Genomic DNA, 57,549 nt, shown 5'->3' with positions numbered 1-57,549 from the left:
CCAGCACCATGGCGCCGGCGATCAAATTCATCTGGCGCCGCCGTTGAAAGAAGCCAAAGAACATTGGACCAGGCAAGCAGCGCTAGCCGGCGTGACAGAAGCCCAATACTCGTTACTGGAGAAGTACTGGAAGGCAGGTGACTACGTCGGTTTTTCCGAGAACGCCGCGCCGATGATCAAGTGCCTACTTAAGGATCATGAGGCGCAGCTTCGCTATCTTCGCGATCCCTCTCCCCAGTGCGCATTACTTTCGCTATCCGAAAATGAGGTTACCTTACTCCTGAGGCAATCTCAGCTCTTGTTGGAGCGCAAAGTATCCGATCTCTCATATGCCAGAAGACTGTTGGAGCTTGCTGCTCTTTCAAATAATCATGAAGCGCAATACCGACTTGGGATGCTCCACGCGCGCCTCGACCACGGTTGTCAACGGATATTCCCTGCACACGGGCAGGCGAACTATTTAGCCGCGGTCCCTTGGCTCAATGCTGCCGGTAAGGGAGATGTTGCCGAAGCATGGCACGGGCTCTCAATGATTTACGCCAAGGCAGAGTACTTCCAACGCAATCTCTCTCTATCTCGCCAATATTTAAACCGCAGTGCCGAGATGGGATTTGCACAGGCTCAATTCGACTACGGTCAGTATCTCTGGCGTACTCGACGCGATGGTCCGATGCATGACATCCACGCACTCTCTTGGTGGAAAAAAGCGGCGGATCAAGGTCATCACGAAGCCTTGATAGCCGCCTCAAGATTTTCTGCAAAAAACAGTTCCGAAACATGGGCCGTTGAAATCGCTAAATCGCTGACGACTAAATTAAGGAAGTCTCATCCATTCCTCTCAGCCAGAATTGATCTGGCCGCTGCTTTTAAGCTTTCCAAATCCGAGGCCGTTCTCGTAGATGTGCGCCACGCAGACTGGGGCCATTGCATCGAAGTCGACATTAGCAAACTCCATGCTCGCAGCAAAAGGCGCCTGATCTTGATCGAAAATGCCGAACAACGCGTGACATTGGACTTAATTTCACGCCTGTTTGCCGACGTAAATTCAAGCTTCGATGGTCCAGAAGGTAATTATCGCCAGCGTCAATATCGATTGAGGAACATCATCGCGGACCTAGTGTAACTCTCCCTGATTCCGCTCGGTTTTGATTTGGGTGGTTTCTTTTTTGGCCGGCACCAACGCATGTTGTTGCCGGCTTTTTTTCGGATAGCGCTGCTGCCACATTCATATGGCGAGCCACCCTATGAAACTCCGAAGCAAATTCGACAGATGAAGAAATACAACAAATCCAGAATCAATCGCCCGACCAAAACCAGACTTTTTTTTATATTTACAAACGCGCTGTTGGTAGAAAAGAGGAACACGTAATGTTCAAACATCCGTCAAACGTGCGGATTCTCAAGACCATTTTAGAAGGAAGACACATGAAGAAATCGTTGCTCGCACTGGCTGTGCTCGGCGCGTTCGCCGGCGCTGCTCAGGCGCAAACCTCCTCCGTTACCATCTACGGCATTATCGATACTGGCGTCGTGTACACCAGCAAGGCTGTCAACGGCACTGCTAACGGCACCGGCAGCAAGTTCGGCGTGAACTCCGCGGTGATTCAAGGTTCGCGTATCGGCTTCAAGGGTGTTGAAGATCTGGGTGGCGGTCTGAGCGCCGTCTTCAATCTGGAAACCGGCTTCAAGAACGACACCGGCGCCCTGGATGACTCCAAGACTACCAACACTCTGTTCCGTCGTAAGTCCGTCGTCGGTCTGGCCGGCGGCTTCGGTACCGTCCTGCTGGGTCGTCAAACCGACTTCGCTGACTCCATCTCTTACCTGACCTCTGTTGCCGACTTCGGCTTCATGACCGGCTCCGTTGGCCATAACCTGGACCGCCTGGAAGGTACCCGTAGCAACAACTCCGTGAGCTACACCACCAACAACATGGGCGGCTTCACCGGCAACCTGTTCTACGGCTTCGGCGAACAGGCTGGCCGCACTTCGGCTGGCCAAGCATTCGGCATCGGCGGCAAGTACGACAATGGCCCGCTGGGTCTGGGTATCAACTACTTCCAATCGAAGCAAGGCGCAACCCCGGCCGACACTTCGCTGCTGATCGGCACAACCAACGCTGGCGACGTCAACAACTCCGGCAACAGCGCAGCTAAGGTGCTGAACGTTGCAGCCAGCTATCAATTCGGCCCGGCCCGCGTGTATGCAAACTACAACCGCGTGAAGCAAGATCTGAACACCGCCAGCCCGACCGCTCTGCCGTCCAAGACCCTGGGTTCCGCGAACAAGGCCGACATCTATGAAGTCGGTACCGCCTACTCCCTGACCCCGAATCTGAAGCTGCTGGGCGCCGTCACTCACACCCGTGCTGACTTCAACTCGTCCTCCAAGGGCAAGCTGACTCAAATCAGCCTGGGCACCGACTACTGGCTGTCCAAGCGCACCGACCTGTACGCGTTCCTGGCTAACATCCGTGCTTCGGACATGGCCAACAGCGGCGTGTATGGCGATGCGACCGGCAATGCTGCTACCGGCGGCGCTGATGCCAGCCAGACTCTGGTGGCTGTGGGCGTTCGTCACAAGTTCTAAGCAATACTCACCACCGACATCGCGGGTTGGTCGCGATGTTGGATCGGTAAAAGAAAGGCTTGCCCACGCAAGCCTTTTTTCTTTTCCATCAAATTATTTTCAAATATTTCCGCGGAGTCATCGGCTAATTTTTGATGGCGTGGTACAGTTTTCCAGCTACGCATTGGATAGAAAAGTAGAGATTCAATCTCCCTTTTTTCCATGCCCCCCTCAACAAATCTCACCAGTCTTGCAGCGTTTCTGGATTCGTCTGGTCTGCATAGAAATGCGTCCGCTGCGCTCTCAAAGACTGGGTTAATTTTCTGCGTTAGAAACATGACGGCGATAAAACTGCTGATCGTCGAAGACAACGAGCGCGTAGCGCTATTCCTAAAAAAAGGACTCTCTGAGTCAGGATACGAGGTCCATCACGCCGACAACGGTCGTGACGGGATGCTGCTTGCCGCAAGCACACCTTACGAAGCCATCATCATGGACCGCATGCTTCCGGGAGGCATCGACGGACTGAGTATCATTGAAGCTCTTCGAAAAACGGGCAATAACGTTCCGATCTTGATTCTCAGCGCCATGGCAGAGGTCGATGATCGGATTAAAGGACTGCAGAGTGGCGGAGACGATTACCTGATCAAGCCGTTCTCGTTTGGTGAACTATTGGCCCGTGTGGAAGCTATCATCCGGAGATCCAGGGAGCTGACCGAGAGAACGTATCTCGTGGTCGGTAACTTGCACATGGACATCATGAAGCACAAGGTCTACCGGGACGGAAAGGCAATATTGCTTCAACCGCGGGAATTTCACCTTCTCGAGTATCTGATGCGTCATGCGAACAAAGTGGTCACACGCACGATGCTCTTAGAGAATGTCTGGGATTACGATTTTGATCCGCAGACCAACGTGGTCGACGTGCACATCAGCAAGTTACGGCAGAAACTAGATATCGACTCACTGCCGCCCATGCTCAAGACTATTCGAAACGCCGGCTACATGCTTACCGATGAATAGGCTCTTTAAGTTCTCCGCTCGAACTGTCGCCAGCTGCTACGTCGTATTCAGCCTCTTGGCGCTTGCTGCCTTTGCCACACCACTTTGGTATGCATGGCAGGAATTTGTCGAGCAGGACTGGCGCCATATCCTGCACGCTGACAGCGAGAGATTGCAGCGCGTGTATGACGAAGAAGGAGTTGATGCGTTGAGCAAGCGGATCGATTCCCGGGTTGGGGCGATCCCCGGCGGCTCCGAAGACATTGTGCTGCTGACCGACCAGAACATGCAGCGCCTGGCGGGCAATCTTCCCTCCTGGCCAACTGAAATCAGTACGGTTGCCTCCAGCGGGAGGTTTGTCGTCGACATCAATGGCAGCAATACCCGGATCCTTGCCAGACATCTCATCCTGAATGGCCGATTTCATCTGCTGGTCGCTCACGACATTAACAGATACCGGTTACTCGAAAATATGTTCATCGGCGGCCTTGCGGCTTCCGGGACCATCATTATTCTTCTCGGAATAGTAGGCGGCGTTGCGATTCGACGTAGCCTTCTTGCCAAGGTCAAAGACATCGATCAGGCTGCTACGGCCATCGTGCAGGGAGATTTCACGCACCGCTTGCCACATCATGGCGGCGAAAGCGAATTGGCAAGCCTGGCTAAGACCGCGAATCTCATGTTGGATCAGATTGAGCAACTGATGAAGGGGGTCATCAACGCATCTAACTCGATTGCCCATGATCTACGAACACCATTGGCAGAACTACGTTCCCGCTTGGAAGATCTTGCTCGACAGGAAAAAAACTCCGAGGAAATTGAAGGGGCTATCGAAGACGTCGACCGCGTCATCTCAATTTTTAATGCCCTACTGCGGCTAGTCGAAATCGACACTGGTGCTAGAAGAGCGGGCTTCTCCACCATGAATGCAGCGGCGGTCGTTGCGGATGTCTGCGAATTTTACCGGCCACTGGCAGAGTCCACCGGAAAGATTATTGATCATCGCCCCTCTGGCCCACTGCACATAAAAGGCGATGCTTTGCTGTTGGCACAAGCCGTGGCCAATCTGATCGATAACGCTCTGAAATTTATCCCGATCGGCGGGAAGGTAACACTGAGCTGTGTACAGCTCGACAACGGCCGCCTATTGGTACGTGTGAGCGACAATGGTCCCGGCATTCCTGATACTGAATTGCCCAAAGTGCAGCAACGCTTCTATCGCGGCGATGCTAGCAGATCAACACCAGGCGTCGGCTTGGGCCTCAGCCTGGTGGCGTCTGTCGCTAGACTACATGGTGGTTCCTTGGAACTCTCGAACAACCATCCTGGACTACGGGCCGTCCTGATACTGCGCACTGCAGCGGTATCAGAATAGTCTTTGCCAATATCGGCAAGGCCCCCGATCAATGGCCGCGGTACAGCGGGTTGGTGCCCAGGTAGACGGTTGCGTTGGCTCCGTCAAAGCCTTGCGGGGCGATCTTCGAGAACGAGAACGGCTGCATGCCGAAGGTATCGAACTTCCAGGTGAAGCTCTTGCCGTGCGAGACGAACTTCACGACTTCGCCCTGAGCGACGTTGACGTACTTGGTCGAATTGCTCATGGCGATTTCGCGCTCCGGCATCGCGCTATTGGCGGGAGTGCCAAACGGGTCTGCGACTTGAGCGATGGCATTGGCGCCGGCGAAGGACATCAGCAGGGTTGCGGCAATTGCGGCCTTGGAAAAATTGAACTTCATGGTGAACCTCCTTTGGGGTGAAATATCGTTTTGACGATGAGTTCATTGTAGAGAGGCACCAATTACCAAAATCGAACTAAATTATTACGATTGCGTAATAATTTTGGATCCCAAAAAAAAGGACGCATTAATGCGTCCTCCCTCTTTAACTCCTCGCGATTTCAGTCGTTCCGTGAAACCACCATATCAAGTGGTTGCATGCTTTCTTTCGCTCGCTCCTTGCTAACCAGCTTGATACTGGGTTCCGTCGAAAAGAAGTGCTCTGCAATTTGATATTCCAAGAACGTCTCCTTCTTCATTCCTACCGAAATAAAGACGTCTTCGGTTTTTTCGGCGGTGATCTTGATCCGGTACACCCCTTGCCGAATCTTGATGCGAGCAAAGCTCTTCGGCCCAAGCTCCGCAAGAAATACATCATTCACAAACAACTTAGCCTTGACGCTACGCTGCTGCGCATATGGCCTCGTTATGTAGAGATAGCCGAATCCCTCCGGCGCCGGCGTCAGCGCCTTGGCCTCATCTTCATGCTCATCGTCATGCACCGGAACCGCGACACAACGCGCGTGCTGCTGCAGTATCGTACACGGCACGGTGTCACGTGCGGGGGTCGCACAAGCAGAAATCAAAGTTGCTAATGTGGCTATCAATGATAGTTTGAGCCAACGGCTAGTGTTGATGATCATTTTCGTCCTCCTTACCGATCGGAGAAAAGGTGTGCTGTTCAGCCGCCTGCTCGCATGGCAGGTCTTCCAATTGAATGGTGACGTGATGAATGTCGAATTTTTCAGCTAACAACTTACGGATCTTTCCGAGTACTTCGATGTTGTATGTGCGGGGGTCGTAGACAACGTGAGCAGTCAAACTCACCTTGTCGTTCGAGATGGACCAGATGTGAAGATCGTGAATTGATTGAGCTCCTTCAACTCCCAGGATTGCTTCCTGGATTTCGTCGGGATTCACGTGTGCAGGTGTTGCCTCCAGCAAAACGTTGATACTCTCTTTCAGCAACGTCCATGTACGCGGCAGCACCCACAGACCGATCGCTACGGCGATGACGGTATCTACCCAATCCCAACCGGTGAATCGGATGATCAGCGCACCTGCGATGACGCCCACCGATCCCAGCATGTCGCTCCATACTTCCAGATACGCCCCTTTAACGTTCAGGCTTTCATCTTTTCGCGACGTCAACATGCGCATGCTGATCAAATTAATAATCAGCCCCAGAACGGCCACTACAAGCATAGCCCCCGACTGAATCTCGGGAGGTGACGTAAATCTCTTGTATGCCTCGATCAGGATGTAGATTGCCACTGCGAAGAGCATAACCGCATTGAAAAGCGCGGCCAGGATCTCGTAACGTGCATAGCCAAAAGTGCGCTTCGCATCTGCCGGTCGCTTGCCGATCCGGATTGCGAATAGAGCGATCGCCAACGCTGCACTGTCTGTCAGCATGTGTGCAGCGTCGGAGATCAACGCAAGGCTTTGGGTAAGAACACCCGCAACGGCCTCTGCAATCAGAAACGTCGACGTCAGAGCCAGTGCGATCTTCAGCGCCCTTTCATTACCTCCTTGCGGAGGAACGTGCGAATGTCCTTGTCCCATTTTTTCCTCTTAGTTTGCGGTGGAAGAACGTTTTGCCCAGAACTTCCAGAACGGTCGACGTGTGCCGGTTTCTGCCGGTGTCTCATCTTCGTCCTTGTTATGTGCCAACTTATACAGCAGCGGCAACACCAGCAGCGTCAACGCGGTCGAAGACAGAATGCCGCCGATAACAACAGTCGCCAGCGGACGTTGCACTTCTGCGCCCGTTCCAGTAGCCAGTGCCATCGGAACAAAGCCCAGCGACGCAACCAGCGCGGTCATCAGCACTGGACGAAGACGCGTCATCGCCCCTTCATGAATCGCCTGATCCAGCGACCGACCTTCTTCACGCAAACTACGAATGAAGGAAATCATCACCAAACCGTTCAGCACCGCCACCCCTGACAACGCGATGAAACCAACTGCCGCCGAAATCGACATCGGAATATCGCGCAGCGCCAGAGCAAGAATGCCCCCGGTGAGCGCGAATGGGATACCGGTGAACACCAACATACCGTCCTTGGCGTTGTTAAACATGACAAACAACAGCACGAAGACCATCAACAAGGCCACCGGAATCACGATCTGAAGACGCTGCGTAGCAGACTGCAAGTTCTCAAACTGCCCGCCCCAGGTGGTCCAATAGCCAGTGGGGATCTTGACCTGGGCCTGCAGCTGGCGCTCTGCATCTGCCACGAAGCCACCCAGATCTCGGCCACGGACGTTGGCGCTAACCACAATACGGCGCTTACCATCCTCTCGGCTAATCTGGTTCGGTCCCGGGGCGATGTCCAGCGCAGCAACCTCACCCAATGGAACATAGCTGGTCCTGGTGTTTCCGTCCTGCAGCGGCAACGCTATTGGCAACCGGCGGATGGCTTCCAGGTCTGTCCGGGAGTTATCAGGCAGACGGACGACAATGCCGAATCGACGGTCGCCCTGGAACAGGGTTCCGGCTTCCTTACCGCCAATGGCCGTGGCAATCGTGTCCTGAATGTCGGAGACATTCAGGCCATAACGCGCGGTCTTCTGACGATCGATGTTGACAGTCAACATCGGCAGACCGGTCGTTTGCTCGATCTTCACCTCGGTAGCGCCAGGGATTTTCTCCAAGACAGCCGAAATCTTACCGGCGGTCTCGTTGAGCACGTTCATGTCGTCGCCGAAGATCTTTACTGCTACGTCGCTTCGCACGCCCGAGATCAGCTCATTGAAGCGCAGCTGAATTGGCTGCGAGAACTCGTAGTTGTTGCCCGGAATCTTCGCGACTTCTTCCTGGATAGCAGTCAACAGCTCCGCATGCGTCCGCTTCGGCTCAGGCCATTGAGCCTCAGGTTTCAGCATGATGTAGCCGTCAGAAATGTTAGGCGGCATCGGATCGGACGCAACTTCCGCAGTACCAGAACGAGCAAAGACTCGCTCCACCTCCGGGAATTTCTTCACCAGAGTCTTCTCGATCGATTTTTGCATTTCGATGGACTGCGTCAGACTGGTGCCAGGAATACGGAGTGCCTGAATGGCGATATCACCTTCATTCAGGCTGGGCACGAACTCCGACCCAAGACGGGTAGCCACCACGCCGCAAACGACGATCAGTGCAGCGGCAAAGGTCAGAACCACTGCCTTGTTCTCCATGATGACCTTCAACATCGGCTCATACAGCCGCTTCGCCCCCACCATGATGAAATTCTCTTTTTCAGCGACCTTTTCACCGATGAACAGAGCGATAGCTGCAGGAATGAAGGTCACCGACAGAATCATTGCGCCGATCAGGGCCGCAACGACCGTAAATGCCATCGGCGTAAACATCTTTCCTTCGACGCCGGTCAGAGCAAACATCGGCAGGTAGACGATCATGATAATGATCTGGCCGAACAGCAGCGGCCGGCGAGCTTCCTTGGCCGCAGCGAAAACTTCATGGAATCGTTCGCTGCGAGTCAATGTGCGACCGTGGTGTTCCTGTGCATGAGCCAGTCGCCGGACGCAGTTCTCCACGATCACGACGGCGCCGTCAATGATGATGCCGAAGTCGAGTGCGCCTAAGCTGAGCAAGTTTGCGCTCACCTTATTGGACACCATACCGGTGAAGGTAAAGAGCATGGCCAACGGAATCACGGTTGCCGTGATGATCGCCGCCCGGATGTTCCCCAGGAAGACAAACAGCACCGCCACCACCAGGAGTGCACCTTCGACCAGGTTCTTCTTCACCGTTGCAATCGCCTTGTCGACCAGAACGGTACGATCGTAGACTGTGACAGCTTCAACGCCTTGGGGCAGCGTACGGTTGATTTCCTGCATCTTCTTGTCGACCGCTTGCGAAACCTTACGGCTGTTCTCGCCGATCAGCATGAAGACCGTACCCAGCACTACCTCTCGACCGTTCTCGGTCGCAGCACCCGTACGCAACTCCTTACCAATGTCTACGTTGGCGACATCGCGCACACGGATGGGGATACCTTTCACGTTGGAAAGGATGATGTTGCTGATGTCCTCGATAGAGCCCACCTGCCCTGGCGCACGAATCAGATATTGTTCGCCGCGGCGCTCAATATAGCCGGCGCCGACGTTATTGTTGTTCTTCTCTACAGCCTTGACGATGCTATCCATTGTCAAGCCATAGGACGCCAGCTTCTCAGCCGAAGGAGCGATCAGGTATTCCTTGGCATAGCCACCGATGGTGTTGATTTCGGTGACGCCCGGAACCAAGCGCAATTGGGGCTTGATGACCCAATCTTGGATCTCTCGCAGGTCCGTGGGCGTATAGGGCGTTCCGTCCGCCTTTCGTGCGTCGTCCTTGGCCTCAACCGTCCACAGGTAGATTTCGCCAAGACCCGTCGATATAGGCCCCATTCCAGGGTCGATCCCAGCCGGAAGCTGGCTTCTTGCCTGCTGAATGCGTTCGTTAACGAGCTGACGGGCAAAGTAGATGTCGGTGCCGTCCTTGAACACCACGATAACCTGAGACAGGCCGTAGCGCGACATGGATCGGACCTGCTCCAGGTTGGGCAGGCCGGACATTACTGTCTCGATCGGATAGCTAATACGCTGCTCGGTCTCCAACGGAGAATAGCCTGGTGCGGCCGTGTTGATCTGCACCTGCACATTGGTGATATCCGGTACCGCATCAATGGGCAGCTTCTGATAGCTGTACACACCATATGCGCCCATCCCGAGCACCGCGAGCAGGACCAGCCATCGATGCTCGATGGCAAAGCGAATAATTCGTTCAAACATGATTGTCGTCTTTCTCGAAAACGCCAGATTTAATGGCCGTGTTCTGCGGTGCCCTTACCCAACTCAGCCTTAATAGCGAAGCTTCCGGTAGCGGCATATTCGACACCTGCGTCCAGACCGGACTTGATCTCCACGAACTTCCCATTGGAGCGGCCGAGCGTGACCTCCTGCGCTGCGAATCCACCTGGCATGCGCACGAACACGACGCTCTTTTCATCGACGGTCTGGATTGCATCAGCAACCACGGCCACCGGTACTTGGCCTTCGTCCGAAACGACTTCAACGTTCACGAACAGACCTGGACGCCAGCTGTCATCTTTGTTGGGCAGAACGACGTGAGCTTTCGCAGTTCGGCTTTGCTCACCGATCAGGGATCCAACGTAAGAGATCTTCCCGCTGGTGCTCGAGTCGAAGGCGGTGGCGCGTACAACGACCTTTTCGCCCACGCGCACGATCTGCATGTCCTTGGGCGTAACGATGATCTCTGCCCACACGCTGGAGAGGTCAGAAATCAAGAACGCATTTGCGTCTTCTCGTACCGCTTCACCAAGACCCAGGTGCTTTTCGACCACCGTGCCATCAAACGGCGCACGAATTTCGTAGCGGTTCAGGCCGCCGGAGGAAGGCGAGGCACCGATGGCTCGGAGTTTTTGCTGGGCATTGCGCACTGCAACTTCTGCTTCGTGCAGCGTTGTCTGTGCTTGCAGATAGTCTTGCTCAGCAGAGATCTTCTGCTCCCACAGGCCCTTTTCCCGCTGATAAGCGGTCTTTGCCAACGCAAGGCGTTGTTCTGCATTCAGCAGCTCCGACCGTTGCTCCGAGATGGCGCTGCTGATGACAACGGCCAGTACCTGCCCCTTTTTCACCTTCTGACCGAGGTTCGCAGAAACGGACTCCACGATACCGGCGACTTGGGGGACGACGTGGGCGGTGCGATCTTCGTTGAATCGGATTTCACCCGGCAGCTGCAAGCTGCTGTTCATCTTCATCGCGCCGGCCGTCTTTACCTGAATCCCAGCCGATGCCATCTGCTCCTTGTTCAACTCGATCTTTCCCTCCTCCTTGGAAAGGGTGAACTGGTGCGAGCCAGCGGGGGTCGATGCATCGAACTTGATGTCAAACAGATGCGGCTCTTCGACTGGCGTAGTCGCCTTCAGAGAGTCCTTCTCTACCTGGAATTCCAACTTCTCAGCCGCCTTTCCTGGTCGAGTCAGCGTTGCCGCCAACTTCACGACAGTAGGGGAAAGAGGTGTATCAGATTGATAGGGATAGACCACCAGGGCGCCATCGCTCTCAGACAGCAACACTTCGAAGGATGAAGCGCCTACCTTAAAGAGCGAGCCTCCATGCGGTCCTTTGCTGGGCGCGGCGCTGTGGTGCTCGCCATCGCCATGCTCAGCAGAATCCTTGTGCTCGCTACTTTTGTCTTCGCCATGGTGCTCATTGTCCTTATGGCCACTTTCTTCTTGATGCGCAGACGACTTTTCTCCGCCCCCGCCCGAGCTGCCACCCTTCATCAGGGTTACGCCGGACAACAGTGCGGCGATGGCGATGATCGCCGCAATGGCGAGCTTTTGCTTCTTGGTCATGTTTAATCTCACTCAGCTGAAGGTGTCTCAGTGCCTGCCAGACGATCCAGGTCGGCGGCGGCTTGGAATGCCGTGGAAAGCGCTTTCCAGTACTGCGCTTTGGCTTGGAAGAAGGTGCGTTGCGCGTCAAGCACGTCCAAGTAGCCGAACTTCCCCAGTTCGAAACCTGTTCGTGCTGCCTGATAGGCGCTTTGTGCTCCGGGAACAATTTCACCGCGCAGTGCGGCTGCCTCTTCCCTGGCATTGCGCAAGCGCTCGAAGCTCTGTGCGGCCTCGCTCTGCATCTGCACTTCAACAATGGACAGTTCGTCGCGTGCCTTATCAACACGCTTCAGAGCTTCGAGTTCATTACCCTTGTTGCTGTCGAAGACAGGAATGGGCATCGAAATGCCGACCACCCACATATTTCTGGCGGCCGACTCATCACGCTTGTTGCCGAAGGTGAGATTCACATCGGGGATACGCTTGCTGCTTTCGATCTTGGCAAGCGCACGGCGACGCTCGACTTCAAGCTGCGCAAGCTTGACTGCTGGACCGATGGCGACCTTTTCGGTCAGCTGGGCGATTGCCGGCAGCTCTGGCAGCGTCTCGACCCCACCGTCCGTGAGCTGGAATTCATTGCCCACAGATCCCCAGAACATCGCCAGTTTCTTCTGAGCCAGAATCAACTCGCTGTCAGCTTGGTTGAGCTCAAGTTGCGCGCTGGCTTCGGCGACTTTGGCCTTGGTTTGCTCGACTGGGGAGATCTTCCCGGCCGTCACGCGACGTCCTGCCATATCTGCGGCAGTCTTCGCCAGACCCAGCAGCTCCTTCGCCAGACGCTGGCGCTCTGTGGCCACCATCACGTCGTAGTAGGCCGCAACGACGCCCGCACGAATCTCGGTACGTTTGGCCGAGTATCCCAACAAGGCCATGTCGCGCGCACGTTGGGCCGCTTCGATGCGGGCACTACGCTTACCACCCAATTCGATTGGCTGGTTGATCAGATAGGTCGTAGTCCTGGTGGACTTACGTGTGTCCTCCATCAGAGCCGAGAACTCAGGGTTCGGCCGCGCGCCGGCCTGAATGATGGTCGCCTCGACGGCCTCGATTTCCTTACGCGCCGCAGCCAGACCCTTGTTCTGATCGAACGCCAAGTTAATAGCTGCTGGGAGCGACAACAACCGCGGCTCTTTCTCTAGGGATGAAGCCGTATAGGATTGAATTTGTTCTGTGTTTCCAGGCGCCGTTGATTGCGCGTGACTGGTGCTGACTGCAAGAAGCGCCAGCGCCAGCAAAAAGCTGTGCCGATACATCGAATTCTCCAGTGTTAAGAAGGGGAATTCGGCGAGTGCAGTTGTGTGTGGATTGTCCTCGCCGAGTTAAGCGGCGAGCTGCCAATTGGGCTTATCGGGCCCGTCGGCGATATGGGAGGTGGGATGCGGAGAGTAGCCTAAATGCGATTTTTGTTCGACAGCCGGCGGAACAATCACGCTCGAGCTGTAGATCTGCACCGATTTCATGCACGAAAAGTGGCACAGAGAGCAGCCGACGTCGTTGTCGCCCGCCTTAGTTTTTTCAGTACCAGCATGCTTATCGGCTTTCACCGAAGGATGCTCATGATGGCCAATATGGGTTGGCACACGATCATTTTCCCCTTGGCAATACGATGCCATTGCTGCCCAAGTGAGCTGCATCGGCAACAACAAAGCAAGCAAGATAATGAATGAGCGCATGGTCTGAAGGATTATAGCTACCGACCGTCCCGATCGGCAGCTATGAGGTTAATGTGCAACATGGCCATTAATCGGCGGCGATTATGCACCGTTGTACAGCGGCAAGTCAAAGGCCTTGCTTTGGGCCGGGCTGCCGGCGACGTTCGGCTTTTCAGCAGCGGCTTGAACCGGCTTGCCCAGGCGTGCAGCTTCCAGCTCGGCCACCACATCGGCGCGGGTCTTGGTGCTTTCGAACTTGATCACCGGGTAGTTGTTGCGGGCGCTCAGGTTCGCTTGATCGCGTTCGGCTTCGGTCTTAACGGTCGATTGTGCGAAGGCGGACACCGACAAAACGGTAACCATGGCGCCGAAGAGAATTTGGGTTGCTTTCATGTCATTGCTCCTAGAATGGTAGTTCAAAAGATCGCCTGGTCCAGGCGGTTTCGACCGCCAACTCCTTGTGTGGCGCATCGTTGGAATGAATTCTACGGAGGAGGTCCGAACAGAAAGATTGCTGAGTTATTACAGATTTGTAATGAATACAGCTGCAGGCTCGGTCAGAATATCTACGTATTCGAGGAACCAAATCATGCACATCTTGCTGGTAGAAGACGAACCAAAATCTGGGGATTACCTACGCCGAGGCCTTACCGAGTCGGGCTTTGTTGTCGACTGGGTGCAATCAGGAATAGACGGCCTGCATAACGCGCAGACACTGGAATACAAACTCATTATTCTGGATGTGATGTTGCCGGGCATGAACGGCTGGGACATTTTGCGAGAATTGCGCCGCACCCACGATACGCCGGTGCTCTTCCTCACTGCACGCGATGAAATCGAGGACCGCGTGAAGGGTTTAGAACTGGGTGCTGATGATTACCTGGTCAAGCCATTTGCGTTCACGGAGTTGCTGGCAAGGGTACGAACATTGCTACGTCGTGGCCCGAGCCGTGAATCCGACATCATCGAATATGCCGGTGTTCAATTGGATGTATTGCGTCGCAAGGTAACGCGGGATGGTCAGCGAATCGATTTGACCGCGAAAGAATTTGCATTGCTGCACATGCTGATTCGCCGCCCAGGAGAGGTCCTCTCCCGGCCTCAAATAGCCTCTCAAGTCTGGGACATGAACTTCGACAGCGATACCAACGTCGTTGACGTCGCCGTTCGGAGGCTACGCGTAAAGCTTGACGACGGCTTCGAGAGCAAACTGCTTCATACCGCCTGGGGCATGGGCTACGTTTTTGAGGCGAGAAATTGAACTCCAGGAATCCAGCTTCGATGACATCACGTCTAGTGGCTCTTTTTGCACTAGTAGCGATTATCACATTCGCAGCTGTTGGCACTTATCTTTATCACTCGTTGTACGTTCAGCTTGAGCGCCGAGACGATGAAGAGCTTATCGGAAAAAGCCGATCGATTGATCACCTCGTTCAAGAAGCTGGCTCAATCGAAAACATAAAAGCAAATAAGCATGCCATGCTGGATACCATTAGCGGCCATGATCAGCTTCTGGTACTCATCACAGATTCATCCGGTGCCACAATCTTAAAGAACTATGTTGGCCGATCTGGAGTGGGGACACCACTCTTCAACAGTCTCAAAACAACTCAAGTCAATGCCCTTCAAAGCATCGATATAGATGGAGCCAGTGGACGCCTCATAGCCAGCAAGCCAAAAACCAGCGCTGGCGAGGAGACCATAGTGGTGGTCGCGCGCACTGCTTCTGACCGCATGGAACTGCTTTCCGAATATCGTACGGAGGTATGGTACGCAGCGTCGATCGGTACGCTTCTCGCAACGCTCTTGAGCTTCTTCCTTGTTCGCGGAGGGCTTCGACCGCTGAGGTTAATGGCCGCACAGACGCATGCGATTTCCGCAAATCGGCTCGACACCAGGCTAGACATCCGCTCGGCCCCCAAGGAACTGCACGACATCGTTGAATCATTCAACGCGATGCTGGATCGCCTACATCGTAGCTTTGAACAGTTGACGCAGTTCTCGGCAGATCTGGCGCACGATTTACGCACCCCGCTCAACAACCTGATGGTGCAGACGCAAGTCGCTCTGGGTAAGCAACGATCTGTTGAAGAGTATCAGGGCCTACTCAGCTCCAACATTGAGGAATATGAGCGCTTGGCGCGGATGATGGAAAGCATGCTGTTCCTGGCGAGGGCAGAAAACGCTCATGTCGCTGTGAAGCCTCAGATGCTCAATGTCGAAGACGAATTGGCCAAGATTGCAGATTACTTCGAGGGCATTGCTGAAGAAGCGAAGGTCCGGATTGTCGTCGGCGGAACAGGAGAGATTTTCGCCGACCCGATGCTTTTGCGCAGAGCAGTTGGCAATCTAATTTCCAACGCAATCCGATACACGCCTGAGGAGCGCATTATCCGGGTTGAAGCGACGGACGTAGGTAATGCGACCATCCTGACTGTATCCAATCCTGGAGAGGGAATCCCTCCCGACGTCGTTGGACGAATCTTCGACCGCTTCTATCGAGCAGATCCGTCACGCAGCAGTGCGAGCGGATCCAGTGGACTCGGGCTGGCGATCGTACGCTCAATCATGACGTTGCACGGCGGCGAAGCAGCCGTCAAGAGCATCCAAGGTGAGCGGACAATCTTCAGCCTTACATTCTTCAAAGAAGCCAAGATCATGCGCCCAAAAGGCGTCTGACCACTACCATCGGCGAGGCAATGGACGCTCGCCGCCTCCCATCATTCTAGAGAGTAATTTAAGTTGAAACGACTTGGATATCGGCTGCTCCTGGGCATTAGCGGGCTTGCTGCCTTTTGGATGCTAGGCATGATCAGTGCCAACGAATTCGCCAAAAGCACTGTCTTGATGTCCACCAGCCTGCCCGGAATTGCCGGCATATTTATCGCAGTTCCCTATTTCCGTTTGCGCCCGCGGTGGCTGACTGTTGTTAGCCTAGGAATCATTTCTCTATTCTTCTTCGATGCCGCCTTGAAGGGATTCTTGCGCGACTACTTTGGCCTTCGCCCGAATCCGACTCTCGTTTTGCACGCAATTTTCAACACCAATCCTGACGAGACCAACGAGTTCTTCCTGCACAACTGGCGGAAACTGGCGGAGGCGGGAGGAATCCTTTTGTTCGTCGGCGCCTGGATTTTCTGGTTCGAGAAATGCATGTCCTTCAGGGAAGCGCGCTTGCCGTTGAACACGCTACGCAGATCCGGCTTTGCCAGCATAGGGGTTCTACTTACAGCGTTCCTGGCATTGCATTTCAATCCCACGATGGCGAAAGAAAACCCTGCTTTGTTTTGGCCAATTCGATACATGGACTATCGTAACCAGCTAAAGCAGGCACAAGAATTGCGGCAAACCGTTGCCCGCAATATGGCACAGCGATCCGAGTGGAAGGTGCAGTACACCGGACCTGCCAACAACACGGTTGTTTGGATAATCGGGGAAAGCACGAATCGCAGCAATATGTCGCTATATGGCTATGGCCGTAGAACTACCCCTATGCTGGACGCATTGCGAAACCAGCTGATTGTCTTTCAAGATGTGATCTCATCAGAGCCGGCCACCATGTCGTCGCTGATGAAGATGTTCACGCCTGCCGATCTTGTTTCCCCTGACGCGTGGAATAGCAAGCCTGATGTCTTGATGTTAGCCGAGGAGGCTGGTTACAAGACATTCTGGATTTCCAATCAGGTCCCGAATGACGGCTGGCTCGGTCTTGTCTCCGAGCGTGCAGATGAGAAGCTATTCATCAACAAGGGCGCCGGTCGCGGAGAGAACAATTTCGACGGAAACCTATTGCCTGGACTTGAAGCCGCATTAGCCAATCCGGCCTCCAAGAAGCTCATTGTCGTGCATCTGCTTGGCGCCCACCCCACCTACGACATGCGTTATCCATCGTCATACGCCAAGTTCAACGACGTCGATGATGCTATCGCAGAACAGCTTTCAGCTGCAGGACGCTCAATTTGGATCCGACAGTTGCGCAACGAATATGACAACGCGATTGCCTACAACGACTTCGTCGTGGCAAGCATGATCAAGAGCACCATGGCATCTGCCCCCGGGGCGGCAAGCCTGCTCTTTAGTGCCGACCACGGCCAGGAAGTAGGTCACACGAGAGATCATGCAGGTCAATCGGTCGCTGATCCTTCCGGTTATGAAATCCCCATGCTTCTCTGGACCAGGTCATTCTCAGGAAAGAGCGCCGTCGACAAAGCAATTCTAGAAAATCGCCCCTATCAAACGGACCATCTTGAACACACCATCATGGGATTACTCAAGGTCGAATCTCGTTACTACTCGTCGTCTCGGGACATCATGAGTGACGCTTTTGTCAGCGAAGACTTCTCCAACGGACTACGCAGAATAAACGGACGTCCGTATTTGCCGCGGACAGTGACGTTCAACCAGCCACTGGCGAAGGCCGGCTCCTAGAGCTGCGAGACGCGTAGCGGACAGAGAACAGCCAGATGGAAAGCATCGCGTCAGTGCCTTCAACCAAACTCGAGATCAAATCTGACAGAAAATTAATAAATGATCTTGGAATCATTCATTTCTGCATTTCTCCAACCTTCTTTATGGTCGATACCGGGGGAGAATCAACATGGAGAAGTCTCGAATTGCCGAGCATTTTCACGCGAGTGCTCAACTCAAGATCGATGCAGTCCAGTCTCTTGAAGAGCCCATTCTCGATGCCATTAAAGCAATATCAGCTACGCTGGCCCGGGGTTCGAAAATTCTTTCCTGTGGCAACGGAGGCTCGGCCGCCGACAGTCAGCATTTTGCGGCAGAGCTGGTAGGTCGCTTCGAGCGCGAACGCAAACCTCTTCCTGCCATCTCGCTCACCACTGATACCTCAATCCTGACCGCAATCTGCAACGACTATGGGAATCAGGAAATATTCTCCAAGCAGGTTCAGGCTTTAGGTCGCAGCGGAGACCTCTTGTTGGTCTTTTCTAAGTCCGGAAACTCCGAAAACATCCTCGCAGCTGTGCAGGAGGCCCATCAACAGGGGATGCAAGTTGTTGTGCTCACTGGCAGAGGCGGTGGTCAGCTAGGCAGATTACTCACACCGCTGGACATCCATATCTGCGTTCCACATGAACGCACAGCGCATATTCAGGAGGTGCATCTCACAGCCCTGCATTGCCTATGCGATGGCATAGATAACTTGCTGTTCGGATCTGCTCCGGGTCACGACCACGGAGGTTAAAAGATTACAAACTTGTAATAGCTACGCAATCTTTTTCTCGATATTGCCTCGGTAAGATCTATTTCAATACCCCACCGCCACGGGTAATCCACTTGCGACTGAAACAGAAAAATGACTTCATCCCATACTGAGGAAGATCGCGAAGATTTTGAAGGAGACGGAGATCTTTCCGATCTTCTCAACGAATTGCGCGTCCTGTTACCCGCTGCCCAGTTACTGACCGCGTTCCTCATTACGCTGCCATTTAACAGCGGATTCTCACAGATCGTTGAATCAGAAAAGTGGATATTCCTGGCCACATTCTGCTGCTCACTAACTAGCCTAGTTCTGTTTGCCGCCCCGGCAGTGCAGCATCGGATATTACGTCCTCTCCGGGATCGTTCACGCTTCAAGACGCTAGCTTCACGCCAGATGTTATGCGGCGCGGTATCACTCTCGTTTGCGCTCGTCTTAGCGAGCAACCTGGTCGTCTCGCAAGTCTTCGGCCATCTTCGTGGCGTCTGGTTCGCTATGGGGACCGGAGTGTTGATCTTCTCGCTTTGGTGGCTGCTGCCACTCAGATTTCTCCGCGACCTTTCAGGCACTCGCCCGTTAGTCATACGTAATGGGTCTGATATCTAGAAGGCGGGATTTTTCAATGACGTCATGTAAGCCGTTCATTTGGCGTCTTCATTTTATAACGGAGTACACGTGAGTTTTCTTCGCAAAATAATCGGACGCCACCATGGCGAAAAGCGCCGGCATGGCGATACCGGCCACCACGGCAACAACAATCAATATGGCAGTAGCGAACACGGCGGTCACAGCAGGTATAGCCCGCCCCCCACTGGACGCGGACGGAGTGCCACTCCGATCGGCACTAGCTGCCCGCGGTGCTTCACCGTCAGCAGTCCTGGCGCCAGGTTTTGCCACGAGTGTGGCAGCGGCCTAACAGCCATCGCTTGTACTCAGTGTGGTAGCGGAATGCCGTCTGGCACCAAGTTTTGCGGCCAATGTGGGACCTCTTCCACATAACTGCAGCGTGGAAAGCTCCTCCCTTTTAACGGCTTAGGCCACGAATCACCGCCAAGAGTAATCATGACAACAAAACTACGCCTCGATATTCCCGTTTTGCTCCCAGATGTTGAAGATGCAAACGACGTCTGTGTTCGACGCCTCATCGACGAAATCGGAACACAGGCCGGCGTAGTTAATGTCCATGTCCGTCCGCCTCGTGGCGCCGGAGTGTCACAGCTGTGCGTCCACTATGACACCGCGCAGTTGCCCTTTGGTCGCATCCGAGAAATCGTGACCGCTGCAGGCGCAAAGGTTTCTGAACGCTATGCGCACGTAGTCTGGAAGGTCAGCGGAATCCACCATCAACGGCGGGCCCGAACTGTTGCGGACCATCTGCAAAAGCTACCTGGTGTGTTAGCCGCAGATGTCGCCACCACGAGCAGCTTGCATGTTGATTTTGATCGTCAGCAGTGCGATATACCAAAACTCACGGCCGCATTGAAGAGCCTGGGTGTGAAGATTCTTGATCAAACTGTTGCGGCCGAAAATTCTCCTCCGGCAGAGGGGCAAGAAGATACACACGATCATCAGCAATCCCATACGGATGGCGAAGGTGGTGGAGACCATAAGCACTCGCATGCCCATGGCTCGAGTCACGCCGAACATGGAGGAAAGGATGCTGAGCACTCTCATGAACATGGCGGCATGCTTGGCGCCAATACAGAGCTGATCTTTTCGCTCTTATGTGGCGCACTCCTGGGCATCGGCTGGGTCATTGAAAGATTCGTTGCTGGCATGCCGGCCTGGCTTCCCATGGCGTGCTTCATTTCGGCATATTTCTTCGGTGGCTTCTACACTGTCCGGGAAGCCGTCGACAATATTCGGCTTAAGCGTTTCGAAATCGATACGCTGATGCTGGTCGCTGCGGCCGGCGCCGCAGCGTTGGGATCGTGGGCAGAGGGCGCGCTTCTGCTGTTCCTGTTCAGCCTGGGGCATGCACTAGAACACTACGCCATGGGTAGGGCAAAGCGCGCGATCGAAGCCCTGGCCAAGTTGGCCCCCGAAGTAGCCTCCGTACGTAGAGACGGGCAGATTACGGAAATCCGGGTCGAGGAGCTGCGAGTCGGCGACGTGGTGTTGGTGCGCCCGAACGAGCGCCTGCCAGCAGACGGATTTATCGTTGTTGGCAACTCTGCGATTAACCAAGCCCCAGTTACCGGGGAGAGCATCCCCGTCGATAAGCGCCCAGTCGACGACGTCGACTTGGCCCGCGCCCGACCAGATGGAGTGCCGAGCGACTCCAAGGCGTTCGCAGGCACAATCAACGGCGCCGGCGCCATTGAGATCGAGGTAACACGTCGCTCCAGTGAATCTGCGCTGGCCAGAGTGGTCAAGATGGTGAGTGAGGCTGAAACACGGAAGTCGGCTACGCAACGCTTCACCGACAAGTTCGAGCGTGTCTTTGTCCCGGCCGTTCTTGCCCTGGCATTCCTTCTGCTGTTCGCATGGGTCGTCGTCGACGAGCCCTTCCGGGATAGTTTCTATCGCGCGATGGCTGTTCTGGTCGCAGCAAGCCCGTGCGCGCTCGCCATTGCCACTCCTAGCGCCGTGTTGTCAGGCATTGCTCGTGCTGCACGCAGCGGCGTTCTCATCAAAGGCGGCGCACCACTTGAAGAACTTGGTTCCCTCAGCGCCATCGCATTTGATAAGACGGGCACCCTGACCGAAGGGCGGCCTCGCATCACCGATGTCATACCGGCCGAAGGGATTGCAGTCGAAGAACTCCTCAATGTTGCGCTGGCGGTCGAATCGCAGAGCGACCACCCTCTTGCAACGGCGATCACACGAGACGCGAAGAAACACTTGGGCTCCTCTCAGAGCCCGCCAGGCGCGCTGGACATCAAAAGCCTGACTGGCCGCGGCGTTACCGCAACCATCGCCGGCGAGACGGTTTGGATTGGCAAGCTGGAGATGTTCGGCAGCGACGACGTCCCCGCCTTAGATGCAGCAACCATATCCGCTGTTGAGAAACTGCGTGAAAACGGCAGGACCACGATGGTAGTACGGCATGGTCAGCGCGATCTGGGGACAATCGGACTGATGGATACGCCACGGGCCGATGCCAAGGGAGCACTGCAGGAGCTGCGTGAGATTGGGATTACCCGAATGATCATGATCTCCGGAGACCATCAAAAGGTTGCCGATGCAGTGGCCAGCGAAGTCGGCCTAGACGAGGCCTGGGGCAATCTGATGCCTGAAGATAAGGTTGAAGCCATCCGTAAACTTCGCCAGACAACCAAGGTTGCAATGGTTGGTGATGGAGTCAATGATGCTCCGGCTATGGCCAATTCAACGGTGGGCATTGCCATGGGCGCTGCTGGCTCGGACGTCGCCCTGGAGACTGCCGATGTGGCATTGATGGCAGATGACCTGAAGAATCTTCCTTTCGCAGTCGACTTGAGTCGGCATACTCGACGTGTCATCCGGCAAAACGTCTTCATCAGCCTGGGCGTCGTTGCCTTCCTGGTGCCCGCAACCATTTTCGGTTTAAGTATTGGTGTTGCAGTCGCAATGCATGAAGGCTCCACGTTGATCGTCGTTTTCAATGCTCTACGCCTGCTTGCCTATTCAAGGAGCTCGTCGATAACGTAACGACGACTTCCGGTGCAGAAATTGTGTTGATTTGCTCGCAGAATTGACCCTCTCCATCTGACCCACCTTCCATTGCCTTCCGAAGGCAGCCACGCGGTCATACGACCCTTCGTAGCCCAGCGCTCGCAAGTCCAGGAACATCTGTTTGAGGGTTCGTCTTTGTTTTCGAGATTTGACTGCCTCGGAGCTCAACCAGGCAGAAAGTCTAGGCGCGAATTCGTCTAGCGAACTCGATGATTGCCTGCTGGGGTAGGAAGGTTCGATCGCTTCTGATCGAATGTAGCGTCGAACCGTGTTCCGGGAAATGTCCAGCCTGCGGGCAATTTCCCGGATCGAAATGTGGTCGCGGATGTACCAGCGACGAATAATTCCAAGTAGGGCCACGTCTATCACTCCGTTCTCCCGCTCGCTGTGATGAGCAGGATTGTGGGCTAAACATGGGTCAACTTAGGATGCAAATTTCCTGGAAAATGGAGTGAACCCCTCGGGCTGGACCAGGGGTTGACGATGAAGTGATACGCTTGTCGAGCCTTCTCTGGAGGAGCGACATCATGGCATCACGAGGTCCCTATCGGCGGCACAGCCCGCAATTCAAGATACAAATCTGTAGCGATATCCGCAGCGGCAAGCTGGGGCGGCGAGAGGCGCTCAAGACCCATAACTTGTCAGCGAATCTCATGCAGATGTGGCTTGGGCAGTTTGATCGCGGCGAGCTGGACCAGGAAGACGCCGCTGCAACAACGGTCGCAGAGTATGAAGCTCATATTGCTGCTTTGGAACGGAAGGTCGGCCAGCTGACGATGGAGCTGGATCTTCTTAAAAAAACACCACGACTACGACTCGTCAGCAACAACGGCAGCTCATCGATCATCAGCGGCCCCAAGTTTGCTCCATCCGACGAGGATGCCAAATGATCGATCTGCCGCGTAGCACCTACTATTACCAGCCCAAGCCGGCTACTTGGGCACTCGGTGATACAGAGCTGGCCCATTTGATAGAAGACATCCACGATGTATTCCCAGGCTATGGCTATCGTCGAATCACGTTGGAGCTGAGGGCACGCGGGCATGTGGTCAATCACAAGCGCGTGGCCAGGATCATGCGTGAGCACGAAGTGTACGGCCATCATCGGCGAAGGTTCAAACCGGTGGCCGGCTCTGAAACTGATGTCGCCGTCTTTCCCAATCACTATCAGAACATCATTCCAACAGAGCCAGATCGTGTTTGGGTCGCTGATATCACCTACATCCGAATAGCATCCGGCTTTATCTACCTGGCCGTTGTTCTGGATGCTTGTAGTCGCAAGGTAATCGGCTACGCTTTATCCAGGCGGATCGACACGCCTCTGGCCTTGGCCGCGCTGACGGCCGCCTACGGAATTCGCAAACCGGCGCCGGGTACGTGCATTCACCATACGGATCGCGGGTGCCAATATGCCAGTGCTTTATACCGGGATGCTTTGGCGAAATTTGGTCTGATAGGATCGATGAGTGCGCCAGCCAATCCGTATCACAACGCTCAGGCGGAGAGCTTCATGAAGACGCTCAAGGTCGAAGAGGTTTATCTGGCCGGCTATGAGAAATTCGACGACGTGGCGGCGAGACTGCCTTACTTCATCGAGGAGATTTACAACGAACGGCGCATGCACTCTGCATTGGGCTATCAATCACCTAACCAGTTCGAAGCACAACTTGCTCGGCAAGCGGCTTAGTTTCTCGACCAACCTTGGTCCAGCCCGAAGGGTTCACTCCAAAAGTGGGTCAGTTTTCAGTGCAATTCAACACTCTTGCCCCACTTACCACGTTCTGGATATGAAAAAACGCTCATTTGCTTTCTCCAAAGACGCGAGAAAGCATCCTGAGCGGGAGCTTTCCCGCTAGGGTTGAATTACGCCGATATCCGGCAAGTGTGTGAATGCCTAGGAAAGGCCAAGGAAAACGGAATAGGCGCCACAAGTCATATGCGGTGCTTATTCGACAGCGAATTGGGAAGTGTTATTTCTTGGGGAGGGAGTGCTGCATGCCGCCGTGCGACTGGTCGTAGATTACCCCAGTTTCTTGGCCGTGGATAGACGTTATCACGATGCAGGGCTCATGACGATGAAACAGTGCTATACCCATTTAAATCATCTGGCTACACGCATAGTAGTTCAAGCAGATAGCCCGGCCTCCAAGGCCTTCATCACCCAGTTTCATCTTTCAGGAGTCGTCAATGCTGTTGAAGTCCAGTTTCATTAATTACGTTCGGGGGACAATGCTCGTTCTCTCCCATTTGTTTCTCGGCATGTTCGCCATCAGGGTTGCGCTCTTTCTCAGGACGCCCAAGGTCAGCGCCCTAAGAGACGAACTGACAAATGCCATCGGATACGAGGCTAGGGCAACAGTTGAGCACTTCCTTGCGGCATACGGGTTTGTCATCCTCGCCGTCCTGTTTCTATGCATTTGGTACCACTTGACCATGCGCGGCGGTCCGAAAATTTCGAAGTATGGCAGGCCGGTGAATCGGTTCCAACCTGGATTTGCTCGCTGGTACCGTTGTGCCTTCACCCACGAGGTACACGTAGCGCTCGTCATTGCCGCCATGTATTTGTGCTGCACTGTTGGGTGGTGGGAGGTCAAACAGGCGTACTTTGGTTGGGACAATCATCCGGCTAGAGGGGAGCTGCAGTACGAGCAAATTGCAGCTGACCTTTTGGGAGCCATCCTTGCAGTCCTTCAGCTAAAGCTGATGCCAACCGGGGCATCCTGGTTTGCGTGTGATGGTAAGACGCACAGTTGACAATCCGCTTGTGCCGGCCCTAGTGTCCTTGGGGCCGTCTGGCCGCTATCGACCAGACGTCACTAAAAAACTACCAACGTGACGGCAAGTGCTGGACAAGCCGGTCATAATTCTGCTGAAGATATGCCATCATTTCGCTACGATTGCGCGCCGTATCGATGCATGCTCTGCCGCAAGCGCCGACGATACCCGTATAGAGAGCGTCGGGGATGTCGCATTGTCCCGATAAATTGATGAAATGCGCGGCATCAAGATGCGCGGAGACATCGCCTACGCGAGGCACCATCAACACGTTCATGAGGCAACCGCAAGCTTCTATGAGCACATAGCGCCAGCTTGGATCAGCCAGACCGCTAACCGGCAAGATCTCAATAGCATAGGTTACATCGCCGCCATGTGTGAGTTCGTCGTACAGACGCACCGTCGCCCGAAGCGAACCGGCAGTCAGTATGCAGCCCCCGGCCAGCTTTTCTTCACGGTGGGCGTTCATTTCAATTCCTACCAGAGTCATCAGGCGATGGCGGGCCTGCTGGTCAATCGCTTGGCGATCAGCGATGAACCACTGCAGTTTTTTCAGCGTCAACCCGGCCGCCCTGGCCAAGCTGGCAGCACCGTTCGGCCAGCACGGCAAAATCGCACTCAGGCATCCCGGTAGCATATCGAACTGGGCACTGCTGGCATCGATGTGCTCGTCCGGCTCTTTGAAGAACAGCCAGACTTTCCCGTCATCGTTTGTATGAAACGACCGCTCCCGCTCAGGCGGTAAGTTTCTTTCCCACGCCGACATCCACGGTCCCGACGACCAATCCATGCTTTCCGGCCCCAACTCTATGTTCGTGAAGGGTCTGACTGGCAAGGCAAGATGCGCCCGGGTCGCTTCCACCAGGGCTGCTCCGCCGATGCGCCAGGATCGGAGATCCTCATGCATGGTCAATACGTGTGCGGCATTCTTCTGCAGCTGCGCCAGCGTGCGCTGTGGCATAGATTGACCCAAGGACCAACCCAATTGCAGTGTGCTGTTCTGCGCGCTGCGCAGCGCCGCTGAAAATTTGTGATCATTACTGGCGGCTACTTCTACCTTGATGCCATGGGCCGCAAATTCCGTTTGCAAGCGCTGGCAGGAGGCGGCAAGTTGATGGCTTATGCGTAGCACGTCGGGGTAGCCCCGAAGTTGTGGGCACGAGCGCCAGGCCTCGATCAATTGTCCGCGCAACGATTGCAGAGCATCCGGCGAACCGAAACCGTGCCAAATAATGGGGGTGCCAGGAACACTGACGGCATATAGAACGACGGGCTGCAGTCCGTATGCGCGGGCATCGTGAAGTGTTATGGCATCGCGTACGAACACAATGCCGTGCTGCTGGTGAGTAAACACATGCCGAGCAATTCCGACCGACAGGAGGTGTGTGCGCACAGGTACGGGGGGAGTCATGGTGCAGAGGAGATCAACGGTTGACCACGTGTTTTTGCTGGGGCAGGGGAGTTTCTAATTTAACGGTTTTGAGAGATGGGCACAAATAGCGGTCTCCAACCTTTCACGCGTGAAAGTATTCTCAAAGATTCAGAAGACGCCCCCAGTAGATAGAAAGTAGAAAGTCGCCAGTGCTACGTGTGACTACTGTCATCACCTGCGCCAGTGCACTCGCTGCGTCCCGCTAAGGCCTTCGGTCCGGCACTTGCAAACGCAACCCTCTCATCGATGAGCAAGATGCGGTCTGTCCACAATATCTGACCAAAATGCCACGTTTACGTCGGCGAAGGACCGTTACACGGTCAGGCGGCGCCTGATCCAGTCAGCGACCTGCTGCTCTGGCATGTCGCCGGCGGCGACCGTCAGCATAAAGTTGATGGCTTCAATCTGGTCGAATGCCAAAGTCTGGCCGTTGAGCGCCAAAAACAAACGACCGATCACCCAAGCGGTCCGTTTGTTGCCGTCGCTGAAGCCGTGGCTGGTGGCGATACCATAAATGTAGGCCGCCGCGAGGTCGGCCGCATCAGGTGGTGGATTGCCATAGGCGTCAAGGTTCTGAGCCCGATAAAGCGCAGACTCGACAGCGTTGAGGTCCTTAATCCCAGCCAGGCCGCCATGCACCGCGAGCTGCTTGTCATGAACCGCAAAAACGGTTTCACGCTGCACCCACTGCCAGTTCATTTAGCGAGCACGCGGAGGATCTCACGATCGTCGTGCATGATCGACTCCGCCAAGGCCATCTGGCGTTCGAACTCAGGGTTGTACGGCGTGATTCGCATTGCGCCGTCTGGCGCCTCGGTCAGGTAAAGCGTATCGCCTTTCTGGACGTTCAGGATACGTTTGGCTTCCTTGTTCAGGATCAGCCCTTCGGATGCGCCAACGGTAGTCACTTTGAATGTGAGCATCATGCTCTCCCTTTGTGCTTATAAGTTTTATTATATATCTGCCGCATGACGTGTCAAGCAAGGCTGACCGGCATCTTCCTGGAAGGTCCGGCTCGTGACATCAGACGTTAATCCGTGTAAAAACTTTATTGCCGCAGCTAGGGCGACTCAAAGATGCTGGTTAGCGAAAGGAAATGCGCAGTTCTACACACTAGTCCCCAGCTTTTCCAGCAGCCTCCGACTGAGCTCGAAGGGCTTCACAGACTGCCAGCTGCCGTTCTGCATCAATCCGCTGTTGTCGCTCTTGATTCAGCTCGGCGCGCAGGCCCTCAAGTTCTTTCTTTAAATCAGGCATCGATTCCAAGCGGAGCTTGTCTTTGGCCAGTTCAACACGAGCCTGCTCGGCCGCCGCTCTCTCCCGCAGAACGCTCTCCTTCTCGGCGGCTAGGGCGTCGCTCAGCATAGCGATATTCGCCTCTGCGGCAGACTTTGCTGTTGTCAAGGTCGCTACAGTCCCCATCAGAGTTTCAATCTCGGCAGTCTGGCGCTCGATCTCGGCGGCGAGGTCGTGATTCGTTTGCTGTTGTTCTGCGATCTCCGTTTCCAATGGGGCGCGAGCCGCAGCAATCTCAACTGCAACGAATTCTGCGATGCCTCGCTGAAGCGCAGGGGGCAACGAAGAAGCGGTGACGGCAGGTGCCGCATGCTCACTCTTCCATTCATTGACCAGGCGATTGATCGTCAGGTTGCTTCCTGCCCCTAAGTGATCTCGCACAGTACGCAGAGTCGGCCGCACTTTGTTCGCAACCAGAGTATCGCAGACGCCGAAGACCTGCTCACGTGTAATCGATGGTTCCCGGGCCAATTTTAGCTCCCTCAAGATGATATGATTGAGATGATACGATATGATACGAATTAAAGCCACTATTATCGTCTAGGCGCAATGTTATATCCTTCAGGCTTCTCCGGAGCAGTGGTATCGCGCCACTCGTATCCGACGCATCGCGGAGCCTGGCCCACATCCAGCCGCTATGAACCTGGCAAGGGCCCGAGTGATCGCTGCAGAACGTGGAGATTAAGCCCGATACTAGCCGCCCGACCCCTATGCGCTGGCTCACGAAACCTGCCGCACCTGGGAGGCACCCATCATCACCGCTCGAATTCCCTTGCACTCGCCAGATGTGCGACTACAATTCAAGCAACGTTGCACGGTACAGCGCGGTCAGATGCGCGAAAAAATGCCGAAATAACAATATTTCGGCATTTTTTCCAAACCTCTATTCGTGATTATAGTTCTAATCACGACATGAATTTAAACGGTTGAAATGAGGTATCCATTGGTGAAGCTCTCGAAAGTTGCATAAATGAAATATTCGAAAATGAGAACGCTCAAAAATAATGACGCGCCGATCATAAATATTGGCAATGGAATCAAGGACTTGAAGGCCAACTGGGTATACAGCTAGCCCTCACAGGTAGTTGCTCATATGAAACGCAGACGTACTTGCTGCAGCCGCGTGGTGCATTGGACTGCCGAACTAATGTCGGCCGAACATCGATGCATAAATTGCAACTGTCGCTGAAATGTCGGAAATCATCTAAGTCTGGATTTTTGTCACTTAACTCTGGATTTCGCCGGCATCAAGTTGAGATCAACCCGCGGGATCAGGGTTTGATGCCCAAGTTATTAAATTGCAATCAAGAAAATCCAGAGTTAAGTGAACAAAGTACGGAAAAATCCAGAGTTAGATGAATATTTAGGACAGAGTTAGCTGGCGCCGGCGTGATGAGAGGTGCTCTGGACCTGGATCTGCACTCCAGGTTTAAAAGATTTCTGGCATGAAACTCCTTTAAGCCAGGATTTTTGCTTCTTCGAGCTGGCCTTCATTGGTGAAGCTGGTGTGGAACTGGTGCAACATCCATCAAGTGGGCAGAACCAAGTGAGTCTCGATCTGTGGACCGCGGCTTGGGTCGCAAGGTAGGGCGGAGCTCAACGCCTCAGATTTCCCGGCGCGTGCCTGCCCAGCATGGGCCTGACTGCGGGAGCAGCAGTTTCTAGCTTGCGCGAGCAGGCAACCAGCTGAAAAGTGGCCTTTCAGATCAATCCAAGAGGCGCGAACGATGCCTGCCCAGGGGGAATGGCAGGAAAATGAAGAAAACGTCGCTACGGGCCGATAACGTGGCTCTATGGCGATCGGCTTTTTAGATGCAAATATGACAAGTAAAGATACAGCCACCCTGCCCTATCCCCGTCGACGTGGGACCGAGAGAATCCTGGGCAAAATTGGGCGCCACCATTTCGCATTCTTCAAGGGATACCTCGAAGGATTAGATATTGCCCAACTAGCACATCGCTATCTGGAGACAGCGGAAACATCAAGCATCCACCTGCGCACGATCGAGGCTACAGTCAAATGGATCAGGCAAGATCTCAAACTCCTGGCCAAGCGCCACGGAAAGCACGCTGTTGCTCGGATTATTGACGTCTCGCCGGCAAAAATAAACCCGCCCTCCCCTTCCGTCCCAACTCTTGAAGAGTTTAGAGAGGAACATGATCCTTACGAGATGTACTCGGAAAAGGATCTCCTCGCCCTTTTTGAAGATACTTACTCTGGGGGAATTAGTGAGCAAAAACGGATACGGAACGCCCGCTTAAGGAAGCGGCAGGCTGAAGCGCTAGCATGGCTTCAGATGAAGACAAACGTCAGCCCGAGACCTGCCGATTTGCTCGAGGCTTGGCTCCTTGAATACCTGGTGAAGCAATTCAAGAAGGTCGACATTCTGACCGTTTCAGATCTTGCCACCTATGTGAAAGCGAACGGGCCCCTTTGGTACAAGGATGTCCCTAGGCTAGGCGAGGTGACAGCAGCTCGAATCTCCAAATGGCTCTGGTTGTACCGTGACGAAATTGGTACGGACGTAACTGTCTATGATGCAAGAGCGATTCGGCTAATCCAATTTGGGCTCGTTCCATTTGAGTACTTTAGCCCCCCTACTCATCTCTCGGGTGAAATTGGAAGCAATCGGGGGGACAGAAACGGCAGTGGCGCGAATAACGATCGCGAAGCCATAGTCCTTTGGTTGCAGAAACTGAAGGATGAAGATACAACACGCTCCTACCGCAAGGAAGCTGAAAGGTTTTTCTTGTGGGCAACGATTGAACGGGACAAACCTTTGTCTTCGATCACTACCGCGGACTGCTTGGCATATCAAAAATTCCTCAATGACCTGGGACGTGTCAGTGACGACTACTGGAATCAGACCTTCCGTATAAGCCAAGACTCCTGGATGAGTGACAAGAAATATGAACGCGACAGTACATACTGGCGACCATTTTTGAGTCCGTTCAGTATCGATGCTGAGGGAGTTAAGACGCGGAAGCGACACCAAGCTCTACAACCAGCATCACAAAAACAGGCGCTGGTGATTATCCGAGGCATGTTCCGATGGATGGTAAAAACGGGCTATCTACACACCAATCCGTGGGATAGCGCCTCCATACCTGCCGACCGAAACAAGATCGACGTTTCGAGAAGTTTTACAAAAGAGCAATGGAAAATAATACGGGATGAAGCCTTGTCACTGCCGCCCTCCCCTGCCGGCGCACGACTACGATTCATTGTCATGTTTTCCTATTTAACTGGCCTGCGCCTTCACGAACTTGCTCGCGCCAAGGTTTCCGACATCCTTGAGGAAACATCAATTACCGGAGGTCGGCGCTACTTCAAGATGAATGTCCTAGGCAAGGGCAAGAAGCTTCGCGAGATACCTGTTCCCCAGGTATTAATAGATGAACTCGAACGTTATCTCCGATCTCGATCGATAGAGTCACTCAAAGCGGCACCGGTAGATGCCCCATTGGTGGAGAGAATCCGGGGCACTTCGAATCCGGAGGCCAAGAAGCTGAAGGCACAGCTTGAACATCCAGATCGCTACGAACACGACCCCTCGTTTGTAGATGAATACCTTAGCCGTGACGCGATCTACAAGCTACTAAAGACATTTTTTCAGTCGTTGATGTTGCGCTTCCCCGGCGGCTCAACCGATCGTGCCAAGTTCCAGGCTGCGAGTACTCACTGGATTCGGCACACGTACGCTACCCATGCACTAGGGAATAAGGTCCCACTGGAAACAGTAAAGAACAACATGGGCCACGCGTCTGTAGACACCACGAGCATGTATCTAGACAACGACATCGCTGAGCGAGCCGAGCATATGGAGAATTTCGCCGATCAGTTGTACAAGTAGCTTTCACGCGTGAAAGTCGGAAACAGATAACTTAGCAATTCCGGGAAGATGGAATCCGTGGCTGAACACAAACGCCTCCTTTCACGCGTGAAAGAACCTTACGGAGACCAGCGTGATTCACGCGTTCTGCCACCTGCTGTCGCCAACAGGGAGGACGTTACCCGTCTCGCACGACTGTGTACACTCCGACTTCAGAGGCACATCAAACTGGGCGATTTACCCACGGCACGTGCCAGTCCAACGAGCCCAACTTTCACGCGTGAAAGTGAGAACCCTCCTTGAGCCACGCACCCGGATCATCTCATTGAGAAACCGACCCGGCGCCTCCTCGGCGAACGTGGAATAGAGAATCGACATAGGGAAGGACAGAGTACGTCCAGACTATCGGCTGGAAAAACAATGCCCTTCAGCATGAAAGGATGGCGAAATAAGCGAACTTTCACGCGTGAAATTGGCTAATTGCGGGGGCACGGCCAGCTATCCGGTCTACGCTAAAGTATCCGCGCAAGACAATAAAGTAAAAACACGGGAGCCAAAGCAGCTCTTCTCGTCCGGCCTTTCACGCGTGAAAGGCGTTGCACTGATTCGACATTGCGCACCATTCTCGCCAGGCACTTTAGGCATCTTTCACGCGTGAAAGAATTAGTCTGCCGCGAGTACTTGCCTCAACCTCAAAGGCTCATCACTCTAGCCAACAAACGCGCCACCCGCGTCCCGATAAGGCATCTTTCACGCGTGAAAGCCGTTAGTGTCGCTGCTCTGCTCAACTAACCAATCTTCTTGAATTCGCTTTGGCAAATTTGCTTAAAAAATATCTGCTGTAATATAATTTCGCAATATTCAATAAACAAACTTGTGAGGGAAATTATGTCCGCATTGATCATCGGTGTATTCAACCAAAAGGGTGGCTGCGGTAAAACCACCACATCTGTCCAGCTCGCAGGGACTCTTGCATTGCGGGGAATACGAACCCTGTTGGGTGACCTCGACAAACAGGGCACAGCATCGGTGTGGAGTGCTTCTGCTGGCGTTGAAAATCCTTTTCCAGCGACAGTTGTTTCCTTAGCGGCCATGGGGAAAAACATGGTCGGCGAAATTCAGAAGCTTGCGCCAGACTACGACGTGATTTTGATTGATTGCCCGCCCGCGATTGACTCCCCGATACCTTGGGCAACACTGCTCATCGCAGATCTTGGAATCATTCCTGTGATCCCTGTCATGGACAACGTATGGGCGACTGAGAAGGCGAAAGAACTTGCGGTCAACGCACTGGCTCACAATCCGACATTGAAGACCTACTTCCTGATTTCTAAAATGGGTCGGGGGCAGGTATACGAAGCTTGCCTCGCAGAGCTGCAAGAACAAAATCCTGAAATACCAGTTCTAAAGTCGCGAATCTCATCGCGTAACGCTTACCCTGAAAGTCAGATCTTCGGATCGACAGTGCACGGTCTTCCGAAAAAGACAGGCGGGCAAGCAGTCATAGAAGTCGAAGCGCTTGCTGACGAAGTTTTGGAGATTTTGAAATTTAAGAAAGTGAAGAAAAATGGCTAAACGTGACTTGCGCGCAGCGCTGAATAAGTCCCAAGCAAATATCGCCTCTACGCTGGGTGCCCCTGACCGTTTCGCGTCTGCAGCCAAAACATTGGAATCGCAACCGACTGGGTTCCACGATGCAGCGGCCCCGATTGAAAACGTGTTGGTATCCAGTTCACCGAAATCTCCGGACGAGCCGTATGAAGTAGAAGTTCCCCCAAGTGAGGTTCAAGTCAATCCTTACAACGCGCGACGGATCTATCGGCAAGATCGCGTGCTGGCCCGCGCCCAGAGCATCGCAGCACTTGGTCAGCAGAATGCCTGCCTTGCAACGGTAAGAAACGGGCAATATGTTCTCGCGGATGGAGAGTACCGCCTGAGAGCATGCAAACATTTAAAAAAACCGACCATTCGACTGCGTGTTCTTCCAGGCCTGACGGATGCTGAGCTCTATAAGCACTCCTACGATGCAAACGAGGAACGGGAAGCTCAATCACCTCTTGATGATGCCTTCGCTTGGAAACAGTTGCTCGATGATGGCATTTACCCGAGCGAAGCAGCGTTAGAGCCCGTCGTAAATAAGTCGGCTCCAACGATCAATAAAACCATTCAGCTGTTGAAGTTGCCAGGATCGATCACGGAACTGATCAAGCAGAGCAGCGATCCGTCCAAATTCTCGTTATCGGCACTATATGAACTGGTGCTGTATATGAATGCTGCGGGCCCGGAAGGCGAGAAAGACGCGTTAGCCTTGGCCGAAAGACTTGGGCGGGAAGAGATAGGGCGGAAAGAAATCACCGAAGCACGCCAAAAGATCTCCGAACCGAAACAACGTAAGACAAAAGAGACACCGCGACAGTACAAAATTCCCATGAAAGACGGGGAGGGCACTGGTTCGGCCGGGTTCATTAAGGAATTCAACTCGGGGAAGGTCGCCTTCGAAATCACTATCCTGGATGCGAAAGAGCGGGAAAAATTAATGGACGAACTGCGCGAGCGTTTTAAGGCTCAGTAAGTCCAAAGGTGAGACTTTACGGGAACCATGTGTCGAGGGGCTTTAATGTCCCTCGTTCTCATTTGGAGATCCCTATGGAGAGGCCTGCGCAGTAAAAGCTTTCGGCTGTCGCATGAGAAAAGTGAATACAAAAAGAGCCCTGCAGTGCCCAATAACACGCAAGAATGCGCCTTGAATGTAAAAAGGTGAGCTTTTTCAGGAAGTATTCAACGATAGGTGAGCTTTTACAGGGACCGGACTCATCCATTTAGAAACAAAGACTTATTGCTGACAGCGCAAGTAATTAGTGATGTGATTTAACGAAAGGTGAGACTTTGCAGGAACTGAAGATCGCCAAGTCCTTCGGTTTTAGGCATTTTCTTCTAAAACACCTCTGAAAGAGGGGTGTTGAGTATGTTGAATAAGACACTTGGAAAGGTTAACAACGTTAACGGCACCGGAAAGTCGCGCGATATAAGGGTTTCAAGGCGGTATGGTGAGATCCAACGGGGAGTTAGGTGAGAATTTACAGGAAGTTAGGTGAGGACAAACGGGAAACTTGCTCACCTTAGGTGAGGGTATACGGTAAGTTGGGTGAGTGGATACGGGATAAAAGGTGAGAACTTGCAGGGAGAGGGGCGCAAGTCCTTCGTGTACGCGGGCCTGACCCTCTTAAAGGTGAGAGTTTACAGGGACTATTCGCCGGCGATTACTTAAGGTGAGAGTTTACAGGAACCGGTCTAAGGCGGCAGATAAGTACTGACTCGTAGGGGAGCGAAGGGTGAGAGTTTACAGGGACCTAGTCCATTTCCCCCGGAAGGAAATTTCGAAAAGTGAGATTGAACGTTGATTTGTTCTCACCTTTAGCGCATCATTGTTGCCACGAACAAGGAACTACGTGGATAAATCAAGTAAACGAGCTATAGCACCATTCGACGACTACGCTCAAGGTGTCTCTGAATCAAGAGAACTGCGTAAGTCGAACGAAGCTATTGGTCTGCGAGTTAGAAAGGGCAAGTTGACACTTCTGTCGAGGAAGATGTTCAATGTCCTGATGCACCATGCCCAGAAGCTAGGCAGTCCTGGTCGAAATGCGCCCGTCGTGACAGAGGCAAACAAAAAGTACTTTTGGGTTCCGCTCGCAGATCTTGCAAGAGACGCCGCGTACGAATCGAACGACACAAAGCGCCTTAAGGAATACCTCCAGGAGCTGAAAGACATCCGAATCATCTCTGAAGATAACGTTCAGTGGACGTCACAATCGCTTCTTTCCGCGTTTACATTGGCAAATCCCAATGGGTTGAAGTCCCGCGGCGGTCAGATCTGGGTGGGTTTCGCATTTCCACCAGAGGTCGAGGCCGCTGTTATGAGACCAGACCAATACACAAACTTGGCTTTCGTTTACCAGAACCAGTTTCGTAGTGGAGCCAGCCTGGCCCTGTACGAGATCTGCCGGAGATTCTTAACTAACCCTTCACAGCTCACGGCTCGTCTTCCCTGGACAGAGTGGTTTGACTCCGTGAGCGGAAACCCAGCTGGCCAAGGTTATCCAGAATACAAAATCGCCAAGCGAGACACGTTCAAGCCGGCCATCGCCGAAGTGAATTCCGTCACTGACATCAACATCGAGCTGATCGAGCATAAGCTGGGTCGACGCGTATCCGAGCTACAGTTCCGGGTTAGGAAATCGGAGCAGGCCGTCATTGAGTTTCCTGCCCCCCCTGTTGTTGATGGCGAGTTGCTGGAGAGAGTAATCCGTCTCGGATTTTCTGAAAGGGATGCGTCGGATCTAGTAGCCACGAATTCGGAAAACAAGATCATCTCCACACTTCAGTTGGTAGAAGAACGGATGGCAAAGAAGGGGGCCGAGGCCCTCAAGCAGCCAGCGGCTTACTTTAAGTCTGCGCTGAAAAATGACTGGGCGCCGGCGGTGCCCAAGCTGGAAGCCCCGAAAATTAAACCGAAGGCCAATGTTGAGACACCTGAAGAGGTGTTTCAGCGTTACCTCGCACACCGTTCGAAGGAAGCGTTCAGTCTCTGTACTGATCTGGAGCCCGAGGAACAGGATCGTCTCATCGATGAATTTAAACAGCAATGCGGATTGCCAATGAAAATTCGTAAAGATGGGCTTAGGTCCAACGTTTTCCGGTCGGACTTCTCAATGTGGTACGCCCATAAGCTTTGGGGTGACCCATCGCACCAGGTCGTTCTCGAGTTCGCTCTATCCAATCCCAAAGCACCCATTGAATCCTAGGTGACAGCGTAGGTCATCGCACTTGACGCACTTGCTATAAGGAAATTACTGCAATTAACAATCCCCGCAGCCCCCCGGGAAAGCCGTTGTTTGGCAGCTCTTCGGGTTCGGAGAGGGGAGGGTAAAATTTAGGTTGCGGTGTTCTGTGATAAGAATTATTTTTATAATAAGCGGACGTTAATTTCATCTATTGCATATTGGTAAGTATGGGCGAATTCAAACCTGTAGACTTATTTGCGACCCGTCGAGATTGGGATGAGAACCCACGCGAAGCGTTCCGCGCGTATGTGGGTTCAATCGAGTTCGTCCAAGCAGGAAAACGGGGTAAAAACGGCGCGGATACCATCAGGGAGTCATCTGCAGCCGTCTATATCTCGATGTTCGAAAGATTCATGACTTGGATTGAGACCCGGAACAGGTCCTTCACAAGCGTTACTCAAGAAGAAATTAAGGAGTTCCTGGACCTTCGTGACGAGAATGGCAAAACGCGTCTTACGAGCAAGATTCGGATGGTCTATGTACGGCTCCTCGAGCGTGCCTATGAACACTTGAATGTCGATTCAAATCCGGCTAAGAATCTAGCCGTTGGCCGAGAAGAACCATTCCGCCGGGGAAAAGAAAAGGCAAAGGTCATCCTCAAAGTTGATGATATCCAACGGCTGATGGAGTCCTTACCTGCGGCGCCGGCATGGAATGAAAACTCAAAGAATAAGAGGCAGCGTGGCTGGGAGACGAGGCGGAATAGGGCTCTGATTGCCGTCTTGATCGGTGCTGGATTAAAGGTTTCAGAAGCAGCTTCGTTGAAACTACGGTCAATGAAGCCCAAACGCGTCGACGGGAAGATCGAGATAGATCTAGAAATATGGGATGGCACCGGCACCGGTATGAAACACACCGCTGTAATTGAGCAATTTGCAGTGCCGGAAATTGAGACCTGGCTAAGGGAGCTAGGTCGGATGGATCTGCCAAGTGACCTCGTATTTCCCGGGACGATAGATACTGCAGACGAACTGTCAAAACCGACAATCTATCGCCTGATAACAAAAACCCTGGACTTAGCGGGTATCAATACCGCCCATTCTGGCGGGCGAACGTTAAGAAATACCTATGCAGCACAGCAGCTGGCCAGCACGAATGACATAGGAAAAGTGGGAGAAAAGCTGGGTCATAGAGAGCGACGAGCTACTGAAATGTATTTGGACGCCGCTAAGAAGTTTGCTGAAGATGCCGTGTAGAAATGATCACAACTGTAGACAAACAGCGGTAGGTCGGGTAAATTTTGCTTGTCGCATTCGCGGCATGCCAGAAACACCTACCTACCGACTTCTACTCACTTTCCCCAGACAACAGGAAAGTGCAGCGCACGGCCCAATTACTTACCGCTACGCGGAAACTACTTGGAGCCATCATGAAAATCCTCAACAAAGCAACCCGTTCCGCCCACAAAGCAATCCTTCGTAATCCTAAAGAAGTCCAGCCCTACTCGCGATACCCGGTCTGGGAAGTGGATTTTTGGCGCGATATCTTTGAGTCAGCTCAAAATCCAAAGCTCGCCTCGAAAGTTCTTGAGGAAATGAAGGTTCTGGAAGATGAACCTTGTGTCGAAAACGAACGCGTATGGCGCAATATCAGCGTCGCCAAGAGCATGGCGAAAGTCACTCTGGCGAATTAATGCCGCAGCGTAAATGTCGTGGTGACAAGATCCTGGCAACCCAGGGTCTTGTCTGCCATGGCCAAAGCCTTGTTTGCCAGGTCAACGAATAGCTCCGCACGAATCCTTGGATCGTCAGCCCTAATGGCACTCGACAATAGTCGAATAAGAACTTCCTCACTGACCATGCCGGCGCCATCAGTTGCACCGTTCATCACGTCCCGAATCCAGTTGCTGTACTCAGCGTCTGGCATTTCATCCAATTTAGCAGTCATCGGTTCCTTTCAATTCTTAGAGCTAGTCTACCCAAGGTTCACTCCAAAGCAATTTCTATTCGATTGCGATGTGCCCAGTACATCACAGTCTCACGACTTCCGGTTTTTTTACCGCTCTGCGGGACTGACTGGAGAAAGACGTGCGAAAGCAAACTACAAAGAAAGGAAAGGGGAGGAAGGTTCCGATAGAACCTCCAATTAAGGCCCCACACGTCCAGCGTCAATTTAACTTCGGGCCGGAGTTCGCACTCTCTGAAGAAGATGAAGCGCTGGCTGCAAGCGATGATCCAAAACACCGCGAAGCCATCCGGCTTCGCTGGCTGAACAAAGAAAAGGTCACCATGAAAATGATCGAAGTAGCGCTATATGACTGCTCCGATCCTAAGTTCGAAACAATGGTCGGTGACCTGAATCCAGAGGAACCCAAGCACGTAAATCTGTTTTGGGCGATTGTCTGGATCTTCGAACTTTGCCCCAACAAGATTCACTTCCCATTCGTTTGGGCATGCGAAGAAGCAAACCAAGACGCAGAAGTGATTCGCCGTGGCGTAGCAAAGGTGCGGCGCCAGGCCATGATTCTGGTTCTCCGGACCCTGGCAAAACTTGTCAACTACAAATTTGCACAGAAAAAACAGCAACAGCTGCTTGAGTATGTGGATTTGAGCGATTGGCAACTTCACTAACCCTACAACGAAGCCCTCACGGGCTTCCCCAGGTTCGCCTAGGGAAGCTCCATCGCCACGGTTTTTACCCCGCTCCGCGGAAAGGAACCGTATGTACCCCGCAACTTCCATCTTCGTCCTGCTCTACCTGGTCGCAGTAGGTTTCGCCTGCGCATACCTACCGATCGGTGAAGACGCTCCCACCAAGTAACAAATTCATCAATCACTCAAATTTCAAAAGGAATCATCATGACTGATCTCCCGCGGCTCCTCGCTGAGCTCATGAGCAAATGGGACAACACGACCCTGAAAGTGAAATCAAGCTTTCCGGATCTGTCTGAGCATGAAGTTGGCCAAGTCACCGGCAATCTCATGTCGCAATCTTTGGGCCTCCCAAGTAGCAAGGGCGCCCAATGAAAATCGCTCACTTTTCTGACCTTCACTATTCGCCCGATAACCTGGTTGAAGCTGATCGCTGCTTTAGTTTCGCAGTTGATCATGCCATCAAGAGCAAATGCGAAGTCGCCGTCGTATCTGGTGATGCAACAGATCATCAATTGCAGGCGCACTCCCCGGCGTTCCTCGCGCTAGGCAACCAGGTTCAGCGTCTCAGCAAACACTGCCTGGTCCTGCTCTTGCAAGGCACGTTCTCCCATGAACCCGCTGGAATGCTGCACGTCCTGCAGCTCATTGGAGCCAAGTATCCGATCTACGTAGCCGACAAGATCGGCATGGTCGGGTTGCAAGCAAATCGGTGGGTTCCGATCCGTTCGGAAGAAGATTGGGCCGCGGACTATGACCTGGTAGTCACTTGCGTGCCGACCGTGAGTAAGGCTGATCTGGCTGCTTTGGTCGGCCCTGCAGCTGCAGCTGAAGAGATGGGAAATTATCTTGCTAATCTGCTTGCAGGATTTGCTAAGGCAAATGGCTATTTCTATAAGCGCGGCATACCGACTACCTTGGTGACACACGGAACGGTCGACAGCTCGCGAAACGAGAATGGCGTACCAATGGCTGGACTTGATCATGAGTTCACTACCGGCGCGCTTTTTGCCGCCGGCGCTGACGCTGTGATGATCGGTCACATCCATTTGACGCAATCATGGGAACGATCGTTCGAAGGGCGCAGGCAACTCATCGCGTACCCTGGATCAATTGGCCGCTTCCACTATGGCCAGCTGGGTGAAACAAGCTATCTGTTCTGGAACCTTCTACCTGGAATACCTGAATATCAGACAATCCATACGCCGTCCCGGCGAATGGTCGACCTGGAATTCTTTGGTGTCCCCGACCTTCAGGAACTGGCTCAAGCGGCAGGAGATTGTGTTGGCGCATTTGTCCGAGTCCGGTACCAAGTGGATGAGGAGTTTGCTAAGACCGTCGATCGCAAAGCAATCAAGGAAATTCTGAAAGGAGCAGCCGAAGTAGTCATAGAAGGAAAAATTCTGCCCATTGAACGTGAAAAGCGGAGTGCCGGCATCTCAATTGAGGTTTCGATGGTGAAAAGGCTCGAGCGCTGGGCCGAACTCACCAATACCCCGACTGACGGACTCGCAGCACGTGTCGAAATGGCACAGCAGCTGGCGCCGGATGAAATTGTGCGGAAGTTCTTAGCTGGCCTGCAGAACAAGCTGGTGACCAAAATTGAGCCGGATCCACCGCCTCACGAACAGGAGTCTGTCCAAGAAGCAAAACAGGATTCATTCCAACTTTTCTGAAAGGAAATCGTAGTGATGCAACGAGAGTGGCGCGTCGAGCAGCATTACAGCAACGACCGTCTTTCATACCAGATGTGTTCACGGGTTAATCCTTCTGCTAACCGCATAACGGATGACTTCGGTAACGCATTCAATCCGGGGTACATCGGGTCGCAGCAGCGGTCCGTGTACGCCAATCAGACAAACAATCAAGCGGAAGGGCTTTAAATGAAAAAAATCGTGGCCATTGGCCTGCTGATGGCGACGATGTCGACGGCAACCTTTGCCAACGGCATCCTCAAATCTCTCTTGGAAACATCTGAGCGATATTCTGCGCGAAGTGCCTCGATCGAGACGCTGAAGCTGCCACCGGAAGCAATCGTCGAAGTTGGTTTCTCTCCGGAGGGATCCGCTGAAGCACTGGTGCTAAAGACGATCGACTCCGCTCGCAAGCAAATACGCATGATGGCTTATGCATTCACATCACCCAAGGTCGTGAAGGCACTGCTAGCCGCACATAAGCGAGGAGTAGACGTCAAGTTGCTCGTCGACGCAAAGACACTGGAAGAAGAAGGGCGGAAGCGAAGCCAACCTGGTAACGCAGCAGTTTCAACTCTGGTTGAAGCCGGTGTGGAAGTCAGGACGATCGACAAGTATCAAATTCAGCATGAGAAAACATTCGTCGTAGACGGCCGTACAGTTGAGCTGGGCAGCTATAACTTTACTCAGGGGGCAGCTACCCGTAATGGAGAAACTGCCATGGTAATTTCAAACGCACCGAATGTCGCAAAAGTCTATCTGGATCATTGGGCTACCCGATGGCCCGATGGGAAGCCGTACAAGCAACGGTACTGATGTACCAGAAAATTCCTTCGGGGATTTTCTATTGGCCACAGCGAACAGGTCCGTGGCCAATAGAAAGTCTCAAGATGAGATCGACTTGAGGTATCCTTAGCAACGTCGCATTCGCGGCATTTCCCTCCCCAAACTCCCGCTTCCCTCTGTTGACGCAGCGGAAAGCCGCGTAGGCAACTCCTTTTCAAATCCGCATCGCGGAAAGGAGCCCTAAATGCAACCTCTCAAACTGAAGCTGGAAGGCTTCAACGGTATCAAGTCTGGTCGTGGTAAGAACAGCATTGAGATCGACTTCACACAAATCCCTAAACACGCCAGGTTGATCGCACTTGACGGGCCTAACGGCGCCGGCAAGACAACGATCTTGGACAACATGCACCCATTCCGGGTGATGCCGTCACACTCGACCACGCTTGGTCCTGGTGGTTTTTCGTACTGGGATCATGTATCAGGCTCCCTCGCACAGAAGGAGCTGGTATGGATGGCCAGAGGAATGACCTACAAGTCGTCTCTGGTATTCAAGTCCACAGGAAAAACGCAACGTACCGAAGCGTACTTGATGTACCTGGATGCAAGTGGTCAGTGGCAGCCATACCGACTCAAAGATGGAACGAGTTCGGACGGCCGCACAGCGTCGTATGACCTTAGCGTTGAGGAAATCATCGGCCCACCCGAGTGCTTCTTCACGTCAAACTTCTCCGCACAGAACCGAAAGCCGCTTTCGGCGTATGGTCCATCGGAGATTAAGTCCCTCATGTCGTCAATTCTCAACCTGGGCAACTACGAGGAGCTGGCGATGAAAGCTACCGCGGTTGTAAAGATGCTCCATCTGAACCTTGAGGAGGTACAAAGCGAGGTCGCCAAAGCCGCCGTGATCGATGATCTGGTGGCGGCAAAGGAGAAGGAGCTCGCGGCTGCTGATGAGAAGATCCAAGCTGCTGTTACGTTGGAAGCAACTCGACAATCGGAGGTTGATGGAAGAAAGCGCGACCTTATTTTGATTGAAGGGCGTCGTGAAGCCCAGGCCTCTGAAGCACAAGAAGCACGGCTTCTGAATCAGTCGATTACAAAGTTCCAGTCGTCGGCCGAAGAACAAATATCCGTAGTCAAGCAGCAAGGGCAAGCGAATCACGCCCGAGTGCTGGTAGACCGTCAGCGCATGCAAAACGATATCACTGAGAAGAGCGCAGTTCACCAGCGCGAATCCAGCGAAATCAAACAACTACAAAAACTCGTTGAGCAGGAACCTGCGATTACCCATGCAGTTCAGCGGTCGAACGAGATCCGGGCAGAAATTCAACTAGTCACTACTAGCTTGGACAAAGCTCGGGCCCAGGTGACGATCTTGAAACCAGCTCGCCGGCAGTATGCAGAGCTAAAGGCGAAAGAAAGTGAGTTGGCCACGGTCGGGGAATCAACCCGTTCCGAGCTGCAATCCGTAAAGGCACGAGCTATTTTGATTACGGAGGTCCCTTGCCAGGGCCAACCGATGCAAAGTAACTGCAAGCTCCTCGCTAACGCAATGGCAGCGCATGATTCGCTTCCTGCCAAAGAAGAGGAAATCGCGAAAATGCGTGAGAAATATCGGCTAATCCGCGATCAGGTCCTTGCCTGCGACACTCGTATCAGAGAGCTCGATCAACTTGAAACTGAGATTGAAGCCTTTGAAAGCAAGAAGCGCTCACTGGAAACAGAACTGCGCGACTTGGTTGACTTGGCATCAAAACAGGAGCTTCTAGGCGATGCGAAAGCACGTTTGCCGAGGCTGATGGAGTCCAAATCCGAACTGGAGGCGGCACTGCAAAAGCTCAAGCTGGACTTGGCAAAGTTGGTTCAAGATGGAGAAACTTTCATCGAGACCGAGATGAGTGCTATCAGTGGAATCAGGGAGCGCTGCGAGGCTGACATAAAGCCTTTGCAGCAAAGACTAGCAACAATGTCAAAACCCATCACTGATGCTGAAATCGGGCAAGCAAAGTCGTACGTCGATGCGGCAATACGGATCCTTGAGGAAGCAAAAGCCGCAGTTCTCGCTCTTCGTAATCAAAAGATCGAAGCTATGGCCGCTATTGAGACCTTAAAAGTCTCTCTGCAAGCCCTGGAATACGCAAAGTCTCGTGCGTTCCAGCTGACAGAAGAAATAGCCAAGTGGAACAGGATTGCAAAGGGCTTTGGCAACAATGGCCTTGTCGCTCTAACGATCGATGATGCTGGCCCTGAGATCTCCTCGTTGTGCAATCGGTTGCTGGATGAATGCTACGGTGGACGATTCAATGTCCGACTGGAAACTCAGAAAGAGACCAATGCCGGCACCATGCGTGAAACCTTCGACGTCCGCGTCATGGACAATCACCGTGGCGAAGAGAAGTCATTGTTCCTCATGTCCGGGGGGGAGAAGGTCTGGGTGAACGAATGCCTAGCCCGTGGTATCTCCCTTTACAACGACATCTCGAAAGGTGGCAATCCGCAAACACTATTTTCAGACGAAGCTGATGGACCGCTCGACCCAGAACGAAAGCGCCAATTCATGAAAATGAAGCGCGCCGTAATGGACAGCGGTAACTATGAAAGGGAATTCTTCATCACTCAAACACCAGAGTTGACGGCGGAAGCCGATCACATCATCAATGTTGCTGCGCTGTAAATGAAAATGGGAAGGCTTCGGCCTTTCCATTTTTCGAATTTCCTCGTAGAATCAAGCCGTCGAAATCTCGGCATTCTCATTTCCCCCAAGTTTTCATGTGGTGTATCACATGAAAGCTTTCTCAAGCTCACTCCTTTCTATTGTCGCAACGCGGCATCTTCAGGAGAACTCATGAGCGATTCCAAGTCCACCAACCTTACTAACCGAGAAGACGTAGCGGCACGCATCATCGCCGAACCCTTTCTCATCATAGGCACCGCTGCCAAGATCGTCACCCAATCGGCAACGGCCATCTTCAAACGCCCTCCGAAGGTTGAAAAAGTTGAGACGGAGCGAGTAGTACTGGCAGCAAGTGGTCCACTCGTTACTGCAAATCCAGTCTTCACCTGCGCCGATCGCACACAGAGTGTTATCCGCGGCGGTACCAAGCTCAGCCTCTATCAGTACGTGAAGCTGCAGCAGATCCGAATCGTCGCTCGACGTGATGGATTCGAGAAGGAACTGATCTTTACGCGCGATATCGCCGCTCAAGAAGGCCTGGCCTACAACCTGGACAACGCCGTTGTTTGGGTTACCAGAAAGGGATTTGTCGGTGCGCCAGCACCAACGGTGCCAACGGCCAGACAACAAATGCCCCGTCAGATCCAAACGAGCCCAGTGAAAGGAGAGCCAGAAGAGGAGTCCCGTGAACTAAAGGATCTCAACAAATCCCCATCGCCGGCCGGAGTCACGAAGACCTCAAATGTACACCGTACATATCATGGCTTCATTCAGCGTTTCGGCGTGGTCAAGAAGCACGACCACGAGAAGAATCAGGACTATCAGACCTACGCCATGTCCTTAGAAACATCCGCCGGAAAATTCTTGAAAGAGTTCATCGGCGAACAGCTATCCGATCTTGTCGAGCTGCATAAGCTATCCGTTGGCCAAGAGGTCAGTATTACTCCTTTGGGTAAGCAGCACTTTTGGTTCGACCTTGGCAACGGCAAGAAAGAGAAGCGGCGTCGAAACGAATACGCGATCGAAATTCATTAACCAAATACTCATTAGGGAAGCAAATGGCATCAGTCAACAAAGTCATCATTGTCGGAAATCTCGGCCGTGATCCTGAAACACGGTATATGCCAAACGGGGACGCCGTGACAAACATCGCAGTAGCAACTACTGAAAGCTGGAAGGATAAGAACACCGGAGAAAAAAAGGAGCTGACCGAGTGGCATCGCATCAGCTTCTATCGAAAGCTGGCCGAAATTGCCGGCCAGTATTTGAAGAAAGGCTCCCAGATCTACATCGAAGGACGTCTTCAAACACGCAAGTGGCAAGATAAAGAAGGTGTGGAACGATACACCACCGAAATCATTGCCGAAAGCATGCAAATGCTTGGCAACCGTCAAGGCACCGGCGGACATCAATCGGATGATGATAGCGGAGGCTATGGCTTGCCGGCACCACGTCAGAGTCAAGGTGGTGGAGGTGGTGGACCGTCGGCACGACAGTCGCCACGCCAGCATGCACCGAGCTTTGACGATTCTGAAGATATCCCCTTTCTGATCTCTGCAAGCCTGATGGACTATCAAAACTCAATCGAGTTTTAAGCCTTAAAACATTTTACAGAAAGCCCGCAAGGGCTTTCTTGAGGCTCACGTGGTGCCTCAAGAAAGCCTCATATTTCATGAGTGTCTTTGCCTTTTTTCTAACGCCAGTCACTGGCACGGAGGCGAGATGAAATTCACTGAAATTGACTGGGTTAGCGCGTGCGCTAGCTTCGGTATCGACAAAAATCTTTTGAAACTACGGGAAGGTCCATGCCCGATTTGTGGGGGAACAAAACGGTTCCGATTCACAAACCGGACACGCTGCGGAGATTGGTTCTGCAACCAGTGCCGTGGAGGAAACGGATTCACCTTGATCAAGCAAGTAACTAATCAGACTGACGCTGATATTTACAAACAGCTGAAGAAGCTGTTTGGACTATCTGAGGGCCTCGGTGCCCTCCGTGAGTATCAGAAGGTCGATGTTGAGTTGACTCCAGAGGAGTCAGCTCGAAATTGTGCCAAGCTGCGGAAGGTTATTCGCGGTACGAAGCGATTGAGCCTTATGCAAGACGATCCAGTATCCCTCTACATGGGGCACCGCGTTCTCGGGTGCGACCTCACTAAACTGTCCAAGTACGTCCGATACCACCCATCACTCGAGTACTGGGAGGTTGGAGATGACGACAAGTACCGCATGACTGGTCTACACCCTGCAATGGTATTGAAGGTGGTTGATGGAAAAGGTGATCCAGTCACGCTGCATCGTACGTACTTAACCAAGGACGGTCGCAAAGCCCTGGTGGAGGAACCGAAGATGCAGATGTCGGGCAAGAGGAAATTGCGAGGGGCAGCAGTACGTCTCTTCGAACATCCAACAAGCAGAGTCCTCGGCATTTGCGAGGGTGCTGAAAATGGATGGGGAATAGCAACAGCATATCGCTATGAGATGTCTGTTTGGTCGATGCTCAATGCCGGCAATCTGGCCATCGCAGACATACCTCGAGAAAAGTTCGATACGGTCATTATCTTTGGGGATAACGACCCGTATGTACCTCGGCTTGGATACAGGCCTGGCGAACATGCAGCAAGAATGGCGTATCAGAAGTTGAAAAAGGATGGGTTTGAGGGTCGGCCGGGATTCCGGTTTTTTTCGCCAAATATAACTTAAACCAATGATTTATATGGCGAAATCGATTTTGTAGTTGATCGGCTCGACCTCACGATCCAGATCCAAAGGATATTCGCCGAACCGGTTGATATGTTCTCGGCGATACGGTGCCGTGCCCCGCAGTATTTCCTCCGTCAGCACGTATCCCTTCGCTTGCAGCTCTTTCAAGATCCGGGACATGCCATGAACATTATGAAGAATGACCATGTTGGCGACCAAATGATTGTATTTGACCACCTTGCGCTGCTCGTGACGGATGTTTTCGGAAATGATGCCGTCCCCTCCAAAAAATAGCCATTTCACGAAGTCATTGAACTCTTCGCTTTTGACCGTCGCCGCATTGATGGTTTTCCTGAGCTCGGCATCATTGATATATTTCAGCAAAAACTGTGTCCGTATGACCCTGCCCAGCTCCCGGAATGCGTAGTACAGCTTGTTTTTGCGGCTGGCCGTTCCCAGTCGCCGCAAAATGGTCGACGGCGCGATCTTGCCGGCCTTGATCGAGATGACGACACGCAGCATGTCTTTCAGGTGTCGTCCTATCAGCGCCCAGTCAATCGTTCCACGGAACAAGCTGCCGATATGCTCGTACTGGTCGGCCCGGTCCGCCCGGTAAAACACCAGGTCTTTGATGTTCCGAATCCGCGGCATCAAATTGATGCCCAATAGATGCGCCAGGCCGAACACCGGCGTGCTTTGCGCCTGTGTATCGCCATGCAGCGTATCAGGCTGAATATCGGACTGGTTGTTGATCAGGCCGTCCAGGATGTAGACCGCTTCATACACCCCGCACGGAATGAAATGGCTGAACAACGCGATGTATTTGTCCGACACATGGTAGTAGCCAATACCGCCGTAGCCGCCATACCGGATGTGGTACTCCGATAGCAGATTCTGCTCATACATATTCCACTTGGTGCCGTCGGCCGACGCGCTCTTGCCCGTACCCCAATATCTTGGCAAGGCAAAGCGATTATACGCATTGATAACCTTCACAATTGCTTTGTCCAGGCGCTGCTCGGTGACATGCTTCAAGTTCAGCCATGCTACCTGTTTGCGGCTCAATCCTTTAACCGAGCGCGCGGTTTGGGTCGGTCCCAGATTGCAACCGTAACAGAACAATGTGGTGATGAAGCGCTTGCGCGGGTCATCGACCTTCGATTCGAAGCCGGAAAGCGGACCAAACAGCTTATGCAAATCGAGCCATTTTTCCGTTTCGGTGAGCACGTCCAGGATGCTGGCGTCAGTCAATTGAGACCTGATCGCCTCGTCCACTGCTTCGAGCTCCGCCGGCGGTTTTTGGCGCTCGGCACGCCGGATCACGATGCCCGTGTCATCGATATCAACGTGACCGTTTTCCGGGAAGCGCTTGTCCACTTCCCTGGCCTGCGTGCGTAGCCGGTCGCGCAATTCGGACACGAATGCTTCCGCCTCTACCGGCAAGCCGACCAGTTCGCCGTATCCCTGCACCTCCTGCTCGTATTCTTCCCAGCTCACCAAGTGATTGCGATAATCATCGTAGTCGCCGCTATGCTCGACATACAAATCCCCGGACTTCAACTCATCCATCACCTCAGAAAACACCGTCAGCTCGAAATATTTTCGGTGAAAGTGAGTCGGCGCCGTGCTCTGGCGCTTGCCCAATACCAGATTGCGCCATTTGTCCGGCATCCAGTCCAGGGCAAGCGTGTCGAGCCCGGTCTCGGCGATCGACAAGTGCTCGCGGTGGCTCGACCGGTATTTCTGCACCAATGTCACCGTACGCAGGAGGCTGTCATCTTGCGAGCTCGATCGCAGCGTCAACGCCTCCAGGCATTTGAATAGCAGGCTGCGTTTTCCGGCATACCCGGCGAGCATGAACGGATAATAGTTATTCCCGGCATAGGCCATGTGTTCGTCGCACTCGGTGATCCAGCTTTCCAGATCGCCGTCGAGCGACTTTTCCACGCGGGCAACCCGCTGATCGTTCGTGCCGTCCTCGCTAAAAACGGTCAGCACTTCGCGAAACTGCCCGATCAACCGTTCGACTTGTTCTGCCTGCTGAAGATGGTACTGGCGCAACCGCTCTTCGGCCACGTTGTGCAGATTGCGAATGGTCTTGATAAAAATCTCGGCGACATCATCCATTGCCTTTTGCAACTGCGTTTGAATCAGCAGGACCGCCAGCGTGTAGCGTTTCAAGGGCTTCAGCGCACGCATTTCAGCCAAGTCCAGCGCCCTGGCTTCAAGGACCAGCTGTTCACGCTTGGTGGCAGCGATATGCTCGGTGTCCGGCAAATTCTCGGCCAGGCCGATCATGGCGTCGATATGCTGCAGGAAGTCTGTCACCTCTCGTACATTCGGCTGCTTTGGCTCGCGTTTCAAGCTATCCCAGACGCTGCGGCCAGGTCCGGTTTCCAAGAGCCGGCCGAGTCGCGCAATGACCGCCTCCGGCAGCGCGCCGGCAATGGCCTTATAGATGCGGTCATTGATGGTTGCGCGCGAGCTGCGCGCCAGACGAAACAGATGAGTAAATCCAGGCAGCTCATATCGGCGCTGAATCAGTTCCTCGATCAGGACGTTGATGATGTCAGGCAGTTCCTGCTTGGTTTGCGCGGCTTGTAAAGCCTGTTCCTGCAGCCATTTCTCCGCTGCCTTGTCCAACACACGAATCCCGACGTATTCGCGCAGGCGCACATGATGCCGATAACGGGTGCCCGATTGATCGTACCGGGTCAATGCGGCTTGGGCGGGAATGCGTAACTGGGCGCGGCTGCAGATATGCTCGATCACGACGGCTGGAACGCTGGCCAACGCCACGAAGTAGCCGAGGCGCTGCAACAGCTTGAGTTGAATGAGGAGATACGCCTGCTGCGATATTTGACGGTACTGCGAGGCGACGTATTTCAGCTCCGCCGGCGTCGGGGTATAGATGGCGATGAGTTCTTGTTCGGTGAACTCAAGCTTTAAGCGTGGATAGGCCGTTTCATGGACGCTACTCATCTCAATATCACAATCTGTTGGCGCTGCGCTGGGTGAATGAAGTAACGCAAAACATTGCGCCTTTGTAATTATTTTGTCAATACGCTCATTCCATCACCGCGACTGACTTCACCTGTACCCATACTTCTTGTCCCACCGCTATGCCAAGCGCCGCTGCTGACCGCTTCGTTACGCGGGCGATCAGCGCGCTGCTCCCGACCTGAATACGGACCAATGCCGAGCCTGGATGATCATCGTCGGCAACTTCGTCCACGCGTCCGCGCAAAAGATTGAGGATACTGGTGCGCTCGGGATGCTCTTGCGCGAGGCTAACATCCCGCGCCAGAACCCGTACGTAGCGCAGGTTGCCGAGCACCGTCAAATGGGGTCGTTTCAGAATTCGGAAAATAAAGCACGCTAAGGCGTAGTCACCCCGTGACCACCCTCCACCGACACTGCGAGGTTCGTTCCGTCTTGCAGTGACGCAATCAACGGGCAGGAAACATTTCCTGCCCGCGCATGGCATGCGCACACCAACTCAGACAGCACGGCCTCCATGCGCGCCAGGTCAGCCATTTTCTCGCGCACGTCCTTGAGCTTGTGCTCGGCCAGACTGCTGGCTTCCTCGCAATGGGTGCCATCCTCCAGCCGCAGCAGTTCGGCGATTTCATCCAGACTGAAGCCCAGCCGCTGGGCTGATTTCACGAACCGCACGCGCGCCACATCGGCGTCACCGTAACGGCGGATGCCGCCATAGGGCTTCTCCGGCTCAGGCAGCAAGCCCTTGCGTTGGTAGAACCGGATGGTTTCCACATTGACCCCGGCCGCCTTGGCGAATACGCCGATAGTCAGATTCTCCAAATTGTTTTCCATATCGTTTGACTCCGTACATGACTACGGAAATAAGCTTAAGCCATTTGGAATACGTTTGCCATTGCTCTTTTCTAAGTCGAGGAACCATGAATATGAATATATCGACCGAATCGCGACTGGAACTCAAAGCGGCGGTGACGCGTGCGCAGCAGAAGCTGGCGGACGAGTTTCCGTTGCAGGCACGGATCGAAGACGCGCATCCCACGCTGCAGTCGACCTATGCCAGGATTCTCGGTCATTGGATACGCGAAGCAGCACCGCCCGCAGCGGGGATTGGGTCGCAGGCGGTGCTCGACGCGCTGTGCGCGATGGATGCCATCGTCATCGGCGAGCAAGGCATCGGCTGCTATCCCTTCAGCGCTCGCCAGACTGAAATCCACGTTCATTTCGCCGGCAAGAGTGTCCATGCCATGTGCGCGATCGATGCGCTCGCGATTCCACGCATGGTGCGGCACGCCGCGCGCATCATAGCTCGGTGCGTGGTTTGCCGCTGCCACCTCGCCTGCTCGCTGGCGGCGAACGGCAGTGTCGAGAAGGAACATCAGAATCCGGAGGCCGCACGCGTCGTCTGGGAATCCGGTGCGGGAGAAGGACAAGCATGCTGCAACAGCTTATGCGCCAATATCAATTTTGTCTGCCGGCATTGCACGACTTCCCCAGGCGCACTCACCTTTTCTTTGCCACAAGCGGCTGCCGTGGGCAATGCCTTTTTCGCGTTCCAGAGGAGGCTGCTTGGCCACTATTCCACATGACGAGGCATGCGAACGGCCATCTGTGCCCGATGCGCGAAGGATGGCGGGGTGCGTTTTCGCTGCCGTGCACGCAGGACGAAAAATTGTTTCGCATATGGCTTGACTCTGTACCTGACTACGGAAGTAAGCTTAAGCTATTCAATTCAGCTTTGAAAGGACAAGCGTATGTCTGAACCTCAAAACGGGCGCGGGGCGCTCTTCACTGGAGGGCTAGCCGCCATTCTTGCCTCGGCCTGCTGCCTGGGGCCGCTGGTGCTGATCGCCCTGGGGTTCAGCGGCGCTTGGATCGGCAACTTGACGGTGCTGGAACCCTATCGCCCGATCTTCATCGGCGCAGCGTTGGTGGCGCTGTTCTTCGCCTGGCGGCGCATCTACCGCCCGGCGCAAGCCTGCAAACCGGGTGAGGTCTGCGCGATTCCCCAAGTGCGAACTACTTACAAGTTCATCTTTTGGGGCGTCGCCGCGTTGGTATTGGTCGCGCTCGGATTTCCCTACGTCATGCCATTTTTCTATTAATCACAGGAGTTCGTCATGAAAAAACTGTTTGCCTCCCTGTTGCTTGCTGCCGCCATCGTTCCCGCCTGGGCCGCCGTGCAAACCGTTACCCTGTCGGTGCCGGGCATGACCTGCGCCGCCTGCCCGATTACCGTCAAGAAGGCGATTTCCAAGGTCGAAGGCGTCAGCAAAGTTGACGTGACCTTCGAGACACGTGAAGCGGTTGTCACGTTCGATGATGCCAAGACCAGCGTGCAGAAACTGACCAAGGCCACCGGAGACGCGGGCTATCCGTCCTCAGTTAAGCGTTGAGCCGCGAGGAGGCACTGCGATGTCCTTAATCACACGAGTGACCGACAAGGCCGGTTCCCTCGGCAGCGTCGTTTCTGCGATGGGCTGCGCCACCTGCTTTCCCGCCATCGCCAGCCTGGGCGCAGCGATCGGGCTGGGCTTCCTGAGTCAGTACGAAGGGCTGTTCATTCGCATCCTGCTGCCGACGTTCGCCGGCATCGCGCTATTTGCCAATGCGATCAGTTGGCGCAATCATCGGCAGTGGCGACGGACTGCGCCCGGCGTGATCGGCCCTGTCCTGGTGCTGGCAGCGGTGTTTTTGATGCGGGCTTACGGCTGGCGGAGCGGTTGGCTGCTGTATATCGGCCTGGCCTTCATGGTCGGGGTATCGATTTGGGATTTCATCTCGCCAGCAAAGCCCTGCTGTGGCCCGGACGGCTGCGAACTGCCACCAAAACGCGGATGACGGCATTGGCCGTCACCGAAGTAAATAAAAGGAATTGATTCATGACCACCTTAAAGATCACCGGAATGACCTGCGATTCGTGCGCTGTGCACGTCAAGGACGCGTTGGAGAAAGTGCCGGGCGTGCAGTCGGCAGTCGTGTCCTACCCGAAGGGCACCGCGCAACTCGCCACCGAGCCCGGCACCTCGCCGGATGCGCTGGCCGCCGCCGTGGCCGGCCTCGGCTACAAGGCCACGCTCGCCGATGCCCCATCCACTTCAGTGCGGGGCGGATTGCTTGGCAAGGCGCTGGGATGGCTGGGCGGTGGCGACAAGGCTGGCGGTGATGGGGGTGGACTGCACATCGCCGTTATCGGCAGCGGTGGCGCCGCGATGGCTGCGGCGCTGAAAGCCGTCGAGCAAGGCGCGCACGTCACGCTGATCGAGCGCGGGACCATCGGCGGCACCTGCGTCAATGTCGGCTGTGTGCCGTCCAAGATCATGATCCGCGCCGCCCACCTCGCCCATCTGCGCCGGGAAAGCCCGTTCGATGGCGGCATGCCACCCACACCGCCGACGATCCTGCGCGAGCGGCTGCTGGCCCAGCAGCAGGCCCGTGTCGATGAACTGCGCCACGCCAAGTATGAAGGCATTCTGGATGGCACTCCAGCCATCACCGTTCTGCACGGTGAAGCGCATTTCAAGGACGCCCAGAGCCTTGCTGTCCGTTTGAACGAAGGCAGCGAGCGCGTGGTGGTATTCGACCGCTGCCTGATCGCCACGGGCGCCAGCCCGGCCGTGCCGCCGATTCCCGGCTTGAAAGAGTCACCCTACTGGACTTCGACCGAGGCCCTGGTCAGCGACACCATTCCCGAACGCCTGGCCGTGATCGGCTCGTCGGTGGTGGCGCTGGAACTGGCGCAAGCCTTTGCCCGACTGGGCAGCCAGGTGACGATCCTGGCGCGCAGCACCTTGTTCTTCCGCGAAGACCCGGCCATCGGCGAGGCCGTCACCGACGCTTTCCGTGCCGAAGGGATCACGGTGCTGGAACACACGCAAGCCAGCCAGGTCGCCCATGTGGACGGCGAATTCGTGCTGACCACGGGGTACGGTGAAATACGCGCCGACAAACTGCTGATCGCCACCGGGCGGACACCGAACACGCGCAGCCTGGCACTGGACGCGGCGGGGGTCACCATCAATGCGCAAGGGGCCATCGTCATCGACAAGGGCATGCGCACGAGTAGCCCGAACATCTACGCGGCCGGCGACTGCACCGACCAGCCTCAGTTCGTCTATGTGGCGGCAGCGGCCGGCACCCGTGCCGCGATCAACATGACGGGCGGAGACGCGGCCCTCGACCTGACCGCGATGCCGGCCGTGGTGTTTACCGATCCGCAAGTGGCGACCGTGGGCTACAGCGAAGCGGAAGCGCATCACGACGGGATCGAGACCGACAGTCGCACCTTGACCTTGGACAACGTGCCGCGTGCGCTTGCCAACTTCGACACACGCGGCTTCATCAAGCTCGTCATCGAGGAAGGTAGCGGACGGCTCATCGGCGTGCAGGCGGTCGCGCCGGAAGCGGGCGAACTGATCCAGACGGCGGTCCTGGCAATTCGTAACCGCATGACGGTGCAGGAACTGGCCGACCAGTTGTTCCCCTACCTGACGATGGTCGAGGGGTTGAAGCTCGCGGCGCAGACCTTCAGCAAGGACGTGAAGCAGCTTTCGTGCTGCGCCGGTTGAGAAAAAGGAGGTGTTCAATGAACGCCTACACAGTATCCCGACTGGCCCTTGATGCCGGGGTGAGCGTGCATATCGTGCGCGACTATCTGCTGCGCGGATTGCTGCGCCCGGTGGCGTGCACCCCAGGCGGCTACGGCCTGTTTGACGATGCCGCCTTGCAACGGCTGTGCTTCGTGCGGGCTGCTTTCGAGGCGGGCATCGGCCTGAATGCGCTGGCGCGGCTGTGCCGGGCGCTGGATGCTGCGGACGCCGATGAAGCGGCCTCGCAACTTGCCGAGCTGCGCCAGTTCGTCGAACGTCGGCGCGAGGCGTTGGCTGACCTGGAAGTGCAGTTGGCAACCATGCCGACCGAGTCGGCACAGCACGCTGAAAGTCTGCCATGAACAACCCCGAGCGCTTGCCATCCGAGACACACAAACCGTTCACCGGCTATCTGTGGGGCGCGCTGGCCGTGCTCACCTGTCCCTGCCATTTGCCGATTCTCGCCGTTGTGCTCGCGGGGACGACGGCCGGCGCGTTCATCGGGGAGCACTGGGGTATTGCAGCCCTCACGCTGACTGGCTTGTTTGTCCTGTCTGTAACGCGGCTGCTGCGGGCCTTCAGAGGTCGATCATGAGTGCTTCCCAGCCAATTGAATGGACAGTGGCGCAACTGGCGCAGGCGGTCGAGCGTGGGCAGCTTGAATTGCACTACCAGCCGATTGTCGATTTGCGCAGTGACCAGATTGTCGGCGCGGAAGCCCTGTTGCGCTGGCGTCATCCGACGCTCGGAATGTTGCCGCCGGGCCAGTTCCTGCCCGTGGTCGAATCGTCCGGCCTGATGCCGGAAATCGGCGCGTGGGTGCTGGGCGAAGCCTGCCACCAGGTGCGCGACTGGAGGATGCTGGCATGGCGACCGTTCCGGCTGGCCGTCAATGTTTCGGCGAGCCAGGTGGGACCAGACTTCGACGGGTGGGTAAAGGGCGTGCTGGCCGATGCCGAGTTGCCCGCCGAGTATCTTGAAATTGAGCTGACCGAATCGGTCGCGTTCGGTGATCCGGCGATCTTCCCCGCCCTGGAAGCTTTGCGACAGATCGGTGTGCGCTTCGCCGCCGATGACTTCGGGACGGGTTATTCCAGTCTGCAACACCTGAAGTGCTGCCCCATCAGCACGCTCAAGATCGACCAATCGTTTGTCGCCGGACTCGCCAACGACCACCGCGACCAGACCATCGTGCACACCGTGATCCAGCTTGCGCATGGGCTGGGCATGGATGTGGTGGCCGAAGGCGTGGAAGCATCGGCGAGTCTTGAGCTGTTGCGACAAGCGGACTGCGACGCAGGACAAGGCTTTCTGTTCGCCAAACCGATGCCGGCGGCGGCATTCGCTGCCTTCGTCAGTCAATGGAAGGGTGCCACCATGAATGCAAGTAATCCGACCGCCACCAGTTGCTGCGTGTGCTGTAAGGAAATTCCGCTCGATGCCGCCTTCACGCCGGAAGGTGCGGAATACGTCGAACACTTCTGTGGGTTGGAGTGTTATCGGCGCTTCCAGGCGCGCGCCAAGGCAGGGAACGAAACCAGCGCCGATCCAAACGCCTGCGACTTGCCGCCGTCAGATTGAAGCATACCCTATCCTGGTGTCAGGATAGGCCGCTTTGTAACGTCAGAATAGAGTTATCTTTCGATTTTATTGACACCTGCGGCGAAAGATCATAGATTTCTTCCTGACACTTTCACGTTGGGAGGCATCTTGCAGGGGCAACGCATTGGCTACGTCCGGGTCAGCAGCTTCGACCAGAACCCGGAACGGCAATTGGAGCATGTCGAAGTCGGCAGGGTGTTCACCGACAAGGCGTCGGGCAAGGACACCCAGCGGCCTGAACTCGATTCGCTGCTGGCCTTCGTGCGCGAAGGCGACACCGTGGTGGTGCACAGCATGGATCGACTGGCGCGCAACCTCGATGACCTACGCCGCCTTGTACAAAAACTGACCAAGCGCGGCGTGCGCATCGAGTTCGTCAAGGAATGCCTGACCTTCACCGGCGAGGACTCGCCGATGGCGAACCTGATGCTGTCGGTGATGGGAGCGTTTGCCGAGTTCGAGCGGGCCTTGATCCGTGAGCGGCAGCGTGAGGGCATCGCGCTCGCCAAGCATCGCGGGGCCTACCGGGGCCGAAAGAAGTCTCTGAGCGGTGAACAGATCGCTGAGCTGAAACGGCGCGTCGCGGCGGGCGAGCAGAAAGCGAAGCTGGCCCGTGAATTCGGCATCAGCCGGGAAACGCTTTACCAGTACATGCGAGAAACCTGATCATGCCCCGCCGTTCAATTCTGTCCGCCGCCGAGCGGGAGAGCTTATTGTCGTTGCCGGACACCAAGGACGACCTGATCCGACATTACACGTTCAGCGATACCGACCTCTCGATCATCCGGCAGCGGCGCGGGCCTGCTAACCGTCTGGGCTTCGCGGTACAGCTCTGTTACCTGCGTTTCCCCGGCATCATTCTGGGCATCGATCAACCGCCGTCCTCGCCGCTGCTGAAACTGGTCGCTGATCAGCTCAAGGTGCCTGTCGAGACCTGGGGCGACTATGGTCAGCGGGAACAGACCCGGCGCGAGCACCTGGTCGAGCTGCAAACGGTGTTTGGCTTCCAGCCTTTCACCATGAGCCATTACCGGCAGGCAGTGCATACGTTGACCGAACTGGCCTTTCAGACCGACAAGGGGATCGTGCTGGCCAGCGCGCTGATCGAGCACCTGCGGCGGCAATCAATCATCCTGCCCGTCCTCAACGTCATCGAGCGCGCCAGTGCCGAAGCCATCACTCGCGCCAACCGGCGGATCTACGAAACCCTGTCCGAGCCGCTGTCGGACGCGCATCGCCGCCGCCTCGACGAATCTGCTCAAGCGCCGCGACAACGGCAAGATGACTTGGCTGGCCTGGCTGCGTCAGTCGCCCGCCAAACCGAACTCGCGGCACATGCTCGAACACATCGAGCGCCTCAAAGCCTGGCAGGCGCTCGACCTGCCTTCCGGCATCGAGCGGCTGGTGCACCAGAACCGGCTGCTCAAGATCGCCCGTGAGGGCGGACA

Annotated in this window: 54 protein-coding genes and 3 pseudogenes (2 of these 57 cut by a window edge); 39 read left to right on the top strand and 18 right to left on the bottom strand. The window is 54.5% G+C overall.

Features of this window, described 5'->3' with window-relative positions:
• Together FYB76_RS19845 and FYB76_RS19840 are read left to right on the top strand one after the other, a co-directional pair.
• Window positions 1–1,123, top strand: partial view of a tetratricopeptide repeat protein gene (locus FYB76_RS19845; protein WP_077238418.1) — the 3' portion only. 452 nt of this gene lie to the left of the window's left edge; only the last 1,123 of its 1,575 coding nucleotides appear in the window; its start codon lies beyond the left edge, outside the window; it ends in the stop codon at window positions 1,121–1,123.
• A 302-nt stretch (window positions 1,124–1,425) separates the two neighbouring features.
• The gene (locus FYB76_RS19840) at window positions 1,426–2,589 is read left to right on the top strand and encodes a porin (protein WP_050470468.1); all 1,164 of its coding nucleotides are present in this window, start codon (window positions 1,426–1,428) and stop codon (window positions 2,587–2,589) included.
• Here FYB76_RS19840 and FYB76_RS19835 read toward each other — a convergent pair.
• Window positions 2,586–2,792 carry a hypothetical protein gene (locus tag FYB76_RS19835; protein ID WP_139347284.1) on the bottom strand — a complete coding sequence of 69 codons (207 nt, stop codon included), beginning with the start codon at window positions 2,790–2,792 and terminating at the stop codon, window positions 2,586–2,588. The two genes, FYB76_RS19840 and FYB76_RS19835, sit on opposite strands and share 4 nt — an antisense overlap.
• Before the next feature lie 121 nt (window positions 2,793–2,913).
• Here FYB76_RS19835 and FYB76_RS19830 point away from each other — a divergent pair, with 121 nt between their 5' ends.
• Window positions 2,914–3,591 carry a response regulator transcription factor gene (locus tag FYB76_RS19830; RefSeq protein WP_050470477.1) on the top strand — a complete coding sequence of 226 codons (678 nt, stop codon included), beginning with the start codon at window positions 2,914–2,916 and terminating at the stop codon, window positions 3,589–3,591.
• Window positions 3,584–4,945 carry a HAMP domain-containing sensor histidine kinase gene (locus FYB76_RS19825; protein ID WP_077238419.1) on the top strand — a complete coding sequence of 454 codons (1,362 nt, stop codon included), beginning with the start codon at window positions 3,584–3,586 and terminating at the stop codon, window positions 4,943–4,945. Before FYB76_RS19830 ends, FYB76_RS19825 begins: the two co-directional genes overlap by 8 nt.
• 28 nt (window positions 4,946–4,973) lie before the next feature.
• Here the strand turns inward: FYB76_RS19825 and FYB76_RS19820 are convergent, their stop codons facing one another.
• From FYB76_RS19820 to FYB76_RS19780, 8 genes are all read right to left on the bottom strand, one after another.
• Entirely contained in the window at window positions 4,974–5,306 is a 333-nt protein-coding gene (locus tag FYB76_RS19820; protein WP_050470471.1) for a CzcE family metal-binding protein, read from the bottom strand.
• 161 nt (window positions 5,307–5,467) lie between these two features.
• Window positions 5,468–5,989 (bottom strand): DUF2846 domain-containing protein, encoded by a 522-nt coding sequence (locus FYB76_RS19815; protein WP_077238420.1) that lies wholly within the window; start codon window positions 5,987–5,989, stop codon window positions 5,468–5,470.
• Window positions 5,973–6,911: a cation diffusion facilitator family transporter gene (locus FYB76_RS19810; RefSeq protein WP_077238421.1), complete on the bottom strand. Its 939-nt coding sequence runs from the start codon at window positions 6,909–6,911 to the stop codon at window positions 5,973–5,975. Before FYB76_RS19810 ends, FYB76_RS19815 begins: the two co-directional genes overlap by 17 nt.
• A gap of 9 nt (window positions 6,912–6,920) precedes the next feature.
• Window positions 6,921–10,124 (bottom strand): CusA/CzcA family heavy metal efflux RND transporter, encoded by a 3,204-nt coding sequence (locus FYB76_RS19805; RefSeq protein ID WP_154134772.1) that lies wholly within the window; start codon window positions 10,122–10,124, stop codon window positions 6,921–6,923.
• 29 nt (window positions 10,125–10,153) lie between these two features.
• Window positions 10,154–11,713, bottom strand: coding sequence for an efflux RND transporter periplasmic adaptor subunit (locus FYB76_RS19800; RefSeq protein ID WP_165774442.1), 1,560 nt, complete (start codon window positions 11,711–11,713; stop codon window positions 10,154–10,156).
• 8 nt (window positions 11,714–11,721) lie between these two features.
• A complete protein-coding gene (locus FYB76_RS19790) occupies window positions 11,722–13,008 on the bottom strand; it encodes a TolC family protein (protein WP_154134771.1) in 1,287 nt (428 codons plus the stop codon).
• A 66-nt stretch (window positions 13,009–13,074) separates the two neighbouring features.
• Window positions 13,075–13,428 (bottom strand): cobalt transporter, encoded by a 354-nt coding sequence (locus FYB76_RS19785; protein WP_088751589.1) that lies wholly within the window; start codon window positions 13,426–13,428, stop codon window positions 13,075–13,077.
• Between the two features lie 81 nt (window positions 13,429–13,509).
• On the bottom strand, window positions 13,510–13,800 hold the full coding sequence (locus FYB76_RS19780; protein WP_050470719.1) for a DUF4148 domain-containing protein: 291 nt from the start codon (window positions 13,798–13,800) through the stop codon (window positions 13,510–13,512).
• A 196-nt stretch (window positions 13,801–13,996) separates the two neighbouring features.
• On the opposite strand from FYB76_RS19780, the gene FYB76_RS19775 reads away from it, so the two are divergent.
• From FYB76_RS19775 to FYB76_RS19745, 7 genes are all read left to right on the top strand, one after another.
• Complete coding sequence (locus FYB76_RS19775; protein WP_050470583.1) at window positions 13,997–14,668, top strand: heavy metal response regulator transcription factor; 672 nt, start codon at window positions 13,997–13,999, stop codon at window positions 14,666–14,668.
• Between the two features lie 20 nt (window positions 14,669–14,688).
• Complete coding sequence (locus FYB76_RS19770; protein WP_154134770.1) at window positions 14,689–16,086, top strand: heavy metal sensor histidine kinase; 1,398 nt, start codon at window positions 14,689–14,691, stop codon at window positions 16,084–16,086.
• A 129-nt stretch (window positions 16,087–16,215) separates the two neighbouring features.
• Complete coding sequence (locus FYB76_RS19765; protein WP_229297037.1) at window positions 16,216–17,835, top strand: phosphoethanolamine transferase; 1,620 nt, start codon at window positions 16,216–16,218, stop codon at window positions 17,833–17,835.
• 169 nt (window positions 17,836–18,004) lie between these two features.
• On the top strand, window positions 18,005–18,613 hold the full coding sequence (locus tag FYB76_RS19760; RefSeq protein WP_077238426.1) for a phosphoheptose isomerase: 609 nt from the start codon (window positions 18,005–18,007) through the stop codon (window positions 18,611–18,613).
• A 111-nt stretch (window positions 18,614–18,724) separates the two neighbouring features.
• Window positions 18,725–19,234: a DUF6328 family protein gene (locus tag FYB76_RS26865; RefSeq protein WP_050470579.1), complete on the top strand. Its 510-nt coding sequence runs from the start codon at window positions 18,725–18,727 to the stop codon at window positions 19,232–19,234.
• Window positions 19,235–19,303: 69 nt separating this feature from the next.
• Entirely contained in the window at window positions 19,304–19,627 is a 324-nt protein-coding gene (locus tag FYB76_RS27125) for a zinc ribbon domain-containing protein (RefSeq protein WP_165774441.1), read from the top strand.
• A gap of 63 nt (window positions 19,628–19,690) precedes the next feature.
• Complete coding sequence (locus FYB76_RS19745; RefSeq protein ID WP_077238428.1) at window positions 19,691–22,261, top strand: heavy metal translocating P-type ATPase; 2,571 nt, start codon at window positions 19,691–19,693, stop codon at window positions 22,259–22,261.
• Between the two features lie 24 nt (window positions 22,262–22,285).
• Here FYB76_RS19745 and FYB76_RS19740 read toward each other — a convergent pair.
• Window positions 22,286–22,654: pseudogene (locus FYB76_RS19740) on the bottom strand (helix-turn-helix domain-containing protein); the annotation flags it as partial.
• Between the two features lie 158 nt (window positions 22,655–22,812).
• Here FYB76_RS19740 and FYB76_RS19735 point away from each other — a divergent pair.
• The 3 genes from FYB76_RS19735 to FYB76_RS19725 all read left to right on the top strand — a co-directional run bounded on the left by FYB76_RS19735 (window position 22,813) and on the right by FYB76_RS19725 (window position 25,039).
• Window positions 22,813–23,175 (top strand): transposase, encoded by a 363-nt coding sequence (locus tag FYB76_RS19735; RefSeq protein WP_154134768.1) that lies wholly within the window; start codon window positions 22,813–22,815, stop codon window positions 23,173–23,175.
• Window positions 23,124–23,972: an IS3 family transposase gene (locus FYB76_RS19730; RefSeq protein ID WP_370516382.1), complete on the top strand. Its 849-nt coding sequence runs from the start codon at window positions 23,124–23,126 to the stop codon at window positions 23,970–23,972. Before FYB76_RS19735 ends, FYB76_RS19730 begins: the two co-directional genes overlap by 52 nt.
• 500 nt (window positions 23,973–24,472) lie before the next feature.
• Window positions 24,473–25,039, top strand: a complete 567-nt coding sequence (locus FYB76_RS19725; RefSeq protein ID WP_077238430.1) for a hypothetical protein — start codon at window positions 24,473–24,475, stop codon at window positions 25,037–25,039.
• A 70-nt stretch (window positions 25,040–25,109) separates the two neighbouring features.
• Here the strand turns inward: FYB76_RS19725 and FYB76_RS19720 are convergent, their stop codons facing one another.
• The 4 genes from FYB76_RS19720 to FYB76_RS19705 form a co-directional block, all read right to left on the bottom strand.
• Window positions 25,110–26,471: a hypothetical protein gene (locus tag FYB76_RS19720; protein ID WP_077238431.1), complete on the bottom strand. Its 1,362-nt coding sequence runs from the start codon at window positions 26,469–26,471 to the stop codon at window positions 25,110–25,112.
• A gap of 333 nt (window positions 26,472–26,804) precedes the next feature.
• Window positions 26,805–27,191 (bottom strand): type II toxin-antitoxin system death-on-curing family toxin, encoded by a 387-nt coding sequence (locus tag FYB76_RS19715; protein ID WP_077238432.1) that lies wholly within the window; start codon window positions 27,189–27,191, stop codon window positions 26,805–26,807.
• Window positions 27,188–27,415 carry a transcriptional regulator gene (locus FYB76_RS19710; protein ID WP_077238433.1) on the bottom strand — a complete coding sequence of 76 codons (228 nt, stop codon included), beginning with the start codon at window positions 27,413–27,415 and terminating at the stop codon, window positions 27,188–27,190. The genes FYB76_RS19715 and FYB76_RS19710 overlap by 4 nt, the downstream gene beginning before the upstream one ends.
• A 190-nt stretch (window positions 27,416–27,605) precedes the next feature.
• Window positions 27,606–28,259 carry a DNA-binding protein gene (locus tag FYB76_RS19705; RefSeq protein WP_195724680.1) on the bottom strand — a complete coding sequence of 218 codons (654 nt, stop codon included), beginning with the start codon at window positions 28,257–28,259 and terminating at the stop codon, window positions 27,606–27,608.
• Window positions 28,260–29,581: 1,322 nt separating this feature from the next.
• On the opposite strand from FYB76_RS19705, the gene FYB76_RS19700 reads away from it, so the two are divergent.
• The 6 genes from FYB76_RS19700 to FYB76_RS19675 all read left to right on the top strand — a co-directional run bounded on the left by FYB76_RS19700 (window position 29,582) and on the right by FYB76_RS19675 (window position 38,098).
• A complete protein-coding gene (locus FYB76_RS19700; protein ID WP_154134765.1) occupies window positions 29,582–31,642 on the top strand; it encodes a tyrosine-type recombinase/integrase in 2,061 nt (686 codons plus the stop codon).
• Window positions 31,643–32,509: 867 nt separating this feature from the next.
• A complete protein-coding gene (locus FYB76_RS19695) occupies window positions 32,510–33,196 on the top strand; it encodes an AAA family ATPase (RefSeq protein ID WP_077238437.1) in 687 nt (228 codons plus the stop codon).
• Window positions 33,189–34,193 (top strand): ParB/RepB/Spo0J family partition protein, encoded by a 1,005-nt coding sequence (locus FYB76_RS19690; protein WP_077238438.1) that lies wholly within the window; start codon window positions 33,189–33,191, stop codon window positions 34,191–34,193. Before FYB76_RS19695 ends, FYB76_RS19690 begins: the two co-directional genes overlap by 8 nt.
• 877 nt (window positions 34,194–35,070) lie before the next feature.
• A complete protein-coding gene (locus FYB76_RS19685) occupies window positions 35,071–36,426 on the top strand; it encodes a replication initiation protein (protein ID WP_195724679.1) in 1,356 nt (451 codons plus the stop codon).
• A 206-nt stretch (window positions 36,427–36,632) separates the two neighbouring features.
• Window positions 36,633–37,661, top strand: a complete 1,029-nt coding sequence (locus FYB76_RS19680; protein ID WP_154134763.1) for a tyrosine-type recombinase/integrase — start codon at window positions 36,633–36,635, stop codon at window positions 37,659–37,661.
• A gap of 173 nt (window positions 37,662–37,834) precedes the next feature.
• Window positions 37,835–38,098, top strand: coding sequence for a hypothetical protein (locus FYB76_RS19675; RefSeq protein ID WP_077238441.1), 264 nt, complete (start codon window positions 37,835–37,837; stop codon window positions 38,096–38,098).
• Here FYB76_RS19675 and FYB76_RS19670 read toward each other — a convergent pair.
• Window positions 38,095–38,352: a hypothetical protein gene (locus tag FYB76_RS19670; protein ID WP_077238442.1), complete on the bottom strand. Its 258-nt coding sequence runs from the start codon at window positions 38,350–38,352 to the stop codon at window positions 38,095–38,097. The two genes, FYB76_RS19675 and FYB76_RS19670, sit on opposite strands and share 4 nt — an antisense overlap.
• 140 nt (window positions 38,353–38,492) lie before the next feature.
• On the opposite strand from FYB76_RS19670, the gene FYB76_RS19665 reads away from it, so the two are divergent.
• From FYB76_RS19665 to FYB76_RS19630, 9 genes and pseudogenes are all read left to right on the top strand, one after another.
• The gene (locus tag FYB76_RS19665; protein ID WP_154134762.1) at window positions 38,493–39,035 is read left to right on the top strand and encodes a hypothetical protein; all 543 of its coding nucleotides are present in this window, start codon (window positions 38,493–38,495) and stop codon (window positions 39,033–39,035) included.
• Window positions 39,036–39,263: 228 nt separating this feature from the next.
• The gene (locus tag FYB76_RS19660; protein WP_154134761.1) at window positions 39,264–39,431 is read left to right on the top strand and encodes a hypothetical protein; all 168 of its coding nucleotides are present in this window, start codon (window positions 39,264–39,266) and stop codon (window positions 39,429–39,431) included.
• Window positions 39,428–40,732: a hypothetical protein gene (locus tag FYB76_RS19655; protein WP_154134760.1), complete on the top strand. Its 1,305-nt coding sequence runs from the start codon at window positions 39,428–39,430 to the stop codon at window positions 40,730–40,732. The genes FYB76_RS19660 and FYB76_RS19655 overlap by 4 nt, the downstream gene beginning before the upstream one ends.
• A gap of 207 nt (window positions 40,733–40,939) precedes the next feature.
• Complete coding sequence (locus FYB76_RS19650) at window positions 40,940–41,566, top strand: phospholipase D family protein (RefSeq protein WP_217349635.1); 627 nt, start codon at window positions 40,940–40,942, stop codon at window positions 41,564–41,566.
• Between the two features lie 214 nt (window positions 41,567–41,780).
• Window positions 41,781–44,210 (top strand): AAA family ATPase, encoded by a 2,430-nt coding sequence (locus FYB76_RS19645; RefSeq protein WP_154134759.1) that lies wholly within the window; start codon window positions 41,781–41,783, stop codon window positions 44,208–44,210.
• 171 nt (window positions 44,211–44,381) lie between these two features.
• Window positions 44,382–45,245, top strand: a complete 864-nt coding sequence (locus FYB76_RS19640) for a hypothetical protein (protein WP_077238446.1) — start codon at window positions 44,382–44,384, stop codon at window positions 45,243–45,245.
• A gap of 23 nt (window positions 45,246–45,268) precedes the next feature.
• Window positions 45,269–45,805 (top strand): single-stranded DNA-binding protein, encoded by a 537-nt coding sequence (gene ssb, locus FYB76_RS19635; RefSeq protein WP_154134758.1) that lies wholly within the window; start codon window positions 45,269–45,271, stop codon window positions 45,803–45,805.
• Between the two features lie 127 nt (window positions 45,806–45,932).
• A pseudogene (locus FYB76_RS27120) lies at window positions 45,933–46,100 on the top strand (primase-helicase zinc-binding domain-containing protein); the annotation flags it as partial.
• A 15-nt stretch (window positions 46,101–46,115) separates the two neighbouring features.
• On the top strand, window positions 46,116–46,913 hold the full coding sequence (locus tag FYB76_RS19630; RefSeq protein WP_229297036.1) for a toprim domain-containing protein: 798 nt from the start codon (window positions 46,116–46,118) through the stop codon (window positions 46,911–46,913).
• Between the two features lie 9 nt (window positions 46,914–46,922).
• Here FYB76_RS19630 and FYB76_RS19625 read toward each other — a convergent pair whose 3' ends face one another.
• From FYB76_RS19625 to merR, 3 genes are all read right to left on the bottom strand, one after another.
• Window positions 46,923–49,895, bottom strand: a complete 2,973-nt coding sequence (locus FYB76_RS19625; RefSeq protein WP_154134756.1) for a Tn3 family transposase — start codon at window positions 49,893–49,895, stop codon at window positions 46,923–46,925.
• An 85-nt stretch (window positions 49,896–49,980) separates the two neighbouring features.
• Window positions 49,981–50,250: a TOBE domain-containing protein gene (locus tag FYB76_RS19620; RefSeq protein ID WP_284079339.1), complete on the bottom strand. Its 270-nt coding sequence runs from the start codon at window positions 50,248–50,250 to the stop codon at window positions 49,981–49,983.
• 41 nt (window positions 50,251–50,291) lie between these two features.
• The gene (gene merR / locus FYB76_RS19615; RefSeq protein ID WP_154134755.1) at window positions 50,292–50,747 is read right to left on the bottom strand and encodes an Hg(II)-responsive transcriptional regulator; all 456 of its coding nucleotides are present in this window, start codon (window positions 50,745–50,747) and stop codon (window positions 50,292–50,294) included.
• A 92-nt stretch (window positions 50,748–50,839) separates the two neighbouring features.
• Here merR and FYB76_RS19610 point away from each other — a divergent pair, with 92 nt between their 5' ends.
• The 10 genes and pseudogenes from FYB76_RS19610 to FYB76_RS19565 all read left to right on the top strand — a co-directional run.
• Window positions 50,840–51,499, top strand: coding sequence for an organomercurial lyase MerB (locus FYB76_RS19610; protein WP_032489134.1), 660 nt, complete (start codon window positions 50,840–50,842; stop codon window positions 51,497–51,499).
• A gap of 165 nt (window positions 51,500–51,664) precedes the next feature.
• On the top strand, window positions 51,665–52,015 hold the full coding sequence (locus FYB76_RS19605; protein WP_032489135.1) for a mercuric transport protein MerT: 351 nt from the start codon (window positions 51,665–51,667) through the stop codon (window positions 52,013–52,015).
• 15 nt (window positions 52,016–52,030) lie between these two features.
• Complete coding sequence (merP, locus tag FYB76_RS19600; RefSeq protein WP_032489136.1) at window positions 52,031–52,306, top strand: mercury resistance system periplasmic binding protein MerP; 276 nt, start codon at window positions 52,031–52,033, stop codon at window positions 52,304–52,306.
• 19 nt (window positions 52,307–52,325) lie between these two features.
• Window positions 52,326–52,751, top strand: a complete 426-nt coding sequence (gene merC, locus FYB76_RS19595) for an organomercurial transporter MerC (protein ID WP_035884597.1) — start codon at window positions 52,326–52,328, stop codon at window positions 52,749–52,751.
• Window positions 52,752–52,792: 41 nt separating this feature from the next.
• The gene (gene merA, locus FYB76_RS19590; protein WP_154134754.1) at window positions 52,793–54,478 is read left to right on the top strand and encodes a mercury(II) reductase; all 1,686 of its coding nucleotides are present in this window, start codon (window positions 52,793–52,795) and stop codon (window positions 54,476–54,478) included.
• Window positions 54,479–54,495: 17 nt separating this feature from the next.
• On the top strand, window positions 54,496–54,861 hold the full coding sequence (gene merD / locus FYB76_RS19585) for a mercury resistance co-regulator MerD (protein WP_035884595.1): 366 nt from the start codon (window positions 54,496–54,498) through the stop codon (window positions 54,859–54,861).
• Entirely contained in the window at window positions 54,858–55,094 is a 237-nt protein-coding gene (merE, locus tag FYB76_RS19580; RefSeq protein WP_035884594.1) for a broad-spectrum mercury transporter MerE, read from the top strand. Before merD ends, merE begins: the two co-directional genes overlap by 4 nt.
• Window positions 55,091–56,080, top strand: a complete 990-nt coding sequence (locus FYB76_RS26860; RefSeq protein WP_035884593.1) for a DUF3330 domain-containing protein — start codon at window positions 55,091–55,093, stop codon at window positions 56,078–56,080. Before merE ends, FYB76_RS26860 begins: the two co-directional genes overlap by 4 nt.
• A gap of 129 nt (window positions 56,081–56,209) precedes the next feature.
• Window positions 56,210–56,767, top strand: a complete 558-nt coding sequence (locus FYB76_RS19570; protein WP_077235360.1) for a recombinase family protein — start codon at window positions 56,210–56,212, stop codon at window positions 56,765–56,767.
• Between the two features lie 2 nt (window positions 56,768–56,769).
• Window positions 56,770–57,549 (top strand): annotated as a pseudogene (locus FYB76_RS19565) (Tn3 family transposase); it runs 2,176 nt beyond the window's last position.

Origin of the sequence: Herbaspirillum sp. CAH-3 (assembly GCF_009668275.1) — a bacterium.
Classification (GTDB): domain Bacteria; phylum Pseudomonadota; class Gammaproteobacteria; order Burkholderiales; family Burkholderiaceae_D; genus Herbaspirillum; species Herbaspirillum aquaticum.
Note: the sequence above shows the minus strand (reverse complement) of the source record. Positions and strands in the feature narration are given on the sequence as shown.

What these genes read in the sequence shown, in the direction of transcription:
- FYB76_RS19840 (WP_050470468.1), top strand. Translation starts at nt 1,426, where the DNA reads ATGAAGAAATCGTTGCTCGCACTGGCTGTGCTCGGCGCGTTCGCCGGC.
- FYB76_RS19835 (WP_139347284.1), bottom strand. Translation starts at nt 2,792, where the DNA reads ATGGAAAAAAGGGAGATTGAATCTCTACTTTTCTATCCAATGCGTAGC.
- FYB76_RS19825 (WP_077238419.1), top strand. Translation starts at nt 3,584, where the DNA reads ATGAATAGGCTCTTTAAGTTCTCCGCTCGAACTGTCGCCAGCTGCTAC.
- FYB76_RS19820 (WP_050470471.1), bottom strand. Translation starts at nt 5,306, where the DNA reads ATGAAGTTCAATTTTTCCAAGGCCGCAATTGCCGCAACCCTGCTGATG.
- FYB76_RS19815 (WP_077238420.1), bottom strand. Translation starts at nt 5,989, where the DNA reads ATGATCATCAACACTAGCCGTTGGCTCAAACTATCATTGATAGCCACA.
- FYB76_RS19810 (WP_077238421.1), bottom strand. Translation starts at nt 6,911, where the DNA reads ATGGGACAAGGACATTCGCACGTTCCTCCGCAAGGAGGTAATGAAAGG.
- FYB76_RS19805 (WP_154134772.1), bottom strand. Translation starts at nt 10,124, where the DNA reads ATGTTTGAACGAATTATTCGCTTTGCCATCGAGCATCGATGGCTGGTC.
- FYB76_RS19800 (WP_165774442.1), bottom strand. Translation starts at nt 11,713, where the DNA reads ATGACCAAGAAGCAAAAGCTCGCCATTGCGGCGATCATCGCCATCGCC.
- FYB76_RS19790 (WP_154134771.1), bottom strand. Translation starts at nt 13,008, where the DNA reads ATGTATCGGCACAGCTTTTTGCTGGCGCTGGCGCTTCTTGCAGTCAGC.
- FYB76_RS19785 (WP_088751589.1), bottom strand. Translation starts at nt 13,428, where the DNA reads ATGCGCTCATTCATTATCTTGCTTGCTTTGTTGTTGCCGATGCAGCTC.
- FYB76_RS19780 (WP_050470719.1), bottom strand. Translation starts at nt 13,800, where the DNA reads ATGAAAGCAACCCAAATTCTCTTCGGCGCCATGGTTACCGTTTTGTCG.
- FYB76_RS19775 (WP_050470583.1), top strand. Translation starts at nt 13,997, where the DNA reads ATGCACATCTTGCTGGTAGAAGACGAACCAAAATCTGGGGATTACCTA.
- FYB76_RS19770 (WP_154134770.1), top strand. Translation starts at nt 14,689, where the DNA reads ATGACATCACGTCTAGTGGCTCTTTTTGCACTAGTAGCGATTATCACA.
- FYB76_RS19765 (WP_229297037.1), top strand. Translation starts at nt 16,216, where the DNA reads ATGATCAGTGCCAACGAATTCGCCAAAAGCACTGTCTTGATGTCCACC.
- FYB76_RS19760 (WP_077238426.1), top strand. Translation starts at nt 18,005, where the DNA reads ATGGAGAAGTCTCGAATTGCCGAGCATTTTCACGCGAGTGCTCAACTC.
- FYB76_RS26865 (WP_050470579.1), top strand. Translation starts at nt 18,725, where the DNA reads ATGACTTCATCCCATACTGAGGAAGATCGCGAAGATTTTGAAGGAGAC.
- FYB76_RS19745 (WP_077238428.1), top strand. Translation starts at nt 19,691, where the DNA reads ATGACAACAAAACTACGCCTCGATATTCCCGTTTTGCTCCCAGATGTT.
- FYB76_RS19735 (WP_154134768.1), top strand. Translation starts at nt 22,813, where the DNA reads ATGGCATCACGAGGTCCCTATCGGCGGCACAGCCCGCAATTCAAGATA.
- FYB76_RS19725 (WP_077238430.1), top strand. Translation starts at nt 24,473, where the DNA reads ATGCTGTTGAAGTCCAGTTTCATTAATTACGTTCGGGGGACAATGCTC.
- FYB76_RS19720 (WP_077238431.1), bottom strand. Translation starts at nt 26,471, where the DNA reads ATGACTCCCCCCGTACCTGTGCGCACACACCTCCTGTCGGTCGGAATT.
- FYB76_RS19715 (WP_077238432.1), bottom strand. Translation starts at nt 27,191, where the DNA reads ATGAACTGGCAGTGGGTGCAGCGTGAAACCGTTTTTGCGGTTCATGAC.
- FYB76_RS19710 (WP_077238433.1), bottom strand. Translation starts at nt 27,415, where the DNA reads ATGCTCACATTCAAAGTGACTACCGTTGGCGCATCCGAAGGGCTGATC.
- FYB76_RS19700 (WP_154134765.1), top strand. Translation starts at nt 29,582, where the DNA reads ATGGCGATCGGCTTTTTAGATGCAAATATGACAAGTAAAGATACAGCC.
- FYB76_RS19695 (WP_077238437.1), top strand. Translation starts at nt 32,510, where the DNA reads ATGTCCGCATTGATCATCGGTGTATTCAACCAAAAGGGTGGCTGCGGT.
- FYB76_RS19690 (WP_077238438.1), top strand. Translation starts at nt 33,189, where the DNA reads ATGGCTAAACGTGACTTGCGCGCAGCGCTGAATAAGTCCCAAGCAAAT.
- FYB76_RS19680 (WP_154134763.1), top strand. Translation starts at nt 36,633, where the DNA reads ATGGGCGAATTCAAACCTGTAGACTTATTTGCGACCCGTCGAGATTGG.
- FYB76_RS19675 (WP_077238441.1), top strand. Translation starts at nt 37,835, where the DNA reads ATGAAAATCCTCAACAAAGCAACCCGTTCCGCCCACAAAGCAATCCTT.
- FYB76_RS19670 (WP_077238442.1), bottom strand. Translation starts at nt 38,352, where the DNA reads ATGACTGCTAAATTGGATGAAATGCCAGACGCTGAGTACAGCAACTGG.
- FYB76_RS19660 (WP_154134761.1), top strand. Translation starts at nt 39,264, where the DNA reads ATGACTGATCTCCCGCGGCTCCTCGCTGAGCTCATGAGCAAATGGGAC.
- FYB76_RS19655 (WP_154134760.1), top strand. Translation starts at nt 39,428, where the DNA reads ATGAAAATCGCTCACTTTTCTGACCTTCACTATTCGCCCGATAACCTG.
- FYB76_RS19650 (WP_217349635.1), top strand. Translation starts at nt 40,940, where the DNA reads ATGAAAAAAATCGTGGCCATTGGCCTGCTGATGGCGACGATGTCGACG.
- FYB76_RS19645 (WP_154134759.1), top strand. Translation starts at nt 41,781, where the DNA reads ATGCAACCTCTCAAACTGAAGCTGGAAGGCTTCAACGGTATCAAGTCT.
- FYB76_RS19640 (WP_077238446.1), top strand. Translation starts at nt 44,382, where the DNA reads ATGAGCGATTCCAAGTCCACCAACCTTACTAACCGAGAAGACGTAGCG.
- ssb (WP_154134758.1), top strand. Translation starts at nt 45,269, where the DNA reads ATGGCATCAGTCAACAAAGTCATCATTGTCGGAAATCTCGGCCGTGAT.
- FYB76_RS19625 (WP_154134756.1), bottom strand. Translation starts at nt 49,895, where the DNA reads ATGAGTAGCGTCCATGAAACGGCCTATCCACGCTTAAAGCTTGAGTTC.
- merR (WP_154134755.1), bottom strand. Translation starts at nt 50,747, where the DNA reads ATGGAAAACAATTTGGAGAATCTGACTATCGGCGTATTCGCCAAGGCG.
- FYB76_RS19610 (WP_032489134.1), top strand. Translation starts at nt 50,840, where the DNA reads ATGAATATATCGACCGAATCGCGACTGGAACTCAAAGCGGCGGTGACG.
- FYB76_RS19605 (WP_032489135.1), top strand. Translation starts at nt 51,665, where the DNA reads ATGTCTGAACCTCAAAACGGGCGCGGGGCGCTCTTCACTGGAGGGCTA.
- merP (WP_032489136.1), top strand. Translation starts at nt 52,031, where the DNA reads ATGAAAAAACTGTTTGCCTCCCTGTTGCTTGCTGCCGCCATCGTTCCC.
- merC (WP_035884597.1), top strand. Translation starts at nt 52,326, where the DNA reads ATGTCCTTAATCACACGAGTGACCGACAAGGCCGGTTCCCTCGGCAGC.
- merA (WP_154134754.1), top strand. Translation starts at nt 52,793, where the DNA reads ATGACCACCTTAAAGATCACCGGAATGACCTGCGATTCGTGCGCTGTG.
- merD (WP_035884595.1), top strand. Translation starts at nt 54,496, where the DNA reads ATGAACGCCTACACAGTATCCCGACTGGCCCTTGATGCCGGGGTGAGC.
- merE (WP_035884594.1), top strand. Translation starts at nt 54,858, where the DNA reads ATGAACAACCCCGAGCGCTTGCCATCCGAGACACACAAACCGTTCACC.
- FYB76_RS26860 (WP_035884593.1), top strand. Translation starts at nt 55,091, where the DNA reads ATGAGTGCTTCCCAGCCAATTGAATGGACAGTGGCGCAACTGGCGCAG.